At 44.2% G+C, this 48,717-nt stretch carries 33 protein-coding genes and 1 riboswitch; of the genes, 12 read left to right on the top strand and 21 right to left on the bottom strand.

What is annotated here, in order from left to right; all coding sequences use genetic code 11:
• Positions 1-484: 484 nt before the first annotated feature.
• Positions 485-2,632 carry a M3 family metallopeptidase gene (locus CXF82_RS04315; protein WP_102043724.1) on the top strand — a complete coding sequence of 716 codons (2,148 nt, stop codon included), beginning with the start codon at positions 485-487 and terminating at the stop codon, positions 2,630-2,632.
• 193 nt (positions 2,633-2,825) lie between these two features.
• Here CXF82_RS04315 and CXF82_RS04320 read toward each other — a convergent pair whose 3' ends face one another.
• Positions 2,826-3,404, bottom strand: a complete 579-nt coding sequence (locus tag CXF82_RS04320) for a thymidine kinase (protein ID WP_101092799.1) — start codon at positions 3,402-3,404, stop codon at positions 2,826-2,828.
• Positions 3,405-3,803: 399 nt separating this feature from the next.
• Between CXF82_RS04320 and CXF82_RS04325 the strand changes: the two genes are divergently transcribed.
• Positions 3,804-5,939, top strand: a complete 2,136-nt coding sequence (locus CXF82_RS04325) for a M3 family metallopeptidase (protein ID WP_102043725.1) — start codon at positions 3,804-3,806, stop codon at positions 5,937-5,939.
• Positions 5,940-6,038: 99 nt separating this feature from the next.
• Here CXF82_RS04325 and CXF82_RS04330 read toward each other — a convergent pair whose 3' ends face one another.
• From CXF82_RS04330 to CXF82_RS04340, 3 genes are all read right to left on the bottom strand, one after another.
• A complete protein-coding gene (locus CXF82_RS04330) occupies positions 6,039-7,610 on the bottom strand; it encodes a Na+/H+ antiporter NhaC family protein (protein ID WP_101092795.1) in 1,572 nt (523 codons plus the stop codon).
• 79 nt (positions 7,611-7,689) lie between these two features.
• A riboswitch (Lysine riboswitch) is annotated at positions 7,690-7,911 on the bottom strand.
• 196 nt (positions 7,912-8,107) lie between these two features.
• Positions 8,108-9,031 (bottom strand): electron transfer flavoprotein subunit alpha/FixB family protein, encoded by a 924-nt coding sequence (locus CXF82_RS04335; protein WP_101092793.1) that lies wholly within the window; start codon positions 9,029-9,031, stop codon positions 8,108-8,110.
• Positions 9,031-9,780: an electron transfer flavoprotein subunit beta/FixA family protein gene (locus tag CXF82_RS04340; RefSeq protein WP_101092791.1), complete on the bottom strand. Its 750-nt coding sequence runs from the start codon at positions 9,778-9,780 to the stop codon at positions 9,031-9,033. Before CXF82_RS04340 ends, CXF82_RS04335 begins: the two co-directional genes overlap by 1 nt.
• Positions 9,781-10,119: 339 nt before the next feature.
• On the opposite strand from CXF82_RS04340, the gene CXF82_RS04345 reads away from it, so the two are divergent.
• The 6 genes from CXF82_RS04345 to CXF82_RS04370 all read left to right on the top strand — a co-directional run bounded on the left by CXF82_RS04345 (position 10,120) and on the right by CXF82_RS04370 (position 17,019).
• On the top strand, positions 10,120-10,512 hold the full coding sequence (locus tag CXF82_RS04345) for an H-NS histone family protein (protein ID WP_101092789.1): 393 nt from the start codon (positions 10,120-10,122) through the stop codon (positions 10,510-10,512).
• Between the two features lie 162 nt (positions 10,513-10,674).
• Positions 10,675-13,719 carry an amidohydrolase family protein gene (locus CXF82_RS04350; protein WP_102043726.1) on the top strand — a complete coding sequence of 1,015 codons (3,045 nt, stop codon included), beginning with the start codon at positions 10,675-10,677 and terminating at the stop codon, positions 13,717-13,719.
• Positions 13,719-15,095 (top strand): amidohydrolase family protein, encoded by a 1,377-nt coding sequence (locus tag CXF82_RS04355; protein ID WP_257982726.1) that lies wholly within the window; start codon positions 13,719-13,721, stop codon positions 15,093-15,095. The genes CXF82_RS04350 and CXF82_RS04355 overlap by 1 nt, the downstream gene beginning before the upstream one ends.
• Before the next feature lie 142 nt (positions 15,096-15,237).
• Positions 15,238-15,621, top strand: coding sequence for an Rcs stress response system protein RcsF (gene rcsF, locus CXF82_RS04360; RefSeq protein WP_101092785.1), 384 nt, complete (start codon positions 15,238-15,240; stop codon positions 15,619-15,621).
• Between the two features lie 25 nt (positions 15,622-15,646).
• Positions 15,647-16,372 carry a tRNA (N6-threonylcarbamoyladenosine(37)-N6)-methyltransferase TrmO gene (gene tsaA, locus CXF82_RS04365; RefSeq protein WP_101092783.1) on the top strand — a complete coding sequence of 242 codons (726 nt, stop codon included), beginning with the start codon at positions 15,647-15,649 and terminating at the stop codon, positions 16,370-16,372.
• 2 nt (positions 16,373-16,374) lie between these two features.
• Complete coding sequence (locus tag CXF82_RS04370) at positions 16,375-17,019, top strand: acyltransferase (RefSeq protein ID WP_102043727.1); 645 nt, start codon at positions 16,375-16,377, stop codon at positions 17,017-17,019.
• A gap of 40 nt (positions 17,020-17,059) precedes the next feature.
• Here CXF82_RS04370 and CXF82_RS04375 read toward each other — a convergent pair whose 3' ends face one another.
• Both CXF82_RS04375 and CXF82_RS04380 read right to left on the bottom strand, forming a co-directional pair.
• Positions 17,060-18,889, bottom strand: a complete 1,830-nt coding sequence (locus tag CXF82_RS04375) for a phosphoethanolamine transferase (RefSeq protein WP_257982727.1) — start codon at positions 18,887-18,889, stop codon at positions 17,060-17,062.
• Between the two features lie 579 nt (positions 18,890-19,468).
• Positions 19,469-19,819, bottom strand: coding sequence for a DUF805 domain-containing protein (locus tag CXF82_RS04380; RefSeq protein ID WP_101092779.1), 351 nt, complete (start codon positions 19,817-19,819; stop codon positions 19,469-19,471).
• Positions 19,820-20,391: 572 nt separating this feature from the next.
• On the opposite strand from CXF82_RS04380, the gene CXF82_RS04385 reads away from it, so the two are divergent.
• The gene (locus tag CXF82_RS04385) at positions 20,392-22,104 is read left to right on the top strand and encodes a proline--tRNA ligase (protein ID WP_102043728.1); all 1,713 of its coding nucleotides are present in this window, start codon (positions 20,392-20,394) and stop codon (positions 22,102-22,104) included.
• Positions 22,105-22,238: 134 nt separating this feature from the next.
• Here the strand turns inward: CXF82_RS04385 and CXF82_RS04390 are convergent, their stop codons facing one another.
• The 8 genes from CXF82_RS04390 to CXF82_RS04425 all read right to left on the bottom strand — a co-directional run bounded on the left by CXF82_RS04390 (position 22,239) and on the right by CXF82_RS04425 (position 31,701).
• Positions 22,239-23,465, bottom strand: a complete 1,227-nt coding sequence (locus CXF82_RS04390; RefSeq protein ID WP_102043729.1) for a phenylacetate--CoA ligase family protein — start codon at positions 23,463-23,465, stop codon at positions 22,239-22,241.
• Positions 23,466-23,480: 15 nt separating this feature from the next.
• Positions 23,481-24,299: an ABC transporter ATP-binding protein gene (locus CXF82_RS04395; protein WP_102039362.1), complete on the bottom strand. Its 819-nt coding sequence runs from the start codon at positions 24,297-24,299 to the stop codon at positions 23,481-23,483.
• Positions 24,300-24,384: 85 nt separating this feature from the next.
• Positions 24,385-25,671: an ABC transporter substrate-binding protein gene (locus tag CXF82_RS04400; protein WP_257982728.1), complete on the bottom strand. Its 1,287-nt coding sequence runs from the start codon at positions 25,669-25,671 to the stop codon at positions 24,385-24,387.
• A gap of 70 nt (positions 25,672-25,741) precedes the next feature.
• A complete protein-coding gene (locus CXF82_RS04405) occupies positions 25,742-26,815 on the bottom strand; it encodes a branched-chain amino acid ABC transporter permease (protein WP_101092769.1) in 1,074 nt (357 codons plus the stop codon).
• Positions 26,816-26,847: 32 nt separating this feature from the next.
• A complete protein-coding gene (locus CXF82_RS04410) occupies positions 26,848-27,741 on the bottom strand; it encodes a branched-chain amino acid ABC transporter permease (protein ID WP_101092767.1) in 894 nt (297 codons plus the stop codon).
• Entirely contained in the window at positions 27,738-29,702 is a 1,965-nt protein-coding gene (locus CXF82_RS04415) for a long-chain fatty acid--CoA ligase (protein ID WP_102043730.1), read from the bottom strand. Before CXF82_RS04415 ends, CXF82_RS04410 begins: the two co-directional genes overlap by 4 nt.
• A complete protein-coding gene (locus tag CXF82_RS04420) occupies positions 29,702-30,499 on the bottom strand; it encodes an ABC transporter ATP-binding protein (protein WP_101092877.1) in 798 nt (265 codons plus the stop codon). The genes CXF82_RS04415 and CXF82_RS04420 overlap by 1 nt, the downstream gene beginning before the upstream one ends.
• A gap of 161 nt (positions 30,500-30,660) precedes the next feature.
• Positions 30,661-31,701, bottom strand: coding sequence for a DcaP family trimeric outer membrane transporter (locus CXF82_RS04425; RefSeq protein ID WP_102043731.1), 1,041 nt, complete (start codon positions 31,699-31,701; stop codon positions 30,661-30,663).
• Between the two features lie 267 nt (positions 31,702-31,968).
• Between CXF82_RS04425 and CXF82_RS04430 the strand changes: the two genes are divergently transcribed.
• Complete coding sequence (locus CXF82_RS04430) at positions 31,969-35,463, top strand: hybrid sensor histidine kinase/response regulator (protein WP_102043732.1); 3,495 nt, start codon at positions 31,969-31,971, stop codon at positions 35,461-35,463.
• 56 nt (positions 35,464-35,519) lie between these two features.
• Here CXF82_RS04430 and CXF82_RS04435 read toward each other — a convergent pair whose 3' ends face one another.
• Positions 35,520-36,170, bottom strand: a complete 651-nt coding sequence (locus tag CXF82_RS04435; protein ID WP_101092760.1) for a response regulator — start codon at positions 36,168-36,170, stop codon at positions 35,520-35,522.
• 534 nt (positions 36,171-36,704) lie between these two features.
• Between CXF82_RS04435 and CXF82_RS04440 the strand changes: the two genes are divergently transcribed.
• Positions 36,705-37,829 carry a patatin-like phospholipase family protein gene (locus CXF82_RS04440; RefSeq protein ID WP_101092758.1) on the top strand — a complete coding sequence of 375 codons (1,125 nt, stop codon included), beginning with the start codon at positions 36,705-36,707 and terminating at the stop codon, positions 37,827-37,829.
• 90 nt (positions 37,830-37,919) lie between these two features.
• Here the strand turns inward: CXF82_RS04440 and CXF82_RS04445 are convergent, their stop codons facing one another.
• Both CXF82_RS04445 and CXF82_RS04450 read right to left on the bottom strand, forming a co-directional pair.
• Positions 37,920-38,636, bottom strand: coding sequence for an SGNH/GDSL hydrolase family protein (locus CXF82_RS04445; protein ID WP_257982729.1), 717 nt, complete (start codon positions 38,634-38,636; stop codon positions 37,920-37,922).
• A gap of 29 nt (positions 38,637-38,665) precedes the next feature.
• On the bottom strand, positions 38,666-40,615 hold the full coding sequence (locus tag CXF82_RS04450) for a monovalent cation:proton antiporter family protein (protein WP_101092756.1): 1,950 nt from the start codon (positions 40,613-40,615) through the stop codon (positions 38,666-38,668).
• 426 nt (positions 40,616-41,041) lie between these two features.
• Here CXF82_RS04450 and CXF82_RS04455 point away from each other — a divergent pair, with 426 nt between their 5' ends.
• Positions 41,042-41,932 (top strand): diguanylate cyclase DgcS, encoded by an 891-nt coding sequence (locus tag CXF82_RS04455; protein WP_101092754.1) that lies wholly within the window; start codon positions 41,042-41,044, stop codon positions 41,930-41,932.
• Positions 41,933-41,989: 57 nt separating this feature from the next.
• On the opposite strand, the gene tilS is transcribed toward CXF82_RS04455, so the two are convergent.
• From tilS to lpxB, 4 genes are all read right to left on the bottom strand, one after another.
• Positions 41,990-43,345: a tRNA lysidine(34) synthetase TilS gene (tilS, locus tag CXF82_RS04460; RefSeq protein ID WP_102043733.1), complete on the bottom strand. Its 1,356-nt coding sequence runs from the start codon at positions 43,343-43,345 to the stop codon at positions 41,990-41,992.
• A 2-nt stretch (positions 43,346-43,347) separates the two neighbouring features.
• On the bottom strand, positions 43,348-46,818 hold the full coding sequence (gene dnaE, locus CXF82_RS04465; protein ID WP_102039358.1) for a DNA polymerase III subunit alpha: 3,471 nt from the start codon (positions 46,816-46,818) through the stop codon (positions 43,348-43,350).
• A gap of 127 nt (positions 46,819-46,945) precedes the next feature.
• Positions 46,946-47,554: a ribonuclease HII gene (gene rnhB / locus CXF82_RS04470; protein ID WP_101092748.1), complete on the bottom strand. Its 609-nt coding sequence runs from the start codon at positions 47,552-47,554 to the stop codon at positions 46,946-46,948.
• Complete coding sequence (gene lpxB / locus CXF82_RS04475) at positions 47,554-48,717, bottom strand: lipid-A-disaccharide synthase (RefSeq protein ID WP_102043734.1); 1,164 nt, start codon at positions 48,715-48,717, stop codon at positions 47,554-47,556. Before lpxB ends, rnhB begins: the two co-directional genes overlap by 1 nt.

Genomic DNA, 48,717 nt, shown 5'->3' on the forward strand with positions numbered 1-48,717 from the left:
AACGACATAGCCTCCACCTTGTCGAAATAGCCAATAAACGGCGGCAAAAACAACCGTGAAAGATCAACAGCCCCTAACCCCTTCTTAAAATGAACAAAATTTAATGTCGCTATCGCCGCAATAAGAATGACGAGTCACAACAAAAGTCCACTATTTGTATATCAGATAATTTATGGCGACATGTTGCCAAAGTGATAATTCAATGAGAGTCGCTAATATGATGTGTATCAACATCTTGTATCCAATGCGATATCAAGGGTAGCGAAGTGACGCAAAACGTTAACAATTAAAGCCCTGTTAAACTAACGGTCTCAAACTGCTTAGCATGAAAAAATAATACAGTTATTCCTATTATTACAGCACAATATTAATTGAAACTTAAAATTTGAGTTTGATGTTAGTTAGATCCACTTGGTATGGTGGTATTCGCTACTCATAACAATTAGTCAATAAAATGCAGTGCGTTATCACAAAGGGAATCTCCATGCGTAAGTCTATCCTCACTACGGCTATTTTGGCCAGTTTAACGATCACAGGTTGTTCAGAAGTCTCTGGAAGCAAAGATATTACTCCACCAGCTATGAACGCAACAGAAGTCAGTAACACACAGGTAGAAGTGAGCAATGTATTAATGCGTCAGAGTCGTTTGCAGTATCAAGCACCAGAGTTCGATCAAATCTCCTTCGCTGATTATGCTCCCGCCTTTACCCAAGGGATCGCTGACCATGATGCCGACATTGCTAAAATAATGAACAATAAGCAAGCGCCAGGATTTGACAACACCATAGTGGCGATGGAAAAAGCAGGCAGCTTACTAACTCGAGTTTCTAAAACGTTCTTTAATCTTGCCAGTGTTAACTCTTCCGATAAAGTACAAGCTTTAGAAGCAGAGTTAGCCCCGAAGTTATCGGCACATTGGGACAATATCTATCTAAACCCCGAACTGTTTGCTCGTGTTGAAGCTGTGTATCAGTCACGTAATACATTATCCGCTACGGATAAGCGTTTAGTGGAATTCTACTACCAGAATTTTGATCGTGCTGGTGCCAAGTTATCAGATGCAGATAAAACCACAATGCGCGACCTCAATGGCCAGCTGGCCAGCCTGACTACCGCGTTTTCAAAAAACGTGATGAACGCATTTAAAAATGAAGTGGTTATCGTCACCGATAGAGCCGAGCTCGATGGTTTGTCTAACGCAGAAATCGCGACCTTAGCACAAGCAGCTAAAGACGCAGGCAAAGAAGGGTATTTAATCACCCTAGTCAACACCACTCGCCAGCCTATTCTTTCTAGCCTCAATAACCGTGCATTGCGCCAGCGTATATGGGAGACCTCTTCAAATCGTGCAATGGATACCAACGGTCCCAATATTATTAAACAATCGCACCTGCATGCCGAGAAAGCGGCGCTGTTAGGCTATGACTCATGGGCGGCCTATACCGTTGCCGATCAAATGGCTAAGACTCCTGCCGCCGTGTATAACATCTTAGATGATTTAGCCCCTAAAGCAGTTGCAAAAGCGAAGCAGGAAGCTGCCGATATTCAGGCCGAAATAGCTAAAACCGGTGCGGAATTTGAGCTTGCTCCCTGGGATTGGGCTTATTTTGCCGAAAAAGTACGTAAAGAAAAGTATGACTTGGACCAGAGCCTAGTCACTCCCTATTTCGAGTTTAACCGTGTACTAAACGATGGCTTGTTCTTTGCGATGAAGAAGCTGTACGGCATTACGGTTAAACCGCGTACAGATCTACCCGTGTGGAATGAAGATGTGTCAGCTTACGAGATTTTCAATAAAGATAATTCATCCATCGGTATCTTCTATCTCGATCCCTATGCTCGAGAAGGAAAGAGTGGCGGCGCATGGATGGATGAATTTGTAACGCAAAGCGGTTTATTAGGCACTAAACCCGTTGTCTATAACGCGCTCAACATTCCAAAGCCCGCATCGGGCCCAACCCTGATGACCTTCGATGAAGTGACCACCATGTTCCATGAGTTTGGTCATGCCGTTCACGGTTTATTCTCTGATGTGAAATACCCTAGTTTGGCTGGTACAGCCACCCCACGCGACTTTGTCGAGTTTCCATCTCAAGCCAATGAAGACTGGGCTATCAATCCACAGGTTATCGCCAACTATGCCAAGAATTATCAAACCGGTGAACCTATTCCAGACGCGCTGTTGTCTAAGGTATTAGCGGCAAGTAAGTTTGGAAAGGGTTTTGATACCACTGAATACCTCGCTGCTGCTATTTTGGATATGGAATGGCACTCAATTTCAGTGGATACTAAAATTGATGATGTCGAAAAGTTTGAACATCAAGCGCTAGCTAAACACGGTATCGACTTTTCACCGGTGCCTTCGCGTTATAAATCAGCGTACTTTAGCCACGCTTTTGCTGGTGGATATTCTGCGGGTTACTACGCCTATCTATGGACCGAAGTCTTTGCCGCTGATGCATTCGATTACATGAGCCATAACGGCGGTTTGTCATTGGAGAACGGTAACAAATTCCGCGATAATGTACTTTCTAAAGGTAACAGTGAAGATTTGATGCAAGACTACATCAAATTTACCGGCAGAAAACCTAGCGTAGATGCTCTACTCAAGCATCGTGGATTAGTAGACTAACCTTGCTGGTTATCCTGACGTCTGCGAACATTGAATAGCGATTCAATCCTTGTGAGTCTAACAATAAGCGGCAACCTTAAAGCTTGCCGCTTTTTTATGGCTAACAAATGTTTAAACAGACACAACAAAAAAGCCAGTGGCGGTTAGCGACTGGCTTCTAAAGGGTCTCAATTGATGTTAGAACAACAAGAGGTTAATCCCAGATAAACTCTCTGAAGTGTTTACGGCAAACCGACTCGTAGCTTTCATTACCACCAATAGCGACCTGTTCACCCTCTCGCATTGGCTTGCCATCATCATCTAGACGCACCACCATATTGGCTTTACGACCGCAGTGACAAATCGTTTTCAGCTCGACTAACTTATCAGCCCATGCAAGTAAGTATTGGCTACCCGTAAATAACTCACCTTGGAAATCGGTTTTAAGGCCATAACACAGCACTGGGATATCCAGAATATCAACCACATAAGTAAGCTGCTTGACCTGCTCTTTACTTAAGAACTGAGATTCATCGATTAAAATACAGTGCAGCGTTTGCTCATCGTGAGCCGTGTTGATCATACTGGTTAAATCATCACCACTGCCAAATACTTGCGCTTCGGTCTCAATGCCAATACGCGAGGACACTTTACCTACACCATATCGATTATCGATTGACGCTGTCATGACTAAAGTATTCATACCGCGTTCACGGTAATTATATGAAGACTGTAATAGTGAAGTCGACTTACCGGCATTCATTGCCGAATAATAAAAATAGAGTTGCGCCAAACCAAGAGTCCTTAAGGATGAATTCGTTGTTAGTCTAGCATTGTTCGCTAACAGAAATCATCCACAACCCACGATATAGTGAGGCTGATCATCCGTTATGTTTATCACTGGTTTTATCACTCTACGCAGCGTAACCGTCTAGACAATAGCGGCAAGCTAGCGAGTTAACACCAATTTTAAAGCCCGCTTATCTCAACATAATTTGGGGCAAGATTAACCACATCCCCCCAGTCTGCGTTTGCCATACAAAATGACCCTTTCAAATCCATATCTATCGTCATGAAAGACACCAAACACAAAATCAATTCCCCCATTCTTAAGCATCAGTTAACAAACAATTGCTAATGTCACTTACAGACTCATCAGAAAAAATAACTATAATTAGGGAATTATCACTCGATGCATAAAACACTCATCGCAGCCGCTATTACTGCAACGCTCGCATTAAGCGCCTGTTCAACGACTAAAAATGATCCAACGGCAGCGACTATGATTCAGACTCAGAATCCTTTCTTACAAGCCAGTGCCTTACAATACCAAGCACCTGATTTTAGCTTGATTAAAGATGAGCACTTTGCGCCAGCACTCGAACTAGGGATCAGTGAGCATTATCAAGAGATCCTCGAAATAGCGAATAACCCAAATGCTGCAACATTTGAAAATACCATCGTTGCGATGGAGAAAAGTGGCGAGCTGCTAAACCGAACCTCTAAAGTGTTCTATAACCTGACGGGCTCAAACAGCAACCCAACGTTACGCCAAGTACAAGGTAACATGGCGCCGAAAATGGCAGCGCATTCAGATAATATCAATCTCAATCCAGCGTTATTTACTCGCGTAGAGAGTATCTATAACAGCCGAGCTGATCTTAACTTGTCAGCAGAGGCTAACCGCTTAGTTGAGGTTTACTATCAGCGTTTTGTTCGTGCGGGCGCTAAGCTCAACGATAATCAAAAACAGCAGATCCGCGCATTAAACGAAGAACAATCAACGCTCACCAATGAATTTGCTCAGCGCTTAATGAGACTGACCAAAGAGATTGCGATTGTTGTAGACAATAAAGCTGAACTTACGGGTTTATCTGATAGCGCGATTCGCGCCGCGGCGGCAGATGCTAAAGCTAACGGCCACGACGGTAAATACCAACTCAATATCACTAACACTACGCGTCAGCCTGTGCTGACCCAGTTAGACAATCGCGAACTGCGTCAGCAAGTGTGGCAAGCCTCAGCTAATCGTGGTCTTGAAGGCGAAAACGAAACGGCCTCTTTTGTGGCTCGTTTAGCGCAACTGCGAGCAGAGCGCGCTGAACTGCTTGGATTTGATAGCTGGGCTGATTACCGCCTTGCGCCACAAATGGCCAAAACGCCAGAAGCCGTTTACAAGATGTTCGGCTCTATGGTGCCAGCCGTTGTTGCCAACACCAATAAAGAAGCTGCCGACATTCAAGCCATGATAGGCAAAACAGGCGCTGATTTTGAACTTGCCCCATGGGACTGGGCCTATTATGCAGAGCTTGTGCGTAAAGATAAGTATGACTTAGACGCTAGTGCTATTCGCCCCTATTTTGAGTTTGACCGCGTGTTAGAAGACGGCGTGTTCTTCACCCTTAACGCGCTTTATGGTGTGAGTTTAACCCCGCGTCCAGACTTACCGGTATACCACCCAGATGTTAAAGCCTATGAGATGTTTGATGAAGATGGCACTAGCTTAGCGATTTTCTACGCCGACTATTTTGCCCGTGAAGGCAAACGTGGCGGCGCTTGGATGAGCTCGTTTGTGACCCAATCTGAGCTGCTAAATAGCAAGCCTGTTGTGGTTAACGTAATGAACATTAAAAAAGCCCCCGCGGGCGAGCCGACCTTTGTTAGCTATGATGAAGTCACCACCATGTTCCACGAAATGGGTCACGGCACTCATGGTATGTTCTCTAAAGTCACCTACCCGACGCTTTCGGGCACTGCGGTTTCACGTGACTTTGTTGAGTTTCCATCAACTTTCGAAGAAGATTGGGCTGCGCACCCTAAGGTGTTAGCCAACTACGCCAAGCATTATGAAACCGGCGAGCCTATTCCTGAAGAGCTACTTAATAAGTTGCTTAAATCGCGTAGCTTCAACCAAGGCTTTGATACACTTGAATATATGTCAGCCGCCCTGCTCGATTTAGAGTGGCACTCACTTAAAGCTGATGCGCCACTGCAAGATGTCGCCAGTTTTGAAGCTGCGGCACTTAAAAAGCACGGCGTCGACTTGCCTGCAGTACCACCAAGATATAAGTCGACCTACTTTGCTCATGCGTTTCCTGGCGGCTATTCAGCCAGTTATTACGCTTACATGTGGAGTGAAATTCTAGCTGCAGATGCCTTTGCTTACGTGCAGACCCAAGGTGGATTGAATCGTGAAATAGGCATGAAATTTAGAAAAACTATTCGAGAGGTCGGCAATACTATTGCACCAATGGATGCCTACAAAGCCTTTAGAGGTCAAGAGCCAACCACTGAAGCATTGCTTAAGCGTCGTGGCCTAAACGACTAAGGCTTAAATCGTCCCCACAAAAAAGCCGTTCTCAACTGAGAACGGCTTTTTAATGCCTTACGATAAGCGCAATCAACAAACTAACGGCTTATCACTTAGCTAAGCCGTGATCCCCTGACGAGATTTAATCCGCAGTATTATCACGCTAATCACAAACAGCACACTACAGGTCAATAAGCCGGCATACACTGATTCAGTGAAACCGAGTACGATGTAACCGCCTAGGCTAATACCTGCGACAATCAGTGCATAAGGTAACTGCGTCATCACATGGTCGATATGATGACAGTTTGCACCGGTTGACGACAAAATCGTGGTATCAGAAATAGGTGAACAATGGTCACCAAACACAGCGCCCGCGAGCACAGCTGCAAGCATTGGCAACATCATACTCGTATGACTGCCCATCGCCATATCAGCGGCAATGGGTAACATAATACCGAATGTGCCCCAGCTCGTTCCAGTCGAGAACGCTGTTAAGCCTGCCAAGATAAAGAGGACAGCTGGCAACATCGCAAACGGAATATTACCGGTCGCTAAACTTGCCATATACTTGCCAGTCTCAAGCTGACCAATAACGCCTGAAATCGTCCAGGCAAATACCAATATATAGATTGCTGGCAGCATAGACTTAATGCCTTCGACCAAGCCTTTAACGATCATCTTCTTATCTACACCTTGGTAAATAATAAGCGCTAGCGTCACGGCTAAACCAATTAAAGCACCAAAGAATAGTGATGAGCCAACGTCAGTATTTTCAAACGCGCCAATCAGGCTGAAAGTTTCGTTTTTAGCGGCAAGCGCATCACCACCACTACTGACCATAAAGTAGAATGTGGCAAACACCAGTACCGTAATAGGCAAAAACAAACCGATGATTTTACCCGTATCAGCTTCTGGTAATCCAGAGCTAGCACCAGGTGGTAATCCTTTAGATTCATCATAAAGGCTACCTTTTTGTGCATTAAGCTCATGTTGACGCATAGGACCGATATCAAGTCCCATTAGTGCGACACACAGTAGCAGTAATAACGCGAAAATAGCGTAGAAGTTCATCGGGATCATCTGTACAAACGTGCTCAAATGTCCTGTATCAGTAAATCCATGTGCTGTTAATATGCCACCAATCAAGGCAATAATGTACGCGCCCCAGCTCGATACTGGAGATATCACACAGATAGGTGCAGCCGTTGAATCCAGTAGATAAGCAAGCTTACTACGCGAGATATAGTAACGGTCTGTTAGCGGTCTTGCGACGCTACCCACCACTAAGCTATTAAAGTAGTCATCAATAAACACCACACAACCAAGGAACATGGTTAATAGCTTGGCATCACGCTTATTACGGATATGCTTGCGTGCCCACTCGGCAAACGCCCGAGCCGAACCGCTCACGGTAATGAGTGCGGTGATCATTCCAAGCACAATCAGGAAGCCAATAATATATAGGTTCCAGCTGTTGAGTGCGCCATCATCCCACACCAGCGACATGACTTTTGTGCCCACGTATTGGGCAGTGTTTGCGGCAGAGAAATCTGTCAGCAGTAGCGCACCCAGTAGGATCCCCACCCCAAGAGAAAGTAAAACACGACGGGTTAACATCGCCAGTACGATTGCCACTACCGGAGGCAGCAACGAAAGTGCCGAATCGGCATAACTTAAAATTGTCATTTAATTATTATCTTCGTTAAGTACGAATGGAGGCCGACTGAACTGGTGGGATATAGCATTGAGAGCTGATTACACCTGTCCTATCAGTAGCGCTCCACAGTAATATTAATGTTCGACATCAATATAAAATCTTCTTATCTTCCCGATAAGAAATACTATGGCAGTGCTGTTCCTATTTGGTAACAGCCCCAGCAACAAGCCTCGATATGCTATGTCACTTCGGCATCAAATCCTTTCTCAACAAGTCATAGGCATCACCCTACTTATTGGTACTAATATTGAATGCACCTCTACTTCTAAGGACGTTAAATAGACTGAGCTAATTAACGTGAGTGACATAAAAACATAAGCGGCTTTAGGGATGCTACCCTAAAGCCGCTTATCGTGACACAGATCGCAAATATTACCAACTCGAACACATGGCCGATAACAGCCTAGTAACCTATTGAAAACAACTTGGCGGTTATTAGTTTGTCACGGCTATAATGGCTAATGAGTTACAGCAGTTCTAAAAGCTGTGGAACCGCTTCAAATAGATCCGCTTCTAATCCATAATCAGCAACCTGAAAAATAGGCGCTTCTGGATCTTTGTTGATAGCCACAATCACTTTTGAATCTTTCATGCCAGCTAGATGCTGGATAGCACCCGAAATACCGACAGCAATGTACAAGTCTGGCGCAACAATTTTACCTGTTTGACCCACTTGCAGATCGTTAGGTACAAAGCCTGCATCGACTGCAGCGCGTGATGCACCCAGTGCACCCCCTAATTTATCAGCAAGTTGCTCTAGGATGCCGAAGTTCTCACTGTTGCCCATTGCTCGGCCGCCAGACACGATAACAGAAGCATTACCCAATTCAGGGCGCTCTGATACCGTTAGGCTTTGAGAGATAAACTCAACTTGAGGTGCAACCTCTTGTGTCAGTGTCACAAGCTCTGCACTACCATCGCTTGCAACCGCATCAAATGCACTTGAACGTACCGTCATCACTTTTTTGTCATCCAAGCTCTGGACTGTGGCTAACGCGCTACCCGCATAGATAGGGCGGACAAACGTATCGCTACTCACCACTGCGATCACTTCTGAAAGCTGGTTAACGTCGAGTAAAGCTGCAACGCGCGGCAATACATCTTTACCATGGCTTGATGCCGCAGCAAGAATATGCTCATAGTCAGCTGCAACGTCAGTGACTACATCGGCAGTATTTTCTGCCAGGCCGTTGGCATAAACGGCAGCATCGGCAACTAAGACTTTGCGTACGCCATTGAGCTGTTGTGCACTGCTCACCGCATCATTACAGTTGTGACCGATGACTAATACATCAATGTCGCCACCAATCGCTTGACCGCAAGCAACCACTTTAGCGGTATCCAGTTTTAAACTGGCGTTATCGTGTTCTGCTAATACTAAAATTGCCATTAGATCACCTTCGCTTCATTCTTTAACTTTTCAACCAACTCTTCTACAGAAGACACCATCACACCCGCGCTACGCTCAGCGGGCGGAGTCACTTTAAGGACTGTCTGGTGAGACTTTAAGGTCACATCGAAATCTGCAGGAGTCAGTGTTTCAAGTGGCTTACGTTTAGCTTTCATGATGTTAGGCAATTTTGCGTAACGAGGTTCATTTAAACGTAGGTCGGCGGTAACCACTGCTGGTAAAGGTAGCATCAATGTTTGCAGGCCACCGTCAACTTCGCGAGTGACCGTAAGCTGGTCTGCATTCATCTTGATTTCAGAGGCAAACGTTGCTTGTGGCATTTTGCCAATAGCCGCTAACATTTGACCTGTTTGATTGTTATCGCTATCGATGGATTGCTTACCCAAAATAACTAAGTCGACTTGCTCTTTTTTCTGTACCGCATGTATAAGCTTAGCCACAGACAAAGGCACAAGGTCTTCATCAGTCAGAATATGAATAGCGCGGTCAGCACCTAATGCTAGCGCGGTTCTCAATTGCTCCTGCGAAGCTTTTGGGCCAATACTCATGACGATCACTTCAGAAGCACTTCCCGCTTCTTTTAAACGAACGGCTTCTTCTACTGCAATCTCACAAAACGGGTTAATCGCCATTTTTAGGTTTGCGGTATCGATACTCGTATTGTCAGCATTAACCCTGACCTTTACATTGGCATCGACGACACGTTTTACTGGCACCAATACTTTCATAGGGCTTCCTTCTTACGTCGCTTAATGAACGGGATTATGCGAATAGCTACTTATATATCAAAGCAACTATTACAGAAATTAGAGTTACTTTACGTGCTGTTGACGTTAACGTCAACATGCAGCCGAACGACTGTTCACATTAATCTAAATAGATAAGCAGTAATTGACCGATATTGATAACATTTGAGAAATATAATCACTGTTATTACAAATTAATCTTAATTAATATATTTTATTCTCAATTAAATTGAAATTTTATTTGATCCTTATCGAAATAGTTCCTATTATTTGTGACAGAATATAAAAATACTTTTCTATCTTAATTGGACATCTATCACTATGAACGAATTTTTAGATATATTGACCCACGGTCGTCGTTTTAAAGCTGCGGTTAAAGAGTTATCTCTTGAAGAGTTAAAAGATCTTGGTGTAAAGCTCGAAAAAATTATCGAAGAAAAAGCATCTCAAGCTGAAGCAGAAAGTGAAGCAATGGCTGAACGTAATGCTAAAATTGAAGAAATTCGTCAGCAAATGGAAGCGATTGGCTTATCAGTTGACGATATTGGTGGTGTAGGCATTAAAGCAGCACCTAAGAAACGTGCTCCACGTCCAGCTAAATACCAAATTGAAGTCAATGGTGAAATGGTTCAGTGGACTGGCCAAGGGCGTATGCCAACCGTATTCAAGAATGAATTAGAAAAAGGTCGCACAATGGAAGACTTTCTTATATAAGTTTCCATTTACTTCCTATAAAAACCCAGCGCTTGCTGGGTTTTTTTGTTAATACTCATCACGTAATCACATTCGACGTTACAATTACCGCTTAGTAATTGCTATTAAGTTAAGGTATTCTCACACTTCCCCCCTACTCTTCTAACAAACATAAGTACGATAATGCATAATCATAAAATAAAAGCCCTTGTCGCTCTACTTAGTGCGTTAACCAGTCATGGCGCACTAGCCAATGACCAATTGACCGATAACACACCAAAAATCACCGCATTAAGTCATGCAACCCTTATGCTTAAACCCGGTGAAATACTGAAAGATGCCACACTATTAATTGAAAATAATCGAATCAAGTCGATTATCAAAGATAATGACATTCCCGAAGGTGCGCTCGAAATTAACTTAGCAGGTCATATTATCTATCCAGGTTTCATTGACCCATTTACTGAATATGCCATCGAGTATGAAGCAGAAAGTGGAGATAGCAGTGATCCGGTTTATGAAATAAAACGCATTGGGGGTAACGCAGAGAATGGCGCGATTCATTCAGAAAAAGAATGGTTCAATTATGTGTATCCAGATAAAGAGCAAGCGGGGAAATGGATTAACAATGGCTTTACAAGTGTCCAATCTAGCTATTTAGATGGCATTTTTAGAGGCCGTGGAGTCAGCTTATCTTTAGCAGACAAAAAAGCAAACGATATTATATACAAGGCTAAAACAAACCAATTTATGGCATTTGATAAGGGAACCTCTATTCAAGACTACCCTCAGTCATTAATGGGAAGTATGGCCCTTATTAGACAAACGTTTTCAGATGCTCGTTGGTATAACGACAATATAGGTAAGAGTTCCAATACCACTAACAACATTGAGTTTAACATTGCATTAGAGCGTCTGGCGGGTCTTGAAGAACAAAGCTTTATATTTCAGACCAAAAATCTAAATAGTCAAATAAGAGCGGCCAGGTTATTAAATGAACAAAATGTAAAAGGTAGCCTACTTGGTAATGGTCATGAATATGCCAGAATTGATGAACTAAAATCTTATCCATATAGTTTGGTGCTGCCGTTAAATTACCCAGCCGCTCCGACAATCGGTGACAGTGACAGCTCGCGAGATGTCAGTTTAGCGGCATTAAGACATTGGGAAAGCGCACCAAGTAACCTTGCGATAGTTGCAAAAGCGGATGTGCCTTTTGCATTAACGCAGTATGGGATTGAGTCAGACACGTTCTGGCCACGACTAAAAAAAGCAATAGAGCGCGGCTTAGATGAAGAAACCGCCCTTGCAGCACTCACAACAGAAGCGGCTGAAATTGCGGGCATTAGCAATATGGTGGGGCAATTAAAACCCGGGTTCATGGCGGACTTGGTGATTAGTAATGGCAACGTATTTGAAAATGGTAAAATAACCAGTATCTGGTTACAAGGTGAAGAGCGTCAACTTATCAATCGTGATCTTGCCATGCTTGCTCAGCCTTACCAATTGCAAATCAACGAACTCACCTTTGATCTTAACATTGGACAAGATCCCAGTTTTAGCGGCACGTTATCAAGCGGCGAAAAAGAAATAACCCTCGGCGATGTTAACTTTAATCAAGGTAGAATGACTTTCAGCGCAGATTTAACTGACGCCGGAATAAGTGGTATTAGCCGCTTTACATTGTGGTTTGATGAAGCAGGTCTGCGTGGTCGCCTACTGGACAGTCATGGCCAAACTATCCCCTTTGGTGGAAGCAAACTTGAGCCCGTTATCGATGACGCAGAACCGCAAAAAGAGCAACAAACTGCGCTGAGTCAAATAGCCAAGCAAACATCACCTAATGTAGCTTACGGTCTACAACAACAGCCAATTCAAGACAAACTTCATATAAAGAATGCCACGATTTGGACATCCGATAAAAGCGGTGTGCTACAAAATACCGACTTAATTATCTCCAAAGGCCGTATCGAGGAGATAGGCAGTCAACTGCGTACACCGTCGGGTTACCAAGTGATTGATGCCACCGGTATGCACTTAACGGCAGGGATCATTGATGAGCACTCGCATATTGCGCTTAATGGCGGCACCAATGAAGGCACCGATGCTATCACCTCTGAAGTGAGGATTGGCGATGTCATCAACCCCGACGATATAGCCATCTACCGTGGTCTTGCTGGCGGCGTGACCACAGCACAAATTTTACACGGTAGCGCCAACCCTATTGGTGGCCAAGCACAGGTTATTCAACTTAAGTGGGGCGATAACGCTGACCAGCTAAAATTTGCCGGTGCCCCAGCCAGTATTAAGTTCGCTTTAGGTGAAAACGTAAAGCAGAGTAACTGGGGAGATAAATTTAATCGTCGCTTCCCACAAAGCCGCATCGGGGTTAAATCACTCTTTAGTGAAGCCTTTAACGAAGCTTTAGCCTACCGAAAAGCACAAAAAGATTATAAAAATATGCGATCTAGCGAGCGCAGACGTACTGTTGCGCCGCAATACAACTACCGCTTAGAAGCTATAGCGGAAGTGCTAGAGCAGAAGCGTAGCGTACATATTCACTCTTATGTGCAATCTGAGATCTTGATGTTTATCAGGCTCGCTGAAGCTTACAATTTTAAAGTCGGTACCTTCACTCATATTCTTGAAGGCTACAAAGTCGCTGACGAAATGGCTAAACATGGCGCTTATGCATCGACCTTTTCTGATTGGTGGGCTTATAAATTTGAGGTTTATGACGCCATTCCACAAAATACCTGTTTAATGCAAAACAAAGGCGTACTCACTAGCATCAACTCTGATGATTATGAGATGCAGCGTCGACTTAACCAAGAAGCCGCTAAATCGATGATGTATTGCGGTATGGCAGCAGAAGATGCCTGGAAAATGGTCACCATTAATCCTGCAATACAGCTTGGCATTGATGAAAAAGTCGGTTCACTCGTCGAAGGTAAGCAAGCTGATATCGTACTTTGGAGCGATTCACCGTTGTCGGTTTACGCCAAAGTGGAATCAACTTGGATTGAAGGCCGTCGTTACTTTAGCCGTGAGCAAGATAAACTGGCTCAAATTGCAGTTGAAAAAGAGCGCGCCGCCTTAATTCAAAAAGTATTGCTTAGCGATGACGCCCACAAACAGGGTGAACCCAGTACTGAGCAAACAGAACCAGAATGGCACTGCGATACCCATTTCAATGCTTGGCAACAAACTGCACAAGGAACACTGTAATGATGTTTACTCAATCCACTAAACACGCTTATTCACTGCTTAGTGTTGTCAGCGCGTGTATCCTTAGCAGCGCGGTTTATGCCCACGATATGCTTCCTGCCCCAAAGGAAAGTGGCGCGATGCTTTTTACTAATGCCACCGTTCATTCGGTTATTCATGGCTCACTCGAGCACACAGACGTACTTGTCGCCGACGGAAAAATTGTGGCGGTAGGTCAAAAACTGGCTACGCCAGCAGCAATAGAGACCACAAATACAACGGAGGCAGCAACTGAAGCAGGCAAAGCGTCGTCAGCAACGGCGGCTTTAGCCGCCAATGCGGTTGTTATTGATGCGACTAATAAGCACATCTATCCCGGTCTTATTGCGCTTGATACCACTATGGGGCTAATTGAAATTGAGATGATGCGCCCAAGTAACGATGCTTATGAAGTTGGCTTTATCAACCCACAACTTGAAGCGATAACGGCGTTTAATCCCGACTCGGAGATCATCCCCACCGTTCGGGTTAACGGTATTACACACGCTCAAATTGTACCACAAGGTGATGGGCTTGCTGGTCAGTCAGCACTTGTTTCTATGGATAGCTGGACTATCGAAGATGCGTTGGTAGACACCAATAAACAGTTCCACCTCTATTGGCCACATATTCGTTGGCTCTCATCTGATGCTGACAAGCGTCAAGAGCAGCTAGATGATCTCAGTAAGCGTGTCGACAAGGTGCACAGTGCCTTTAGCGATGCTCACCGTTATCAACTGGCGCTGAAAGCGGGAAAGATTGTTAAAACTGACCTACGCTGGCAAGCATTAACACCTCTTTTTGAGGGTAATGCACAGTTGTTTGTCCATGCTCAGTCACAAAAGCAAATAGAGGAAGCGATTGCATTAAGTAAAATCTATGGCTTTAAGATAGTGATCGTTGGCGGATATGATGCGTGGCGATTAGCGGATGCGTTAAGTGAGGTTAATGCCTCGGTTATTTACACCCAGACCTTAAGTTTGCCTAAGCGTAAGGATGAGCCGATTGATCTTGCCTTTAAGATCCCTGCGCTGCTTAAGCAAGCCAATATTCCATTCGCACTTGGTTTCTCATCTGACTGGAACAGCCGTAACTTACCTTTTGCAGCAGGCCAGACTGTTGCTTATGGATTAACCAAGTCAGAAGCGCTACAAAGCATCACACTTGATGCCGCAAAAATACTCGGTATCGATGACATGGGCGCGATTGCTCCCGGGTTTAAGGCCAATATTATTCTCGCCACTGGCGACATATTAGATCCAATGCAAGCCGCAATAGAGTCGGTGTACATTGATGGTCGTAAAATTGATTTAAATAATCGTCATCAACAGCTTTATCAAAAGTACCTAAAGCGCTAGAATTTCAAACTTATAGCGCTAGCAAGATAGTTCGATAGAAAAGTGCTCTTTATGGGCACTTTTTTGAACACCATTTTTAATGTTAGGCTTTTATATCAATGCCTTTCACTGGCCCCAGCAACTCATATAACAGGCAATCATTATGAAATACCTACTTCCTGCATCTCTCATCCTTTTACTCAGCGCTTGTGCGGGTGAATATGCCTTCAACAGTAACCTCGATAGTGATGCGATTAATGACTATTTTAAAGCCTCTGATGTCACCGTCTATGAAGGAAGTGTTCAACCTAGAGGCCCATATGAAATTAAAGGGCTAGTTGAAGGTGAAACCTGCCAAATGGGTAAAAATGATGCCCCCGCGTCTATCGCTGAAGCGCGCACATTAGCTCGCCGCGCAGCTGCCGATAAACACGCTAATGGTTTGATCATTAAAAATTGCCTATTAATCGAAGCATCGACACAAAATTGTGTCACCAGTGCTCTTTGTGTTGGCCAAGCAATTACCACCACCAGCGTCCCAAAATAGCCGCGCCTCAAACTAAGAGTAACCAATGTCCTTTACTAACCAAATCCAAGCTGTCGCGTATTGCCGAACGCCTTATAAACAAAAATTTGGCATTCCACGCCAACCAGGCTTAGTGTCCGCAGCACGTGGTTTTGTTGAACTTGCCGCCCCTTTTAATCAAGTTGATGCCGTTAGAGGGCTAGAGCAGTACTCTCATGTGTGGTTGCTGTTTTGTTTTCATGAGAACTTAGCTCAGGGCTGGAAAACCACCGTTCGTCCGCCAAGATTGGGCGGTAATGAAAAGCTGGGAGTATTTGCCACGCGATCAACCTTTAGGCCAAATGGCATCGGTCAATCGGTGGTGAAGCTGCATGCTGTACATACTGACAATGGTAAAGTCAGACTTGAGATCTCAGGCATGGACTTGCTCGATGGCACCCCTATTGTCGATATAAAACCCTATATTCCCTTCTCTGATGCGATTGATGACGCACACGGCGGCATAGCCCAAGAAGCACCAAAGTTGGCAAGTGTGACATTTTGCGAAACAGCCCAACAACAACTTGAGCAATATCAGCAAAATCCCGCATATCCGCGCCTAGCAGAGCTTATTGAAGGCGTATTAGCACAAGACCCTCGCCCAGCGTATAAGAAGGCCAAAGCCGATCCTAAGTTGTATCAAGTCGCGCTATATGATTTAGATATCTTATGGAAAGTAATCGACGATAGTATAGAAGTGCTAGCGTTACGCCCCTCTCAAGTGGGACTGTAAGCATGAGCAGCCTTTTAGCCACCACTAACTCAGTTGATAAACCAGATTATCGAACACAACATAAGAAACGCCTGTCTTATATGCCGTGGCTGTATTTCTCGTTAAAAGAGAAACACCTTTTATGGGCTAAACCTTGGCAAGATGAGGTGCAAGCACATTTTTGCGCCGTAGAAACAATCTCGATAGCTGATAACTGCTTTATTGCGCCAGAGGCAAACCTGTTTGCCGAACCTGGCCGCAATATCGAAATGGGTAAGCAATGCATGATTGCCGCCGACAGCTTTTTACATGGTCCAATAACCTTGGGTGATGAAGTGGCTATCAATCACGGTTGCTCATTCGATGGCGGCCGTCATGGTATCACCATCGGCAACCAAACTCGTATCGCTAACAATGTCACTATCTATGCCTTTAATCACGGTATGGCGCCCGACACCCCCATTTATCAACAAGCCTCAAACTCCAAAGGCGTAGTGATTGGTAATGATGTGTGGATAGGGGCTCAAGCAGGCATTGTTGATGGTGTCACTATAGGTAATCACGCTGTCATTGGTATGGGCGCAGTTGTAACTAAAGATGTTGCCCAGTACGCCATTGTGGCAGGTAATCCAGCAAGAGTGATTGGAGATAGACGAGACAAAAACTAAGCCGTTGGCACTCGCTTTTCAGAGCATTCCAGCTCGGCAATTATTGCTTAATTGCCGAATCTCCAGTTGCAACTCTCATCATGCTCTTTCCCTTGCAGGATGAAAATAGATCAAGTGACTCCAGATACACACTAGAGCTGACCTGCAATAGACCTAACATGCTATGAAAGATATTATCGTGGCTAAACTCATTTTGCTCTGCGTTTTTTGTTAGACACTTAGTATCAACTTTCATTGGCTCGGCAAACCAAGTTAACAAGGGTACATGTTTTTGCGATTCCGGTGCCAATGCATAAGGAAAACCATGTAAATATGCCCCGTTTTCACCAAGCGACTCACCATGATCAGAGACATATAACATTGCCGATTCAGTGTTAATCGGTAATCCACTTAGCTTATCTATCACCTTTGAGATCACCCAATCGGTATAAGCGATGGTATTATCGTAAGTATTAATTAACGTCGCTGTACTGCAATTTTGGATATCACTGCGTGGGCAATCATCTTTAAATATACGTTGATTATCAGGATAACGCTTATAATAAGTAGGACCATGAGACCCCATCATATGCAACACTATCAAAGTAGTATTAGCCGTTAGATTTTGCAATTTATTCTCTAGTGGAGCCAGTAATGCTTCATCGAAACAGTAATCACCATCACACAGTGGCGAGTCTGATTTAACGTCGATGGTCACTGTTGGTACTCGCTCACATACCCCTTTACAGCCATTATTATCCACCCACAACACATCAACTCCAGCCAGTAAGACTAAGTCGAGTAAATTTTGCTGTGAGTTCGCTTTATTGTGATCGTATTCCTCTCGGCTTAATGCAGAAAACATACAGGGAATTGACACCGCAGTTGCAGTACCACAGGAATACATGTTTTTGAATGAGGTCACCGGTTGCACTTGAGTGTACGGGTTAGTTTGTTTTGAATAACCATTATGTGAAAAGTGATCTGCCCTCGCCGTTTCGCCCACTAGCATCACAAGAACCCGCTTAGCTCCAGCATGTTGATTATGCAGTTTTGGCTCACTATCTAGTAACTTAAATTCAAGTGGGGTCGAAAAATAATGGTCGCGTGCATATTTACCTGTTGCGACTAGATATTGAAAGGGGATAGAGGACTTCTGCAGAAATTTATTATTGCGCCCAACAGAGGCGTAATTGGGATAATACAAGTAAGCAATCATCACTATAGTAACGAGACTGATGAGGCTCAGCTTTACACTATGGGCCACATTTCTACCCATCGACAAATAATGGACGTCACTACGAGCAATCAAAATGGCTGGTAATAACCCACTCAGCAAGAAGAACAGCACCGAATACTGATTGAGGTACATCATGGCTTCTGAGCTATGGCTCTGCAATGAGTTTTGTACCATACCGTAATCAAACACTACACCATAAGTTTGCCTGCTATAAAACGCTAATGAAGATAGCAGTAGCAACGTAATAAGCACTGGCTTTAACAAGTATCGATGACCGCCTAAGCTAAGCAGATTGATAACCTGTATGCATAGACAAAAAACCAGTAGAGGTATGCTATATAAGAAACCGAGATTATATTCAGGCAGCGCTGTTACAACAGCCCAAACTTCTTTTAAAAATGGAAAGTTAAATACTAAGGTAAAATATAATGCAGTAATACAAACCAGCTGATTAACGCTAATATTACTCAGTAAATAATACAAAGGATTAATATGTTCTTCTCGACTCTTCATACAGAAATAAAACACCGTAATGGCTAAAGAGGCTAGGCTATCACTGAGCTCAATTCTGTAGTGTAACCAAGTGTAACCCGCAAGTAAGCAGATGTAAGCGCAGAATGGTAATCGCTCTGGTAAAATACCATGGTCCAAAGAGTATGATGAGTGGAGCTGATTTCAGTCCAGCATCCAGCTAGGCAAAGACTTTAACTAGCAGCTGTTTTTATCAATTCAATAAATACCTGACCAGTTCAAAGCTATTTAGATCTTGTAATTTAAGCTAGGTTGTTGAATAAATTCAGCAACACTTATAAGTCAAGTTCACCAAATGAGCCGACTCACTCCCCTTTGTAAGTTAACCAAAAAATAATCTACGTTGTTCATTAATTTTTAACCCATGCTCAATCATTCTCCCCTATATTAAAAATGCCCAACCAGAGAGTGATATCGATTTAAATCATGAAAGCCGCAAAATAAAGGTATTGTTTAACTTGTCCAGACTAAACACTAAAAGCAGAAAAGCAGAAAAGCAGAAAAGCAGAAAAGCAGAAAAGCAGAAAAGCAGCAAGTCTGATAGCAAGCTTTATAGGTTCAATATAAATTCGATTTAAAATATTTTGACGATGACTTTGTTCTATTTTTAAATGAACATTCCATTATTCTTATGAGAAAAAAAGGCCAAGTCATTGCTGAACTCGGCCTTTAAAACGAGATAAACAGTAATGCTATCGCTTAGCTTGCAGCAACACCTTTAGGGTTATCACCGTAGCTGTTTTCATCGTGACTGTCTTGTACATAGAAAACTATCAATACGATAAGACCAATCAGAGGAATAATCCCAATCAACTGCCACCAGCCACTTCTGCCAGTATCATGAAGTCGCCTCGCGCCGATACTTAGCGAAGGGATGAGTAATCCAAGCGAGAAGATAAATGTTAGCACGCCAAGACCCAGTAAAGAGTCAATAATACCCAGTAGGAAACTAAAAATCATATAAAACAAAATAAACATCCAGAATTCAGTTCGTCTTGCGCGCCCTGAAAAATCTGCGTACTTCTTTAAAGCTCCAATAAAATAATCCATTATTGTGGACTTTCCTTGTTGTTATAAATTTCTACACTCAATATTGAGCAAATACGTATATCACAATATCTCATAAAACGACCAAAGCCATCCAAACGGGTCACGGTAAGACTCTTTGCAGTCCACAACACCCGTTTTAAAACACTTGAATTGCCGCGAACTGCCATTAATGGTGATAAGCAAAAAATAAAATGCCTAATTCCACTTTAATCAGCAACAACGCTGACGCCACAAATGCTCACTCTAGAGATTACAAATACGTTAAATTAAATCACGTTAATTAACAAGCTCTTAAACTAAATAATCAAGCCTGTCTTTGGATATTATTTAATACCATTACAGTTAAAAAAATTTTCACGCTAACACTGTGTCAATACTGTACTCATCACAGCAAATGTGACACATGCTATATATCTCTAATATTAAAGCTTATTTCAGTTAAAACATTTGCGTTTATCGACTGTATTATTAGTGAAACTCAACAATTTTAACGAATGTCGAAATGGGTAGGTGACATCACTTCAACAAGTGATAAAATGGCGCCCATTCAACTCAATTTCGGACACTCGGTAATGCGCGTAAGCAAGTACCTGCTATCAACTCAAAAAGAAACACCGGCTAATGCAGAAGTAGTTAGTCACCAGTTAATGTTACGTGCGGGCATGGTCCGTCGTAATGCATCAGGCTTATACAGCTGGTTGCCGACAGGTTTACGTGTACTGCGTAAAATTGAAGCTATCGTTCGCGAAGAGATGAACAAGGCCGGTTCGGTTGAGATCCTTATGCCTATGGTTCAACCTGCGGATCTTTGGGTTGAATCTGGTCGCTTAGAAAAGTTTGGCCCCGAGCTACTGCGCTTCCAAGACCGTCATAACCGTGACTTCGTTTTGGGCCCAACTCACGAAGAAGTGATCACTGATATCGTGCGTAAAGAGGTTAACTCTTACAAGCAACTGCCCCTGAACTTGTTCCAAATTCAGACTAAATTCCGTGACGAAGTTCGTCCACGCTTTGGTGTGATGCGTTCACGCGAATTCTTGATGAAAGACGCTTATTCTTTCCATTTAGATCAAGAAACCATGGACGAGACTTATGAGTCTATGTTCCAAGCGTATAGCAACATTTTGACCCGCTTAGGCTTAGCTTTCCGCCCTGTAATGGCTGACACTGGCGCCATCGGTGGCAGCACATCACATGAGTTCCATGTTTTGGCTAATAGTGGTGAAGACTTAATCGCATACTCAACTGAGAGCGATTACGCAGCCAACGTTGAAAAATGTGAAACACCAATACCAACAGACACTCGTCAAGTAGCCACCAATGAGATGACGCTTGTAGACACTCCGAATGCTAAAACCATTACCGAGCTCGTTGAACAACACGGCATTGCGATTGAGAAAACAGTTAAAACACTTATCGTTAAAGGCGCAACAGAAGAAGCGCCGTTAGTGGCGGTTGTTGTTCGTGGCGATCATGATTTAAACGAAGTCAAAGCTGAAAAGATTGATGCGGTACTGGCTCCATTTGAATTTGCCGATGAAGCTGATATCCGTAAAGCGATTGGCGCAGGTCCTGGTTCTATTGGGCCTGTAGGTCTTAATATTCCAGTATTTATCGACCACAGCGTCGCAGTAATGAGTGACTTTGGCGCCGGTGCTAACCAAGATAATAAGCATTACTTTGGTATCAACTGGGAACGTGATCTACCAGAGGCACCAGCATTTGATCTGCGTAATATCATCGAAGGTGAACCTAGCCCATGTGGTAAAGGCACTATTGCCCTGCTTCGTGGTATCGAAGTCGGCCATATCTTCCAGTTGGGCAACAACTACTCTGAAGCGATGCACGCTAACGTACTCGACCACAATGGTAAGTCTAAGACCTTACTAATGGGTTGTTACGGTGTTGGCGTGAGCCGCATGGTTGCAGCAGCTATTGAGCAAAACCACGATGATCGCGGTATTATTTGGCCAGAAGCTATTGCACCGTTCTCCGTCGGTATTTTACCAATGAACATGCACAAATCTCACCGTGTTAAAGATAGCGCTGAAAAGCTTTATCAAGACTTAACCGACGCAGGTATAGAAGTCTTGTTTGATGACCGTAAAGAGCGTGCGGGTGTGATGTTTGCTGATATGGAACTGATTGGCTTGCCAAATGTGGTTGTTATCGGCGACCGTAACATTGATAACGGTGTATTCGAGTATAAAAATCGTCGTACTGGTGAGAAGCAAGAAGTGCCATTCGAGCAAATTGTTGAGTTCTTAAAAGCGCAACAAGCTTAAGCTTTCTCTCATTAAGTTAGGGTAATTTAGCTTATGTTCATTTAGCTACCTCAATTTGAAATAGCTAAACTAGCGACAGTAGAACGCCGATGATGATTCATCGGCGTTTTTGTTTCTGCAGTGCCTTCAAACCATTAACGTTGATCTTCAATCACAATACCGTCGTCCAGCATACTGCCTATAGCGACTAAGCTAACGTCGCTAGAGAGTTGTGTCACCGCGCGAATCGATTGTTGAATCGCCACAATGTCAATGTTAAGCCGTACATTATCATCCACTTCGCACAGCAGGCACATCTTGTCATTGTCATTTTCACTGCAGACCACCAGTCTCACACGCTTGATGGCACTATGATAAAGCCGGACTCGTTCAACCTGCTCAGGATGTATAAACAAGCCTTTGACTTTAGTGGTTTGGTCGGCGCGCCCAAGCCAGCCCTTGATCCGCATATTGGTGCGGCCACAGTCACTTGGGCTGTCTAACTGCGCACTTAGATCGCCAGTCGCAAAACGAATTAATGGATAGTTTGGGTTAAAACTGGTGATCACCACCTCTCCCACTTCACCTCGTTTGACTGCCGCTAAACTGCCCGGCCTGACAATTTCCAAAATAATATCTTCAGCCACGACTAAACCCGCATCAGCAACACTCTCAAAGGCAATTAAGCCAATATCAGCGGTGGCATACGCCTGTTTAACCTCAATATCAGCCTCGTCAAAAACGGCTTTAAGCGCGGGAGTCAGCGCCTCCCCAGTCACTAACGCTTTACTAAAAGGCAATGGTCCTTGCTGCTGAAGCTTAGCTTTATCTAGCAATATTTTAAGAAATGAAGGCGTGCCGCAGTAACTGTTAGGTTGTAAATTATGAATGATATCGAGCTGCATTTCGGTCTGCCCAGGGCCTGCGGGGATCACACTACAACCGCAGGCTTTAGCACCAGAGTCCATAATAAACCCACCGGGTGTAAGATGATAAGACAAACAGTTTTGTACCAAATCACCCGCCCTAAACCCTGCAGCAAAAAATGCTTGCCCCATGCGCCACCAATCGTGGCCATCGGCTTCCGGCTCATAGATTGGCCCTGGCGACTGAAAGACCCTCCCCACGCCACTCATATTCGGTACCATACCCGCAAACGGCATATTTGCCGCTTGAAGCTTAATCAAATCTGACTTTCGAGTGATCGGCAGCGCAGCCAGTGCTGAGCGAGAGTTGATTTGGCTTAGGTCGATATTAGCTAACACGCGGTGATAATAATCAGATGACTCCTGAGCAAAACATAAAAAATCGCTCAAGCGAGACATTAACGTCGCTTCTCTTAGCGTCGCAGCTTGTTGTTCTTGTGCACTAAAAAATGACATGGGTATCGCTCCTTATTACAACCAGCGTTTACGGCGCTTATAAGATTTCAAGTTTTTAAAACTCTTACGCTTTTCTTTGCCGCCACCAAGATAAAACTCTTTCACATCTTCATTATTCAATAGCTGCTCATTGGATCCATCTAGCACTATTTTTCCTGACTCCATGATGTAGCCATAATTTGCCGCCTTTAGCGCATAGTTAGCATTTTGCTCCACCAGCAACATGGTGATCCCTTGGTCACGGTTAATCTTTTCAATAATGCCAAAAACCTCTTTAACCAGTAACGGTGACAACCCCATAGACGGTTCGTCTAAACAGATCATCTTAGGTCGTGCCATTAATGCGCGCCCAATTGCTAGCATTTGCTGTTCACCGCCAGACAAATATCCCGCTAACCCAGTGCGCTCTTTAAGACGAGGGAAATAGTTATACACCATGTCTATATCTTGATTCACCTGACTATCTTTACGGGTATATGCGCCAAGTTTTAGATTTTCAATAACACTCATGTCCTCGATGATCCGGCGCCCTTCCATCACTTGGAAAAGTCCGGAACGAACAACATCCTCAGCATTTTTGACATCAATACGCTCACCCATAAAATGGATATCACCGCGTGATACTTCACCATTTTCGGTCTTGAGTAGGCCAGAAATCGCTTTCAAGGTTGTCGATTTTCCCGCACCGTTAGGCCCTAATAGGGTCACAATTTCACCTTGAGGAACATCGATGCTAACGCCACGTAGTACTTGAATAACATCGTCATAAACCACTTCAATGTTATTAATCGATAAAAGAGGACTTTCAGGCTTTAACTGCACAGCTTGTGTCATAACAACTCCAACTTTCAATGTTATTGCCTAGCAAGAAAATACTGACTTGCTAGGCAAATAAACGAACTTCACGATCGGTTCAGGCTTAGTATCCTAACCAGTCAACACGGCGTTCTAGCGTTATCTGATCTACTTTTTCAACTTGTATATCGCCACCATTAAAGTTGCCTTTATAGATGTTAACTTGGTTAATACCACGGTGATCCTCAGGGGTCCATGTCGCGGGTAAACACACCCCTTCGAGCCCTTTAGGTACCCAGTTTTTACGCACATACATGCCCTTTTTGATATTCTCACCCGTGACACCACCGTTGGCTTTAGCCCACTCCATAGACTCTTTCATAAAGTAAACTGAGCACACACCGCGGATATAGTGATGTAGCCGTTCTTTATTCCCCTCACTGTCAGACATCTTTGAAATCTCGCGTACCAGTTTCATTCCCGGTACATCATCAGTCCAAAATGGCGTCATAGTGGGGAATATATAGTTTTTAACGCCCTCTCCCGCCGCTTTAAAGACTAATTTGTCGCCGCCCCAGATATTCGACATAAACTGAATATCGGTGCCTACGGTGTTACATGACTTAATCAGTGATTGCACTGAACCGCCTAAGTTACCGATATAGCCATAGTTTGTTTGAGAGCTTTTAAGGCTTAAACACTGGGCCTTAAAGTCACCCGGTTTCATTGAAATAACCACCGAAGGCTGAACATCAAAACCTAATTCTGTTGCATATTCAGCGCAGGCCGCTTTGGGGGCGTTAGGAAATGGATGGTTAGCGCCAATATGAGTAAACTTAGGCTTACCTTCACCGCCTTTAGCTTTCCAGTCATCGGCAGCCCACTGCACTAGTCCACGACAAGAATCTGAGTAAGATGCACCATAGAAAAAGTTATAAGGTGCTGGCTTTTTAGTGTTGGGATTCTTGCCCTGAGGATCAGTTAAGTGGCCAGAATAGGATGCAGAAAAAATAGGGGTTTTATCTTTCGCTGCAAAAGAGATCAGCGCCTCGGTATCTGCGGTGCCCCAGCCTTGCATGGCCACCATATTTTTACGTGATTGCCACTTTTTATAAGAGGCTATCGCTTGAGGCACTTTGTAGCCGTAATCAATGGTTTCATACTCAAGCTTGGTGCCATCAATACCGCCATGGGCATTAATATAAGCGAGTGAATCTCGCACTCCGTCGGCATAGGGCTTACCCACAAACGCGGTAGGACCTGACATATCAGCTAAGTGGCCAACAAAAATAGTCTCTTCTGCGTGCGCTAAACCACTGGCTGTTGTGGCTAAACAAGCAAGGCTTGAGCCCAGCGCCCACTTTAAGTATTTCACTTTATTCAATCCGTTATTATTAGTATGGTTATGCATAGTTATGATCCTTCAAATGTTCAGTCAAAGTTGAAAGCTGTATACCGCTGCTGTTACAGCTCGAAAAAAATCAGTAAGCAAACGGGTAAAATTTCCAATAGTTCTTAATCTGCGCCCAGCGATGAGCAAGCCCCTCTGGTTCGAAAATCAAAAACAGAATGATGACCAATCCAATCGCCATCTCTTTGATATACGCTAAGCCGTCGGTCACCATGGGAATATTGCCCCAGTCGGTGTACTTCATCAGACTGACCATGGTTTCAAGCACTTCAGGCAGTAACACCATAAACACCACGCCCATTAATGTGCCCTTAATCGAGCCCAGCCCACCAATAATCACCATGGCTAGAAACTGAATCGACATTAAGATAGTGAAGCCCTCTGCGGAGACATAGCCCAAGTAGTGCCCGTATAATGCGCCGCCAATACCAGCATAAAATGAGGAGATCCCAAAAGATAACAAGCGATACTTGTTGAGCTTAACCCCCATTATTTCGGCTGAAAGGTAGTGATCACGTACCGCAACAAAAGCGCGCCCGTCTCGGCTACGCATCAGATTGCAGCCCCAGGTGTACATAAACACCAAGGCAAATAGTGCGATGTAGAAAAAGCTCTGATCGGTATCAAACTCAAACCCAAACAGATTGACCGGTGCAGCCATCGAGCCTGAAGAACCGCCAGAGAACCAATCTGCTCGAGCAAAAAAGTCTTCAATGATAAACTGAGCCGCTAAGGTGGCTATCGCCAAATACAGCCCCTTAATCCGCGCAGCTGGCATACCAAACATCATGCCAACGGCCATGGTCAGAAAGCCCGCTAAAGGGATACAAAGCACCACTGGGATTTGAAAACTGGTATTTAACCAGGCTGAGGCAAATGCACCAAAGCCAAAAAATGCGCCATGGCCCAGTGAGATCTGTCCGGTAAAACCGACCAGTATATTGAGCCCTAACGCCGCAATACCAAGATAAGATATTTGGATAAACAGGGTTAAAAAGTAACCATCAAGCACCAAGGGGGCACCACAGGCAATGGCGATGACTGCAATCATCAGCAGCCGAACGGTTTTGGTTTCAAATATTGTATTGTCGGCTTTATAGCTTGTGCGGAAATCACCACACGGTCGCATCGCTAAGCTAGACATAAAAACTCCTTAAAAAATCTGATAAACATAACTTAAATGCGCTCGATATTACGGGTACCAAACAGGCCGTAGGGTTTAAACCAGAGAATGATCAACAGCACATAAAATGGAGCAATGTCATACATATTGCCGATATGCAGATACTGACTGTCGAAAAACTCGGCCACGTTCTCAAGTACGCCAATCATGATCCCCCCCACAATGGCCCCAACAATCGAATCGAGGCCGCCCAAGATGACGGCTGGAAATACTTTGATACCAATAGAGGAGAGTGAATCTGAGACACCGTTGACCATGCCGATCACAACACCTGCGGTAGCAGACACCGTGGCTGCTATTCCCCAACTCATGGCAAAGACTTGTTTAACGGATATACCTAAGCTCTGGGCCACTTGCTGGTCAAACGCCGTAGCCCGCATGGCTAAACCGTGCTTAGAATATTTAAAAAACAAGAAAAAACTGACCATGATAATGAGTGCAATCACGGTACTCATTAGGTAAGCCAGCTCGACATTAAGCCCAAATATAGCAATAGATTGGGTATCAAAAACTTTTGGATAACTCTGTGGTGACACACCAAAGATCCACTTAGTTAGCGACTGGAAGAAGATGGATAAACCTATGGTCACCATGATCACCGAGATAATAGGTTCACCAATCATCGGACGCAGGACAATCATCTGCAAAAACACACCGAACACCCCCATAAAGCAGAGCGTGAGGAAAAAGCCTAAAAAGAAAGGCAGTTCCAAATAGACTAATAATGCCCAACATACCCACGCCCCTATCAGCAAGAACTCGCCTTGAGCGAAGTTAACTATCTGCGTCGATTTATACACCAGCACAAAACACATCCCCACCACACCGTATAACAAACCGACAATCAGTCCATTGATGATTAGCTGCAGTAACAGTTCAAAATTCATGAGGCTCTCCTTTGAGAAAGATCAGTGTCTAACGTCGCATCAGCTTCAATAACGGTAGCTACCTTTAGCTGCGTTTGAATACGAGATTTACTGCCATCTTGGAAGGTAATCACAGTATCAATATCGACATGGGACTTATCGCTATAGATGGACTCGATAATGTCAGCGTATTTTTCAGCAATAACGCCACGACGAACTTTACGAGTACGAGTAAGTTCGCCATCATCGGCATCAAGTTCTTTATACAGTAATATGAATTTATTGATTTTTTGTGCATCTGGCAGCGACTGGTTAACAATTTCAATCTCTTTAGTGAGCTGCTCATACACCTCAGGTAAACTCGATAAATTGGTATAGTTGGTAAATGCCAGCCCTTGCTGTTCTGCCCATTTTGAAACGATGCTAAATCGGATACACAAGATGGCAGAAAGGAAGGGTTTGTCTTTACCAAGAATGACCGCTTCACCGATAAATGAAGAGAATTTTAATTTGTTTTCAATGTATTGCGGGGAGTACTGGATCCCTTGACTGGTTTTGGCCAAATCTTTGATCCGGTCAATCACCACCAAATGCCCAGAAGGTTTGAAATAACCAGCGTCTCCGGTGTGCATCCAACCCTCTTTAACATCTTCGTCATAGGCGGCTTGGTCGCCCAAATAGCCATTGAACATACCCACCGTCTTGGCGATAACTTCACCCACACCTTCGCTATCGGTATTGATCACCTGCAATTGCGCGGTATCGAATGCTACGCCTACGCTGTCATAATCAACATCATCCTGATGATGAATGGTATATGCACCGCACATCTCAGTTTGGCCATATAGCTGGCGCAGTGGCACGCCAATACTCTGGAAGAATTTAAAGGTATCGGGTCCCATTGCTGCGCCACCCGTTGCCGCAGACTTTAGAAATGAGAAGCCTAATCTATCGCGCAATGCTTTCATTAAAATAAGATCAGCGAAGGTCGAGCGCTTCCCCTTAGCCAGTGCTGCTTCGGCGCGTTTGAGCGCAAATTCAAATAGCTTCTTTTTCAGCGGAGTGGAATCCATCATCCGCGCTTGAACGTCGGCTAAGATCCCTTCCCAAACTCGCGGTGCTAGCAGCACAAAGCTGGGACCTATCTCGCGTAGATCTGCCATCATGGTTTCCTGCTCTTCGACAAAATTAACGATTTGTCGTGCAATTAACGCCTGCCCAACCGCATAAACCTGCTCCATGATCCAAGGCAGTGGCAGTACCGACACATAGTTATCACCTGGTTTTCTAGGGTCAGCGCGTAAATATGAGCAGCAATGCTCGATAAACTTACTGCCTTGCAGCAATACTATTTTGGGCTTTGAAGTGGTACCTGAAGTGGTGCAATAAATAGCGATATTCTCAGGTTTCCCTGCATCGACTAGCTTGTCGTAACCTTGTGGGTTTTGCTTATCTAGCTTTCGCCCTGTCTTATATATGTCTTCGATGCTGATTAATCGTGGGTCGTTATATTTGCGCATGCCTCTTGGGTCGCAATAAACAATATGTTTTACCGTCGGAATTTGATCGCCAAGCTCAAGTAATTTGTCGCATTGCTCTTCATCTTCAGCGATCACGACTTGCGCATTGCTGCGATTAAGTAGGTATGCCACCTCTTCATGCATTGAGTCTTGATAGATCCCAAGCGAATAACAACTCAGTGCATGGGCTGCAACTTCTCCCCATACCCATTCAGGTCTGTTATCACCGAGTAACGCAATCGTCGCTTCAGCTTCAATACCTAAATGGCGAATGGTCAGTGACAGCCACTTCACGCGGTTGTGATAATCGAGCCAGCTAAATTCGCTCCAAATACCAAACTCTTTCTCGCGCATGGCAATATCATCACCCCACAAAGTGGCGTTATGGCGTAATATCTTTGGAAAGGTATCCATGTCCCCCATATCGAAGCGATTTGCCGATGATTTATTGTCCGTTTTCATTAGCCCACCTCTTGTAATTGCTCGTTATCATCTAAGCCTAAATAAGCCTGTCTAACGTGCTCATTAGCCATCACTTCATCGGGTAAACCACTCACGAGTTTCTTACCAAAGTCGAGTACCATCACTTGATGTGAAATATCCATAACCACCCCCATGTCATGCTCAATCATCACAACGGTAATGCCGAACTCCTCGTTGAGATCCAAGATATAGCGCGCCATATCCTCTTTCTCTTCTAGGTTCATGCCCGCCATGGGCTCGTCTAATAAAATAAGCTTGGGATTAAGCGCTATTGCACGAGCTAATTCGACGCGCTTGCGCAGGCCATAAGACAAGGTTCCAGCAACGGATTTACGCACGTGGGAGATATCAAGAAAATCAATTATTTCTTCCACTTGACGGCGATGTTTGAGTTCCTCTTTTTGAGCGGGTGAAGCCCAATAAAGTGGCCCGGTTAACCAGTTATTTTTCATCTGGTGATGTCGGCCAACCATAATGTTATCGAGTACCGACATATGGCCAAATAGCGCGAGATTTTGAAAGGTACGGCCTATTCCCAAATCGGCGCGATCATTTGGGCGTAAATGGGTCACTTCTTGGTGATCAAATTGAATGCTGCCCTGATAAGGACGGTATCGACCTGAGATGCAGTTAAGCATTGAGGTCTTGCCAGCACCATTAGGACCAATAATTGAGAATACAGCCCCTTTCTCAACTTCGAAGCTAACGTCGGTTAATGCTTTAACACCACCAAACGCCAGAGAGATTTGATCAACTTTTAATATTTTATCTGTCACACCCATACTCCTTTAAACTGCAGATATCGCTTTTTCGCTATGCTCAAACCAGGTTGAGCATTAGCGTTAAACGACTGTCATGGGTAACCAATCACGGGATTTACAAGCGATGCTATGCAAAAAAACGACGGCAGAAACGTTATCTCAACTGCCATCAAAGGTTAAAGTGCGTAGCGGAATGAAAGCTGAGCGTAGTCAGAGTCGACATCTTGGTCGCCAATTTCAAAATTACCGACTTCAAAACCAATGGCCAAATGAGGAGTCAAGTTTTGGAATAAATTGACGCTCCACTGACTGCGCTCCGCATTGCCTATGTCAGTTTCAACACGGCCATATAGCGCAGTACTTCTTAAGGTATCGGTCCAGTAATGGCGGTATGCCGCCAAATAAGAGGTGGTATTTTCAACCTCTTCTCCGACTAAATCTCTGGCAACACCAATACCTACATAACGACCAACTTCACCTTGATGGAATTGAAAACGCAGGTCATCTTTACCGAATGTTTTGATCCGCCCGGCGATAGAGCCACCGAGGGCTGTTTCACTATTTCCTAAGTCGGTATTGAGACTGCGGCCGAGGGCCGATATCGAGATGTCCCCCCAATCACCTTTAAGGTTATAACGCGCAACGACATCGGGTAGATCATCATTAGTGGTATCGCCACCAACGCTTTCTGGGTTTTCTATAGAAAATTGGAAATTACCAATGTCGTAACGGATCTGCCCTTGACGAATAAAGGCTAGGCCCACAGTTGCACCGGCAAAATCGGCAGACTCAGGAATGGCACTGGTGTTCATAAAGGTGGTCCAAGTCTGGCCCGCTGTTATCCCTTCATATTTAATAAATGCGTGACGTATTCTTGGGTTTGCGGAGTTAGATACCACCTGATTACCACCACCACCGAGAAAGTCCATTTCAATAAAGCCCATCACGTCGCCATGAACATATTTGGTGTTAAAACGTGTTTCGTTGGCAAAGATGCGAAATTGAGATGCACTCTCTTCAAGTGGGGCACCGGTACCAATCCAAAAGTCACGATAAGCAACATCACCACTGACATAACGAGCATCAACTTTGATGTAGCCACCGAAGGTTAATTTGCCATCGTCACCGACGTCAAATTCATAACTTGCTGCGGCAGAACCCGCCAATAAACACAGTGAACCGGCTAACGTAATTTTTTTTATTTTTGAAATAAGCATCTTTTATCCCCTTTAATGTCTGCACTTAAGATGAAGAAATAAAAGGGTTTGCTCAATTGTGAAATGGTATTAGTGCAGGAGTCTTAATACGTTAGCTGTAATACGGGCGGATTAACCCGTGGGGATTAATACCGATAGATTAAGACTTAAGTCGATAGTCTTTGCCGACCTAATAGAGTCAAAATATGATATGTTAATTCCCATAACAATTAAGGGATTAAATAGCTATAAAGCTAACATTTCCCAATAAGAAGGTGTGGCTACAGCATGTTTCCTAATTGGCTATTGGTTACGATTAGTATTAGCTATATTGGTTTGCTTTTTTTGATGGCATTTCTGGGCGATAGGTACCGAGAAAAACTTTTTAAGCAGCAACATACCATCATTTATTCACTCTCTCTTGGTGTCTATTGTACCTCCTGGGGCTTTCTTGGCACTGCGGGTCAAGCCGCGAGTAATTCGTTCTCATATCTACCGGTTTATATCGCTCCCATTTTACTGTTTATGTTCGCTTGGCCTTTCATTCAGCGCATTATCAGAGTGTGTCTCAAATTAAATATTACCTCTATCGCGGATCTATTAGCGGCACGATTTGGTAAGTCGCAACTGTTAGCGATAGTTGTCACCTTTGTCGCCCTATTTGGCACCTTGCCCTATATCGCCTTACAGCTAAAAGCGATTGTGAACTCCTATGAAATTTTAAGACAAGATCACCTATTATCGTCTTGGCAACTCGGCCTGGTTGTTAGCTTAATTCTGGCGGGGTTTACCATTATATTTGGCGTTAGGGCCATTGATGTCACCGAGCGTCACCCCGGAATGATGCTGGCTATCGCCTTTGAATCTTTCGTCAAGTTAATCGCCTATCTCACCATCGGTATTTTCGTGTCTTTCTTTCTATTTGATTCACCGCTGGACATTTGGCGTCAAGCCAATGAGGCTTCGCCGGTATCAACTGAGTTTACCTACCCCAATATGGTGTCGATGTTTGGGTTACTCTTTATCGTTATGTCAGCTTTTCTGTGTCTTCCGCGACAATTCCAAGTATTGATTGTTGAACTCAAAGAGCAAAAACATGCCATTTGGAGCCGCTGGACGTTTCCACTCTATATCTTAGTGTTTGCTTTCTTTGCCACTCCGTTAGGCCAAGCGGGCAATATCCTCTATGGTGACTCGCTGCAAAGTGATGCTTATGTATTGTTTCTCCCCGCCTTTAGTGGCCAAGCATGGCTCGGATTATTTAGTTTTCTAGGGGCAATATCAGCAGCAAGTTCTATGGTTATCATCTCAACCATTGCGTTGAGCACCATGCTGAGTAATGAGGTGGTTTTTCCGACACTTTTTAAAGTAAGTAATATACAGAGTACCGATTTTAATAAATTTAGATCCCACTTGCTTAACATTCGCAAAGGATTAATTCTATTAGTAATATTTTTAAGTTATGGCATGTTTCTGCTAGCACCACCCGATACGCTAGCATCATTGGGGGAGGTTGCATTTGGTGCTATCGCACAGATTGGCCCAGCCCTCTTCGCTGCCTTTTTATGGCGCAGAGTGACCCTTATTGGTGTACTTGCAGGCATCATCAGTGGTTTTTCACTCTGGTTAACACTCAATCTATTGCCACAACTGGGCCTCTACAACCATCCTTTTGCGGCAAGTGAATACTCCATGACGACAATGGCCACGTTGGTGGGGCTATTTGTCAATATCATTATGATATGGATAGTTTCTTCGTTTACTCGACAAAGTGTTCATGAGCAGATGCAAATCGCTCACTTTATTGAACGACCAGATCTGGGTAAGCTGCAATCCGCAGTCCCTAAGTATATCAACCCAACGGAGTTAGAGTTATTGGTCGCCCGCTTTGTCGGTAAAGATAAAGCCGCCCATGGTTTTCAAGCTTTTTACTCAAGCCAAGAGCAGCCTGTAATTGATAAAGCGGCTCACAACCAAACACTGATCTTCTATACCGAAAATATGCTCGCCAGTGTCATGGGATCGGCCTCTGCGCGCTTGGTGATCTCCTGTGCTCTCAATGGTCGCGGAATCGCGATTGAAGATGTGGCACAACTAGTTGAAGAGGCCTCTAGTCACCGCACAGAATTTAGTCGCTCAGTGCTGCACAGCGCAATAGAAAATGCCAGTGAAGGGATCTCTGTGATAGACAGAGAGCTCAACTTAGTCGCTTGGAATCAGCACTATTTAAAGCTCTTTAATTATCCAGAGGATCTCGTCTATATCGGCTGTCCAGTCAAACAGCTTATTAAATATAACCTGAGTCATGGCCAGCATTTTAAGCATGATTTAACGCAGCAAGTTGAACGTCGTTTAGCTTATCTACGTCAAGGGAGCCGCCACAGTACAGAGCGACTACAACCCGATGGTAAAACCATCAGGATTGAAGGTAACCCGATACCTGACGGCGGCTTTGTGATGATATTTTCCGATATCACCATGTATCGAGAAGCGGAGAAATTACTAAAAGAAAAGAACTTAGATCTTGAAGCCCGGGTCTATGAACGCACCAAAAAACTGGAGCAAGCAAATCTTAGTCTTGAGCATTCTAATCAAGAGCTAGCAGTCGCACTGCAAAAGGTTGAACAAGCACACCAAAAGAAAAGCCAATACCTCAAGGCGTGTAGTCACGATCTACTGCAACCATTATCAGCCGCAAGATTATTTTCCTCTGCGTTTGTTCAGAATGGTCAACTGTCGAATAAACAAAAACAACAAATGGGTTATATCGACAACTCATTACAGGTTGCCAATGAGCTGCTGCTGGACTTAAACGAAATTTCCCGTATAGAAAGTGGCATCATAGTCCCCGAAATTACCGAGTTTGCCTTGCAAGAGGTGATCGATTCGCTCGTCGATGAGTTTGGTGCTATTGCCGCAACGGAAGATGTAAAATTCAAGCATATTAACACCCAGATTTGGGTCAGCAGTGACAAGGTGCTGCTTAGGCGTATTTTGCAGAACCTCATCAGCAATGCATTTCGGTATGCGGGTAAAGGTAAAATTTTGCTTGGATATCGACGCATCGGAGACTGTATCTCGATTCAAGTCGTTGATGATGGGCCGGGGATCCCTGCAGAAAAACAAGCGGTCATTTTTGAACAATTTACTCGATTGCAGCACTCAGGACATGAAGGTGTTAATGGTCTCGGCTTAGGTCTAAATATTGCGCAGGGTTTAGCCTCTTTGCTATCGCATCAATTAGCACTGTCTTCGACAGTTAATCGCGGTAGCATATTCAGTCTTCAGTTAAAAACCGTTTTAGCAAAAGCAGAGTCCATCGTTAAAGCCCCTGCAGATATCCTTACTCTTAATGGCGTTCATGTACTGTGTGTCGATAATGACCCTAATGTATTAGCGGGGATGGTGGAGTTACTCCAAGGTTGGAAATGCCACGTTTATCAAGCGGCATCAGCGCTACAAGCAAAAGCACAATTTTCAAAACACGCTCATAAAATTGACATTGTATTGATGGACTATCAGCTTGAAGATAATCAAAATGGGTTAGATTTAATGGTCGAGTTGCAACATCAATCAGGCTTACCTATTGCCGCTATTTTGATCACAGCGACGATTGATGAAGCTGTGGTCAATAGAGCCAAGGAGCAAGGCTATGGTTATCTACGCAAGATAATTAAACCTATCGCTCTGCGTGCAGTGATGAGTGCCACGTTAGCAACAAGCTTACGGACAAACTATGCAGCATCCGCAACCACTCATTACAGCAGCGAAGAAGACAATTAAGCCGACATAGGTATGCCGGCTTAATTTGTAATAGAAGATCTTTCCAGCTTAATCTATTAAGCGGTTAGTGAGGTTTTATCGAGTTGCAGTTGACTCATGGCAATCACAGCTTGAGTGCGTGTATGCACCCCTAATTTTAAAAATATTGCACTGGCATGAGCTTTAATGGTGGCTTCTGAAAGCCCCAATTCATAAGCTATTTGTTTATTGAGTAGACCATCAGCAAACATCATTAATATACGATGTTGTCTCGGTGATAAGCTGATGATTTTACTTGTCATACTATCGGCTTCTATTGCTTCAACGTTACTGCAACCCGCAGGCATCCATTGTTGGCCTGCGAGTACTGCTTTAATGGCTTTGACCATCTGTTCAACTGAAGTCGATTTAGGAATAAACCCCGCCGCTCCAAATGACATGCTCTTACCTACCGTGACTTTATCTTCTTGCCCGGAAATCACAACGACCCCCATTTGGGAGTGACAATTACGGATATTGACTAAGGTATTAAAGCCATGAGCTTTTGGAATATTAAGATCGAGTAACAGTAGATCTGCATCTTGTTGCTTTAATAATTCATCGAGCTCTACAATCGTCTCAGCTTCAAATAATCTTACATTATCAAAGTGTGTGGTTAATATGTTGACCAGTGCTTGTCTAAATAATGGATGGTCATCAGCTATTATTATTTTTAGTGGCTGTAACATGTTTGATCCCTCATATGTTCATTTTTTCAGTCTACTCCATTGCCTTTTATTATCAACTTGCCACTATTCCTTTACCCTGCCAACAATTCTTGATTTAACACTTTAATTACAATTAGATAGTCTGATAAGCATATTTAAATCTCATCATTACACCGCAACAACATAGACTTATTAACTAGGTTAACGGTTAAATATTTATGCTAGATACCCTTTAAAAGCTGACTCATACCCTCATTGAAGTAGCGAAATGCACTCTTAATCACATAACAACAATGCTGTAATTCACCGTGGAGAAGTCAACGGCGGTGCTTTCACCTCTAGATAATGCTAAGAAACACCCATCAAACTTACGGCCAAAAAGAAGGTAAAAAGTCGCCGTAACACCTGACTAAGAGGGACCGACGCATCACGACTAAAAGAAACTGGCAGACTAATTTACGGGTAAAGCTTGTACATAAAGCAACTCTCACATATTCTAAATTCAGGGACCGTTTTTGAATAAGTTTTGTTTTTCAATTGATAGGGATCGCCAATTTGTCAGATAAAATTGCATTAGTATTAGGTGGTGGTGGCGCGAGAGCTGCGTATCAAATTGGTGTCCTCAAAGCTATCGTACAGTTTTACCCTCGTAATCACGGGATCCCCTTTAAAATTATCTGCGGTACATCGGCGGGCGCTATAAATGCCACCTCCATGGCTACTCATGCATCCTGTTTTCATTTGGGCGTTCGCAAACTCGAATGGGTTTGGCGTCATATTCATGCAGAGAAAGTCTATCAAGCTTCTATCGGCAGTGTATTAAGTCATTTGGGTAAAATGGCGCTTAAAGGCGTACAAAGTGATGGCGCCTCTCGTAGTGCTGGCAGCCTGTTTAACAGTGAACCACTACGTGGCTTGCTTAGCGACCTGATTAGTTTTGAGCGTATTGGTCGCAATATTAGTAGCGGAGCACTCGATGCCGTTAGCTTAGATACCTCTTGCTACGACACCTCTCGTTCGGTCACATTTTTTCAAGGTAATCCTCTTATAGAGGATTGGCAGCGGGCACGCCGCTGTGGTCAACGCACCCGTTTAAATACGGATCATCTATTGGCAAGTTCCGCTATTCCCTTAGTTTTCCCATCCGTAAGACTCAACCAAGAATATTATGGCGATGGCTCAGTTCACCAGCTAGCCCCCTTGAGCAGTCCGATTCATTTAGGGGCTAACAAAATTATGGTGATCAACTTAGAAAGCCCACATAAAGTGCAACCAAGAGAGCTTGAACACCACCCTAAAACAGCCACCATTGCCGGCCACCTGCTTGATACTATATTTTCAGATACATTGAACAGCGATTTGGAGCGGTTAGAACGGATCAATAGTACTTTGTCACTCATTCCGGAGGAAAGCCGTAAAGGTTTGCCCTTAAAACAGATCGAAACGCTAGTGATTAAACCGAGTGAGGACTTAAGCGCAATTGCCTCTCGTTATTTTCACGATATGCCCTTTGCTATCAAGATGATGATGAAGGCGTTAGGGATCAATGAGCACTCAGATTCAAGTATTGGATCTTATCTGTTATTTGAGCAGAGTTATTGTAGCGCGCTAATTGAACTGGGCTATGAAGATGCAATGTGCCAAATTGACGATATCAAAACGTTTTTTGATATTAAATAGCTTTAGCACTGTCATCTGATTTAGCAACCAACCGCTCGACATTCCCCTATGCTTCACAAAACGGTCCTAGGGGCTATATTAACTTTGAGACTAAACTGACGTTTGATGCTTAAGCAAGATAGTGTCTACGACACTTTGGCCCCAATGTTGGTAAATTTGAACCCCGGGATGAAACCCGTCGACAGCCATCAACTCGGGTTGAAGTTCAGCGCCAAAATCGAGCAATATGAACGGCGCCGTCGTTGCCAACTGAGTTAATTGTTGATTGAACTCATCACAACGCTTACCTAAAAACCAACGTAAAGGTTGCGGCAATGCAGGAAAACCGCCCATAGGCGGAACCTGCGTGAGTATTAATTGACGACACTTCACTGCAACGGTCAGGAACTCAACCAGTTCTAATTGTTTCCGCCGCCACTGCCGAGCAGAAATAGGACTAAGTACATCATTCACCCCGAGTGAGACCACCACAATGTCAAAGTCCAAAGCATGTTCATCATGCTTCTTTTTAAGCATTTTTAGCGTCTGTTCAGTGTTAGCCCCCGACTTTGCCAAGAGCTGCCAAGACACCTTAAAGTGAGCCGATAGTCCAGAGGTCACAGTGCCACTGAGCGCTTGCCGCTGCTTGCTAACACCAACGCCTGCTGCGGCAGAATCACCCAAGAGCAATAACGAAACCTCTGGTCCTGAGCCAAGTTCGCCAACGCGCATCCCTGCAGCCTCCGGTAGTTTAGGGGTGTTTTTTTTAACTAACCGACCTTGAATAAACATAAGCGGCAATAACAGAATAAATATAATGTTGTGCAAAAGTCATCTCCCAGACCGGTGCCTTAAAATCAGCCCTGCAGTAAATAGGCTTCGGCTTTCTCTATTCGTCTTGGTTTTCCAAGCAAAATAAGAATATCACCGGATTTTATCTGCCAGTCTAGCTCAGGGTTTTCCACTTCAGCACCTGCACGCCTAACGGCGCGGAGCTCAACTCGTAGTTTCTCCCATGGGATATCAGCTAATGTTTGCCCAACGGCATTCGCGCCTTTAGGTAATGCCACAGCATGCAGTAACTCCAGTGTAAAGTCTGTTTCTGCTCCTGAGAAAAAGCCATGCAAATATTGATAATGGTTACGACGTTCAGATTCCAAGCGCTTTAAAATTCGGGCTAGCGGCACGCCACATTGATACAGTACCTGTGAGACCAACATTAAGCTCCCTTCCAAGGTCTCAGGAATAACTTGGCTAGCACCTGCTTTTTCAAGCTCTTCCATGCCAGAATCATCACGAGTACGCACTAGAATTTTGGCCTCTGGTGCCAACTGACGACACAGCGGTAATACCTCTTCTAGAATACGTCCACTACTAAAGGTAATAACAATGAGTTTGGCGTGCCGTACATGTGCTTGTTTAAGGATACTGCGCTTACAGACATCACCAAAGTAGACGGGCTCGCCTGCGGTTCTGGCCTCCGAGACTCGTTTGGGATCTAAATCTAGTACGATATAAGGGATCGCTTCGGTTTTCATAAATCTAGCGATCGTTTGCCCAACACGCCCATAGCCTAGGATCAAAACAAGATCGTCAGCCGGATCAACATTAACCACAATAGGTTCACTTTTTTCAGGCTTAGGTTTAAGCCCTTGCAGTACTCTGGCAATATCGACACTGTGACGAACCAACCAAGGAGCAAGCGCCATAGATAACACGGCCACCATCACTAAAGTGGTACTCGTTTTAACGTCAAGCAACTGATAATTAACCGCTAATGCCAATACAACAAAACTAAATTCACCTACTTGCGCTAGGCTCAGCGCGGTCGATACTGAGACTCGAAATGACTCTTTAGCGAGCTTTAACAGTGCAAAGACGACTAAGGCTTTACCTAAAATCACAGTAATAAGCAATAAAATGATCTGCCACCAAAACTGCGCCACAAGCTGGAAGTCGAGCAACATACCGATTGAGATAAAAAACAGTCCCATCAGCAGATCTCTAAAAGGGCGAATATCGGCTTCTAGCTGCCGACGGTACTGGCTTTCACCCAACAACATACCGGCCATAAAGGCGCCTAGTGCCATCGATAAACCTAACCACTGGGTAATGGCGCCAGTAACTAATGCCACTACAAGAGTAGATAACACAAACAACTCGTTTGAACGAGAGCGCGCCACTTCATCAAATAGTCTTGGCAAAGCCCATTTGCCAAAGGCCATTAAAGCAATAAAGGCCAAAATACCTTTTAACAACGCGTAGGCGACATCAGTCAACAGTAATGGCGCACCATCGCTGGCTAAGAGCGGCAATAAAATCAACAAAGGTACTACGGCGATATCTTGAAACAACAGCACACTGACAGAAAGCTCACCATGACGGCGCCGCAGCCATCCTTGCTCATTGAGCAGTTTCAATACTATCGCAGTTGAAGATAACGCAATAGCAGAGCCTACTACTATAGATTCGGTCACACTCAAATTACACAATAAAGCAATGACTATACTCAATGCTGCCGTCACTATAACTTGAGCGCTACCCAAGCCAAATACGGTTCTACGCATCGCCCATAGTCGAGGGACTGAAAACTCCAGACCTAAGCTAAACATCAATAACACCACACCGAGTTCTGCCACTGATTGCATTTGATGTTGTGAAAACCAATGAAACCCGCTTGGACCACTAATAATCCCCGTCACCAAATAGGCCAAAATGGCAGGCAACCCAGCACGCCTAAGGATGGCGATAGAGACAATTGCTACAACCAGCATAAGCAATATTTGGATCAAAAAGCTGTGTTCCATACGTGTAATTCGCTCCTAGGGGGCTGTGATACTTTCGAGCTTTGTTTTTGTTCGGTTATTTATCATAAAGAATAATAGTTGTAGTACAAGGTAAAGCGTTAATAACAGTTCACTTGTGTCAAAGAAGAGAAGCATTAAAGCAACCCGAGGGCCGAGCTTGTTGGCTATTTTATGACGTCATGGCGAACAGTATTGAATAGTTAAGCCGCCTTACTCAAATAGCCTATAAACGGCACCAAAAACAACCATGAAGGATGAGTAACCTCTTGTCAAAATACTGTCACTGCAAAAAAGCTCTGCTAACAAAGAGAGTAACTTAATGACAACTAAAGATAAATAAAGACAAATATTATTAACGAATGTTTCGGCACAATTATTGCTTTATCTAAAATAGCTGATGCTGTTAATTAATTTGGAGTCGAGAACATGGAATTTGGCCTAGCGACCGAGTTTTTTCCTAACGAATATCGTGTACAAGCTGATGTTGAATCAGCCTACGCGTTAGATCTTGATCTCGTCAATATTATCCAGCAACTACACCAACACTTAGATCCGCGGACAGTCTTTGCCTGCTTCGGCAAAATCATGGGGCAATACTTGCCGCTTCACGGCGTGCAGCTCACTTATAAGCAATACCATTTTCATTGGGGACGTCAAGGTGGCTATTCAATTGAACAGCACCTCACGCTAGCTGACACCAGTGTGAAAGTTAACTATAACCTAAAAGCCACTTTGGTGCCGTCGCAGGCTCAGCGCTTAAACCAGCTACAAGGCTTGGTATTACAGCCGTTATTTAATGCTATTCAGTTCCAAGAAATATCCAAGCAAGCCATGTTTGATGCACTAACCAATTTAGGTAATCGCCACTATTACCTTGAGCAGATAAAGAAAGAGATCGCCCGTGCTCAGCGAACCCAGAGCGCTTTTTCTTTAGTGACCTTGGACCTTGATAACTTCAAACGGCTCAATGACCGCTACGGCCATCAACTTGGTGATGAGGCTCTTGTTGCCTTTGCAAAAATGCTAACAAATGTCATTAGAGATACTGACCAAGCCTTTCGAATTGGCGGTGATGAATTTACTATATTGGTTCAAGGGGATGCACAAGCCGCGGCAATTCTTTGTCAGAGAATTCTAATAGCACTAGAAGAGCATGCTGATTTAGCAGGCTACCAAGTCAAAACGAGCTTAGGTATTGCACAGTGGCGGCACAACGATACAGAGCAGAGTTTGTATCAAAAGTCTGATAGCGCTTTATATCAGGCAAAAGCGGCGGGGAGACAATGTTATAGTGTTTTTCAGCCCCAAGACTCATAAATTGCATCACTACTGCAACAATGGAGCATTAGCTTACCTCAGGGAGTATTTAGCAAGTTAACCTTTAAAGTTGATGCCTGTTTCATTTTCAGCACAAAGAAAAGCTTTCTCATTCCAATAGCCTATCGCACAGACCAATTTTCCGTTATAACACAATAATGGGACATGAGATCTTGTCCACGGTGGCACTTCAAATTCTTGCCAAAGTTTCTTTAGCTCTCTACCTTTACTGCGATATTGTGGTTGGCAACGTGTGCTTCCCGGCAAGGAAAACTCAATAGTCACCTTTTCGTCAGCACGGGGGAAACGCACTCCGGCATTAATGGCTAAGGTTGCTTGAATAAGCTTATTATGACCATAGTTCAGCCCCACTTCTAACAGCTCATCGAGTGAAGATACTGCGATATTGGCCGAGTGTGCTGACGCCGTCATCGGCAAAAAGTATCCAGTGCCTTTAAAGCGTTTTATCAACACATCGGTTAATTTTATCTCTATATTTGCGTCGACTTTAGCATCAAGTAACTGTGCAATAATTTGCTCGGCTTGTACTTTTGACGGCGGAGCAAACCCCAAAAAATCCATGTGACCACGCAGCAGTAATGCTTGCCACGCTTTGGAGTATTGCGCTAAAGCGGCAAGGTTTATAACACATTCGCCGCCCAGCTTTGTTTGAATTCGCGGTAATCGCGCAGCCAGCTCTTCATCAATAACGCTTTGCTGCATTGCGCACAGTTCAGCACTACGGCTCGCTGTGGCAGCAATGGCGCTCCAGCGCTGCTTTAACGTGGGAATGATTGATTGACGCAAAAAGTTTCTGTCATACTTTTCATCAAAATTACTCTCATCTTGAATATGACGAATGTCCCGTGTTTTAGCATACGCTTCAACATCACTTTTACTTAAATCGAGCAACGGCCGAATAAGCCACTTATCGTTATCGAGAGATTGTACTTTCCCCATCGCCGACAAACCTTTAGGGCCGAGTCCTCGCTTTAACGCTAATAAAATAGTTTCGAGTTGGTCATCTTGGTGATGCGCTGTCATCAAGATATCTGCTGCACACATCTGCGCTAATAAAGCCTCATAACGCACAGAGCGAGCTTCGGCCTCGACACTGGTTCTTGGCGCAAGCTTGACCTTTACGCGCGCTATAGTACACGGAAGTTGATATATCTCAGCTTGTGCTTGGCAATGTAAAACCCATTCATCTGCATTGACACTCAGTCCATGATGCACATGCACTAACTGACAATCGAACTGAGGATGCAGCTTGGCAAACTCAGCTAATCCATGGGCTAAAATTTCTGAATCTACGCCGCCACTATAAGCAAGTACCAGTTTACGCGGCGCAGCTGACGCCGCGATAACAGGCAAGGCATCTACACAATGACCAATGAGCTGAGCAATATTCATGACTAAAAAACAATCCTGACTTTGTCTGAGCCTGTTAATGACTCAAGCGCTAGCATCAAATCATCCGTTGGATTCACGCGCCACTCATCACCCAGCGTAAACTGCGCTTTAGTTTCTGGCTGAGCATAATTAATCAGCACCGGCACAGCGCCATTTTTCCAAGGCTCGACGGCTAATTGGAAACGGTTCAACCATTCGGCGTTAATATCCTCTGACTGTAGGTCAACTTCTACCGCATTGGCAAAATGACTACGAGCTTCACCGATATCGATAATATTACGCGCCGTCATACGGTTGCCACCGGCAAAATCATCAAAGCTAACTTCACCTTCAATGATCAGAATCCGGTCTTTCTCAAGCAGATGATTATACTTCTCAAACGCCTCAGTAAACAGCATGACCTCTAGACGGGCACTCTTATCATCGAGGGTCACTAAGCCCATTTTAGAGCCACGCTTGGTCATCATCACTCGCGTTGCAACGACCAGACCTGCGGCCTTCATTGTTTTACCACGTTCCGTTGGATGTACGTCTTTCAAACGTCCAGAAGTGTAATGCTTAAGCTCTTTAAGGTATTGATTAATCGGGTGCCCGGTTAAATACAAGCCCAATGTGTCGCGCTCACCCTCCAACCACACTTTTTCAGGCCATGGGGTGCATGCAACAAATTGCTGCTTGTCATCTTCAGGTTCACTATTGAGCAATCCAAACATATCATGCTGGCCTAATGCTTCAGCTTTTGCATGTTGGTCAGCTGCCCGTATTGCCTCTGGCAACGTTGCGACTAATGAGGCCCTGTGCGCCCCTAAATTATCGAGCGCACCTGCACAAATCAGCTTTTCGATGACGCGGCGATTGAGTTTTTTGAGATCTATTCGCGCACAAAAATCAAATAGGTCGGTAAATGGGCCGTCTTTTCGCGCAGCTAAAATAGAATCAACAGGGCCTTCACCAACCCCTTTAACCGCGCCGATACCGTAAACAATATTGAGGTCATCATCGACGGTAAATTTAAATAAGCCCTTATTCACATCAGGTGGAATAAGCGGTATGCCCATACGCTCACATTCATCAACCAAAATCACAATCTTGTCGGTGTTATCCATATCTGCTGACATTACCGCCGCTAAAAACTGTGCTGGGTAATGGGTCTTTAGCCAAAGCGTTTGATAGGATACTAATGCGTAAGCGGCTGAGTGTGATTTGTTGAAACCGTAACCGGCGAACTTTTCCACCAAGTCGAAGATCTTCATCGATAGCGGACCATCGACACCGTTATTAATCGAACCCTCTTCGAATGTTCCGCGCTGCTTGGCCATCTCTTCAGGCTTTTTCTTACCCATCGCACGACGCAACATATCCGCGCCGCCGAGGGTGTAGCCTGCAAGCACCTGTGCTATCTGCATCACCTGCTCTTGATACAAAATAATACCGTAGGTTGGCGATAGCAGCTCTCTTAACGATTCATGCTGATACTCAGCATCTGGATAAGAAACCTCTTCTCGGCCGTGCTTACGTTCAATAAAGTTGTCTACCATGCCTGATTGCAAAGGTCCGGGTCTAAACAGCGCTACCAGTGCAATCATGTCTTCAAAACAATCAGGCTGAAGACGTTTGATCAAATCTTTCATACCACGAGATTCCAACTGGAAAACCGCTGTGGTTTCATACTTTTGCAGTAACTTAAAACATTTAGGGTCGGTGAGCGGTATTGACTCAATGCGAATGTGTTCTTCACCGGTTTTATCTTTAACGCTGTTCACCATCTTTAACGCCCAATCAATAATGGTGAGCGTTCTTAAACCCAAGAAATCAAATTTAACCAGACCAGCGGTTTCAACATCATTTTTATCGAATTGGGTAACTGGGTTAAGGCCTTCTGAATCACAATAGATAGGCGAGAAATCAGTAATTTTGGTGGGTGCGATAACCACACCACCGGCGTGCTTACCGGCGTTACGTGTCACGCCCTCTAGAATACGGCACATATCGATGAGATCTTTGACCTCTTCACTGCCGTCATACGACTCTTGCAACGCAGGTTCAACTTCAAATGCTTTAGCCAGTGTCATACCTGGTTCTGCAGGCACCATTTTAGAAATACGATCGACAAATCCATAGGGATGACCCAATACACGACCCACATCTCGAATAACCGCTTTTGCCGCCATAGTACCGAACGTAATAATCTGCGACACAGCGTCACGACCATAAAGTTCGGCCACATGGTCTATCACTTCATCACGTCTATCCATACAGAAATCGACGTCGAAATCTGGCATTGAGACACGTTCAGGGTTAAGAAATCGCTCAAACAGCAAATCGTATTCAAGCGGATCCAAATCGGTAATTTTAAGCGCGTAAGCCACTAATGACCCGGCACCAGAACCACGGCCAGGACCAATTGGGATGTCCTGATCTTTTCCCCATTGGATAAACTCCATAACAATAAGGAAGTAACCCGGAAAGCCCATTTCGTTAATCACTTTAAGTTCGATTTCTAAACGTTCATCGTACTCGGGACGCTTTTCAGCTCTGACTGCAGGGTCTGGAAATAAAAACGCCAAGCGGGCTTCTAAACCTTTTTCTGAAACATCAACCAAAAAGGCTTCAATCGACAAATCACCGGTGGGGAAGTTAGGCAAGAAGTACTCATTTAAACGTACCGTTACGCTACAACGCTTGGCTATCTCAACGGTATTTTGTATCGCTTCAGGGATATCGTCGAACAGTTCACACATCTCCTCACTACTTTTAAAATACTGCTGGTCACTGTATTTTTTCGGTCGTCTAGGATCGGCTAGCGTGAAACCATCAGAAATCGCGACGCGAATTTCATGTGCTTCAAACTGTTCAGGTTTATTAAAAACCACTTGGTTAGTGGCAACCACTGGCAGGTCTTTTTCTTGCGCAAGTTGAACCGCCAGATGCAAGTAACGCTCTTCATCTGGGCGTCCAGTACGCAATAACTCAAGATAATAACGGTCTGGAAAATGTGTTTGATAAAACTCAACTGATGACGCTACCTGGCCAGGATTCTCTTTTAAAAGGGCACGACCCACATCCCCCTGACGTCCACCAGACAGTAAAATAAGGCCATCATTATATTTAGCTAACCACTCTTGGTCGATAACGGCTTTATCTTTAATATGGCCGCGAAGATAAGCATCGCTGATCAGCAAGGTTAAGCTGGAGTAGCCTTCGTTATTCATCGCTATCGCGGTAATAGAACAGAGTTCATCAAAACCGGGGACTTGTACCCAAAAATCGGTACCGATAATGGGTTTGATGCCAGCACCATGACAACCGCCATAGAACTTAACCAACCCACACATGTTGGTCTGATCGGTTAACGCGACCGCAGGCATTCCCAACTCGCTTGCTTTAGCAAGAATAGGCTTAACCTTAGACAGCCCATCAGACATTGAATAGTCACTGTGGACGCGCAAATGCACAAAACGAGGATCAGACATAGTGGGAGTATCTTTCTTTTAGGTAGATGACAACAAATAATGAATCTAACAGAGTAGAACAAGGGCTAGCAGCAAACAAGTTAAACTACCAACCCAGTAAGCAGATGAACGACTTTTTAACTATTTATTACATTGCTTCACGAACAGGTCGGAAACTCTTACGGTGTTCCGCTAACACGCCATGTTTGGCTAAAGCCTCAAAATGCACCTTCGTTGGATAACCTTTGTGCTTTTCAAAGCCATATTCTGGATGTTGAGCAGCGAGCACTTCCATCTCTCGATCGCGCACAACTTTTGCAATGATAGATGCTGCACTTATTGCATCAATAAGGCCATCACCCTTGATGATGGCGTGGCTCTGCACACCAAAATCTGGCGTACGATTACCATCAACTAACACTGAAGAGGGTTTAATCGTTAGCCCTGCTACAGCACGCTGCATTGCCAACATGGTTGCGTGTAAGATATTAAGCTCATCTATCTCAACAGGTGATGCTGAACCGATAGAGATACTTAACGCTTTTTGCTGGATCTCAACGAACAACAACTCACGCTTTTTCTCTGATAACTTTTTAGAATCGTTAAGCCCTGTGATTGGGTTATTAGGATCGAGTATTACAGCCGCAGTCACAACATTACCCACTAATGGACCACGACCCACTTCATCGACCCCAGCGTACTGCCCAATACAGAGTTGGGTGATCTGCTCAGGGGTAATATCTTTTATAACAGCCATTATTTTGGCTCCTCAACTAATTCAACTGTCTCAATTAATTTAATCACCGCATCAGCTGCGCGAGCGCTAGCATCGCGTCTTATCGACTTGTGCATCGCCATAAATCGATCATGTAATGGGGTAAAATCGCTATCAAGTTGCAAAGACACGGCATCTGCAATTTTCTCGGGAGTACAATCAGCTTGAATAAGCTCTTCAACGACATCTTCATCAGCGAGTAAATTAGGCAGCGAATAACGCTTTGTTAGCATCATTCCTTTGGCGATTTTATAGGTAATAGGGCTGACACGATAAGCGACAACCATAGGCCTTTTAACTAACATAGCTTCGAGTGTTGCAGTGCCAGAAGCCAGTAAAATACAATCTGCTGCAGCCATCACCTCTCGAGAATGACCTTCAATTAAATCGATCTCTAGATCCGGCGCATGAATGCTCAATGCTAATTCAAACTGCTCTCGTCGTTTTTGGTTGACAAGAGGCGTGACAAATTTAAGATCCGGATAACGCTGCTTAATTAAATTTGCAGCTTTAACAAAAGGTTCAGCAAGTTGTTTAAGCTCTCCGCCACGACTGCCTGGTAATACGGCTAAGTATTCTGCGGTCTGATCCAGTCCAAGCAAGATTCTCGCCTCAGTTTTACTGCTTTCTAGTGCAATATCATCAGCAAGTGTATGACCCACAAACGTACAAGGAACGTCATGTTGATCATAGAAGGCTTTTTCAAATGGCAGCAATGACAACACCATATCGGTGGCCTTGGCGATTTTGAAAATCCGTTTTGGTCGCCACGCCCATACAGACGGGCTGACATAATGAACGGTTTTAAGACCACGCTGTTTAAGCTTTAACTCAAGGCCGATATTAAAATCCGGGGCATCGATACCAATAAAACAGTCAGGTTGGATCTGCATCAACTCATCAATTAACGTCGCCCGCACTTTAAGAAGCCTGGGTAGACGTGACAGCACTTCAACAATCCCCATGACCGCTAACTCTTCATAAGAAAAAAGAGATTCAAAGCCTAATGCATCCATACGCGGACCACCGATCCCAACAAATCGTGCATCTGGATAGCTTTTTTGAAGCGCCTTAATCAAGCCAGCACCAAGGATATCACCCGAGATTTCTCCGGCGACCATGGCAAATATACGAGGAGTGTTTAT

Source organism: Shewanella sp. GutDb-MelDb (assembly GCF_002836075.1).
GTDB lineage: Bacteria > Pseudomonadota > Gammaproteobacteria > Enterobacterales > Shewanellaceae > Shewanella.

Excerpts from the sequence above, each read along its gene's own strand:
- CXF82_RS04350 (WP_102043726.1), top strand. The coding sequence starts at position 10,675 with ATGCATAATCATAAAATAAAAGCCCTTGTCGCTCTACTTAGTGCGTTA.
- CXF82_RS04400 (WP_257982728.1), bottom strand. The coding sequence starts at position 25,671 with ATGCATAACCATACTAATAATAACGGATTGAATAAAGTGAAATACTTA.
- CXF82_RS04340 (WP_101092791.1), bottom strand. The coding sequence starts at position 9,780 with ATGAAAGTATTGGTGCCAGTAAAACGTGTCGTCGATGCCAATGTAAAG.
- CXF82_RS04415 (WP_102043730.1), bottom strand. The coding sequence starts at position 29,702 with ATGAAAACGGACAATAAATCATCGGCAAATCGCTTCGATATGGGGGAC.
- CXF82_RS04435 (WP_101092760.1), bottom strand. The coding sequence starts at position 36,170 with ATGTTACAGCCACTAAAAATAATAATAGCTGATGACCATCCATTATTT.
- CXF82_RS04325 (WP_102043725.1), top strand. The coding sequence starts at position 3,804 with ATGCATAAAACACTCATCGCAGCCGCTATTACTGCAACGCTCGCATTA.
- CXF82_RS04405 (WP_101092769.1), bottom strand. The coding sequence starts at position 26,815 with ATGTCTAGCTTAGCGATGCGACCGTGTGGTGATTTCCGCACAAGCTAT.
- CXF82_RS04410 (WP_101092767.1), bottom strand. The coding sequence starts at position 27,741 with ATGAATTTTGAACTGTTACTGCAGCTAATCATCAATGGACTGATTGTC.
- CXF82_RS04455 (WP_101092754.1), top strand. The coding sequence starts at position 41,042 with ATGGAATTTGGCCTAGCGACCGAGTTTTTTCCTAACGAATATCGTGTA.
- tsaA (WP_101092783.1), top strand. The coding sequence starts at position 15,647 with ATGTCCTTTACTAACCAAATCCAAGCTGTCGCGTATTGCCGAACGCCT.
- CXF82_RS04450 (WP_101092756.1), bottom strand. The coding sequence starts at position 40,615 with ATGGAACACAGCTTTTTGATCCAAATATTGCTTATGCTGGTTGTAGCA.
- CXF82_RS04430 (WP_102043732.1), top strand. The coding sequence starts at position 31,969 with ATGTTTCCTAATTGGCTATTGGTTACGATTAGTATTAGCTATATTGGT.
- CXF82_RS04335 (WP_101092793.1), bottom strand. The coding sequence starts at position 9,031 with ATGGCAATTTTAGTATTAGCAGAACACGATAACGCCAGTTTAAAACTG.
- CXF82_RS04355 (WP_257982726.1), top strand. The coding sequence starts at position 13,719 with ATGATGTTTACTCAATCCACTAAACACGCTTATTCACTGCTTAGTGTT.
- CXF82_RS04345 (WP_101092789.1), top strand. The coding sequence starts at position 10,120 with ATGAACGAATTTTTAGATATATTGACCCACGGTCGTCGTTTTAAAGCT.
- CXF82_RS04315 (WP_102043724.1), top strand. The coding sequence starts at position 485 with ATGCGTAAGTCTATCCTCACTACGGCTATTTTGGCCAGTTTAACGATC.
- CXF82_RS04390 (WP_102043729.1), bottom strand. The coding sequence starts at position 23,465 with ATGTCATTTTTTAGTGCACAAGAACAACAAGCTGCGACGCTAAGAGAA.
- CXF82_RS04380 (WP_101092779.1), bottom strand. The coding sequence starts at position 19,819 with ATGGATTATTTTATTGGAGCTTTAAAGAAGTACGCAGATTTTTCAGGG.
- rnhB (WP_101092748.1), bottom strand. The coding sequence starts at position 47,554 with ATGGCTGTTATAAAAGATATTACCCCTGAGCAGATCACCCAACTCTGT.
- CXF82_RS04330 (WP_101092795.1), bottom strand. The coding sequence starts at position 7,610 with ATGACAATTTTAAGTTATGCCGATTCGGCACTTTCGTTGCTGCCTCCG.
- CXF82_RS04395 (WP_102039362.1), bottom strand. The coding sequence starts at position 24,299 with ATGACACAAGCTGTGCAGTTAAAGCCTGAAAGTCCTCTTTTATCGATT.
- CXF82_RS04370 (WP_102043727.1), top strand. The coding sequence starts at position 16,375 with ATGAGCAGCCTTTTAGCCACCACTAACTCAGTTGATAAACCAGATTAT.
- rcsF (WP_101092785.1), top strand. The coding sequence starts at position 15,238 with ATGAAATACCTACTTCCTGCATCTCTCATCCTTTTACTCAGCGCTTGT.
- CXF82_RS04385 (WP_102043728.1), top strand. The coding sequence starts at position 20,392 with ATGCGCGTAAGCAAGTACCTGCTATCAACTCAAAAAGAAACACCGGCT.
- tilS (WP_102043733.1), bottom strand. The coding sequence starts at position 43,345 with ATGAATATTGCTCAGCTCATTGGTCATTGTGTAGATGCCTTGCCTGTT.
- CXF82_RS04425 (WP_102043731.1), bottom strand. The coding sequence starts at position 31,701 with ATGCTTATTTCAAAAATAAAAAAAATTACGTTAGCCGGTTCACTGTGT.
- dnaE (WP_102039358.1), bottom strand. The coding sequence starts at position 46,818 with ATGTCTGATCCTCGTTTTGTGCATTTGCGCGTCCACAGTGACTATTCA.